This window comes from Sphingobium anseongense (genome assembly GCF_037725245.1).
Classification (GTDB): Bacteria; Pseudomonadota; Alphaproteobacteria; order Sphingomonadales; family Sphingomonadaceae; genus Sphingobium.
Genome location: NZ_JBBJUL010000007.1, coordinates 1 through 56,125 on the forward strand (window position 1 = coordinate 1; position 56,125 = coordinate 56,125).

Annotated in this window: 53 protein-coding genes and 1 tRNA gene (1 of these 54 cut by a window edge); 29 read left to right on the top strand and 25 right to left on the bottom strand. The window is 65.3% G+C overall.

Annotation, left to right across the window (positions count from 1 at the left end; genetic code table 11):
• Positions 1-102: 102 nt before the first annotated feature.
• The 3 genes from WG908_RS10825 to WG908_RS10835 all read right to left on the bottom strand — a co-directional run bounded on the left by WG908_RS10825 (position 103) and on the right by WG908_RS10835 (position 3,520).
• A complete protein-coding gene (locus tag WG908_RS10825; protein WP_340186763.1) occupies positions 103-957 on the bottom strand; it encodes a DMT family transporter in 855 nt (284 codons plus the stop codon).
• A 131-nt stretch (positions 958-1,088) separates the two neighbouring features.
• Positions 1,089-1,901: a class I SAM-dependent methyltransferase gene (locus WG908_RS10830; RefSeq protein WP_340186601.1), complete on the bottom strand. Its 813-nt coding sequence runs from the start codon at positions 1,899-1,901 to the stop codon at positions 1,089-1,091.
• A 95-nt stretch (positions 1,902-1,996) separates the two neighbouring features.
• Positions 1,997-3,520, bottom strand: coding sequence for a TadA family conjugal transfer-associated ATPase (locus tag WG908_RS10835; RefSeq protein WP_340186602.1), 1,524 nt, complete (start codon positions 3,518-3,520; stop codon positions 1,997-1,999).
• A 169-nt stretch (positions 3,521-3,689) separates the two neighbouring features.
• Here WG908_RS10835 and WG908_RS10840 point away from each other — a divergent pair, with 169 nt between their 5' ends.
• Positions 3,690-5,234: a glycosyltransferase family protein gene (locus WG908_RS10840; RefSeq protein WP_340186603.1), complete on the top strand. Its 1,545-nt coding sequence runs from the start codon at positions 3,690-3,692 to the stop codon at positions 5,232-5,234.
• On the opposite strand, the gene WG908_RS10845 is transcribed toward WG908_RS10840, so the two are convergent.
• From WG908_RS10845 to uvrB, 3 genes are all read right to left on the bottom strand, one after another.
• Complete coding sequence (locus tag WG908_RS10845; RefSeq protein ID WP_340186764.1) at positions 5,194-5,775, bottom strand: hypothetical protein; 582 nt, start codon at positions 5,773-5,775, stop codon at positions 5,194-5,196. The genes WG908_RS10840 and WG908_RS10845 overlap by 41 nt on opposite strands.
• Positions 5,776-5,779: 4 nt before the next feature.
• Entirely contained in the window at positions 5,780-7,723 is a 1,944-nt protein-coding gene (locus WG908_RS10850) for a hypothetical protein (RefSeq protein WP_340186604.1), read from the bottom strand.
• A gap of 68 nt (positions 7,724-7,791) precedes the next feature.
• Positions 7,792-9,975, bottom strand: coding sequence for an excinuclease ABC subunit UvrB (gene uvrB / locus WG908_RS10855; RefSeq protein ID WP_340186605.1), 2,184 nt, complete (start codon positions 9,973-9,975; stop codon positions 7,792-7,794).
• A 65-nt stretch (positions 9,976-10,040) separates the two neighbouring features.
• On the opposite strand from uvrB, the gene WG908_RS10860 reads away from it, so the two are divergent.
• A complete protein-coding gene (locus WG908_RS10860) occupies positions 10,041-10,613 on the top strand; it encodes a DUF3617 domain-containing protein (protein WP_340186606.1) in 573 nt (190 codons plus the stop codon).
• Positions 10,614-10,716: 103 nt separating this feature from the next.
• Here the strand turns inward: WG908_RS10860 and WG908_RS10865 are convergent, their stop codons facing one another.
• Both WG908_RS10865 and WG908_RS10870 read right to left on the bottom strand, forming a co-directional pair.
• Entirely contained in the window at positions 10,717-11,160 is a 444-nt protein-coding gene (locus WG908_RS10865) for an NfeD family protein (RefSeq protein WP_340186607.1), read from the bottom strand.
• Positions 11,160-12,131, bottom strand: coding sequence for an SPFH domain-containing protein (locus tag WG908_RS10870; RefSeq protein WP_340186608.1), 972 nt, complete (start codon positions 12,129-12,131; stop codon positions 11,160-11,162). Before WG908_RS10870 ends, WG908_RS10865 begins: the two co-directional genes overlap by 1 nt.
• Positions 12,132-12,222: 91 nt before the next feature.
• Between WG908_RS10870 and WG908_RS10875 the strand changes: the two genes are divergently transcribed.
• Positions 12,223-13,038, top strand: coding sequence for an HpcH/HpaI aldolase/citrate lyase family protein (locus WG908_RS10875; protein WP_340186609.1), 816 nt, complete (start codon positions 12,223-12,225; stop codon positions 13,036-13,038).
• Between the two features lie 33 nt (positions 13,039-13,071).
• On the opposite strand, the gene WG908_RS10880 is transcribed toward WG908_RS10875, so the two are convergent.
• Positions 13,072-13,584: a hemerythrin domain-containing protein gene (locus WG908_RS10880; RefSeq protein WP_340186610.1), complete on the bottom strand. Its 513-nt coding sequence runs from the start codon at positions 13,582-13,584 to the stop codon at positions 13,072-13,074.
• A gap of 170 nt (positions 13,585-13,754) precedes the next feature.
• On the opposite strand from WG908_RS10880, the gene guaB reads away from it, so the two are divergent.
• From guaB to WG908_RS10900, 4 genes are all read left to right on the top strand, one after another.
• Positions 13,755-15,212, top strand: coding sequence for an IMP dehydrogenase (gene guaB, locus WG908_RS10885; protein WP_340186611.1), 1,458 nt, complete (start codon positions 13,755-13,757; stop codon positions 15,210-15,212).
• Positions 15,213-15,400: 188 nt separating this feature from the next.
• The gene (locus WG908_RS10890) at positions 15,401-16,573 is read left to right on the top strand and encodes an RsmB/NOP family class I SAM-dependent RNA methyltransferase (protein WP_340186765.1); all 1,173 of its coding nucleotides are present in this window, start codon (positions 15,401-15,403) and stop codon (positions 16,571-16,573) included.
• 67 nt (positions 16,574-16,640) lie between these two features.
• Positions 16,641-17,159 carry a hypothetical protein gene (locus tag WG908_RS10895; RefSeq protein WP_340186612.1) on the top strand — a complete coding sequence of 173 codons (519 nt, stop codon included), beginning with the start codon at positions 16,641-16,643 and terminating at the stop codon, positions 17,157-17,159.
• A gap of 68 nt (positions 17,160-17,227) precedes the next feature.
• Entirely contained in the window at positions 17,228-18,994 is a 1,767-nt protein-coding gene (locus WG908_RS10900) for an ABC transporter transmembrane domain-containing protein (protein ID WP_340186613.1), read from the top strand.
• A gap of 8 nt (positions 18,995-19,002) precedes the next feature.
• On the opposite strand, the gene WG908_RS10905 is transcribed toward WG908_RS10900, so the two are convergent.
• The 5 genes from WG908_RS10905 to WG908_RS10925 form a co-directional block, all read right to left on the bottom strand.
• Complete coding sequence (locus WG908_RS10905; protein WP_340186614.1) at positions 19,003-19,329, bottom strand: PilZ domain-containing protein; 327 nt, start codon at positions 19,327-19,329, stop codon at positions 19,003-19,005.
• Positions 19,330-19,884: 555 nt separating this feature from the next.
• Entirely contained in the window at positions 19,885-20,307 is a 423-nt protein-coding gene (locus WG908_RS10910; protein WP_340186615.1) for an ExbD/TolR family protein, read from the bottom strand.
• A 39-nt stretch (positions 20,308-20,346) separates the two neighbouring features.
• Positions 20,347-20,835: an ExbD/TolR family protein gene (locus WG908_RS10915; RefSeq protein WP_340186616.1), complete on the bottom strand. Its 489-nt coding sequence runs from the start codon at positions 20,833-20,835 to the stop codon at positions 20,347-20,349.
• A gap of 106 nt (positions 20,836-20,941) precedes the next feature.
• On the bottom strand, positions 20,942-21,703 hold the full coding sequence (locus tag WG908_RS10920; RefSeq protein WP_340186617.1) for a MotA/TolQ/ExbB proton channel family protein: 762 nt from the start codon (positions 21,701-21,703) through the stop codon (positions 20,942-20,944).
• Positions 21,704-21,778: 75 nt separating this feature from the next.
• Positions 21,779-22,429 (bottom strand): energy transducer TonB, encoded by a 651-nt coding sequence (locus WG908_RS10925; RefSeq protein ID WP_340186618.1) that lies wholly within the window; start codon positions 22,427-22,429, stop codon positions 21,779-21,781.
• Positions 22,430-22,685: 256 nt separating this feature from the next.
• Here WG908_RS10925 and WG908_RS10930 point away from each other — a divergent pair, with 256 nt between their 5' ends.
• From WG908_RS10930 to glpX, 3 genes are all read left to right on the top strand, one after another.
• Positions 22,686-23,561: a hypothetical protein gene (locus WG908_RS10930; RefSeq protein ID WP_340186619.1), complete on the top strand. Its 876-nt coding sequence runs from the start codon at positions 22,686-22,688 to the stop codon at positions 23,559-23,561.
• 105 nt (positions 23,562-23,666) lie between these two features.
• The gene (locus WG908_RS10935; RefSeq protein ID WP_340186620.1) at positions 23,667-24,971 is read left to right on the top strand and encodes a homoserine dehydrogenase; all 1,305 of its coding nucleotides are present in this window, start codon (positions 23,667-23,669) and stop codon (positions 24,969-24,971) included.
• A 160-nt stretch (positions 24,972-25,131) separates the two neighbouring features.
• A complete protein-coding gene (glpX, locus tag WG908_RS10940; RefSeq protein ID WP_340186766.1) occupies positions 25,132-26,115 on the top strand; it encodes a class II fructose-bisphosphatase in 984 nt (327 codons plus the stop codon).
• 9 nt (positions 26,116-26,124) lie between these two features.
• On the opposite strand, the gene WG908_RS10945 is transcribed toward glpX, so the two are convergent.
• From WG908_RS10945 to WG908_RS10965, 5 genes are all read right to left on the bottom strand, one after another.
• Complete coding sequence (locus WG908_RS10945; protein WP_340186621.1) at positions 26,125-27,297, bottom strand: mechanosensitive ion channel family protein; 1,173 nt, start codon at positions 27,295-27,297, stop codon at positions 26,125-26,127.
• A gap of 21 nt (positions 27,298-27,318) precedes the next feature.
• A complete protein-coding gene (locus WG908_RS10950) occupies positions 27,319-28,320 on the bottom strand; it encodes a DNA topoisomerase IB (RefSeq protein ID WP_340186622.1) in 1,002 nt (333 codons plus the stop codon).
• A 79-nt stretch (positions 28,321-28,399) separates the two neighbouring features.
• Positions 28,400-29,491: an acyltransferase family protein gene (locus WG908_RS10955; protein ID WP_340186623.1), complete on the bottom strand. Its 1,092-nt coding sequence runs from the start codon at positions 29,489-29,491 to the stop codon at positions 28,400-28,402.
• Positions 29,488-30,831 (bottom strand): DUF5935 domain-containing protein, encoded by a 1,344-nt coding sequence (locus WG908_RS10960; RefSeq protein ID WP_340186624.1) that lies wholly within the window; start codon positions 30,829-30,831, stop codon positions 29,488-29,490. Before WG908_RS10960 ends, WG908_RS10955 begins: the two co-directional genes overlap by 4 nt.
• Entirely contained in the window at positions 30,824-30,982 is a 159-nt protein-coding gene (locus WG908_RS10965) for a hypothetical protein (RefSeq protein WP_340186625.1), read from the bottom strand. The genes WG908_RS10960 and WG908_RS10965 overlap by 8 nt, the downstream gene beginning before the upstream one ends.
• Positions 30,983-31,082: 100 nt before the next feature.
• Here WG908_RS10965 and WG908_RS10970 point away from each other — a divergent pair, with 100 nt between their 5' ends.
• Together WG908_RS10970 and WG908_RS10975 are read left to right on the top strand one after the other, a co-directional pair.
• Entirely contained in the window at positions 31,083-32,309 is a 1,227-nt protein-coding gene (locus WG908_RS10970) for a TIGR04063 family PEP-CTERM/XrtA system glycosyltransferase (RefSeq protein ID WP_340186626.1), read from the top strand.
• 10 nt (positions 32,310-32,319) lie between these two features.
• Positions 32,320-33,123 carry a hypothetical protein gene (locus WG908_RS10975; RefSeq protein ID WP_340186627.1) on the top strand — a complete coding sequence of 268 codons (804 nt, stop codon included), beginning with the start codon at positions 32,320-32,322 and terminating at the stop codon, positions 33,121-33,123.
• A gap of 7 nt (positions 33,124-33,130) precedes the next feature.
• Here WG908_RS10975 and WG908_RS10980 read toward each other — a convergent pair whose 3' ends face one another.
• A complete protein-coding gene (locus WG908_RS10980) occupies positions 33,131-33,502 on the bottom strand; it encodes a hypothetical protein (protein ID WP_340186628.1) in 372 nt (123 codons plus the stop codon).
• 300 nt (positions 33,503-33,802) lie between these two features.
• Here WG908_RS10980 and WG908_RS10990 point away from each other — a divergent pair, with 300 nt between their 5' ends.
• Both WG908_RS10990 and WG908_RS10995 read left to right on the top strand, forming a co-directional pair.
• Positions 33,803-34,471 carry a S24 family peptidase gene (locus WG908_RS10990; protein WP_340186629.1) on the top strand — a complete coding sequence of 223 codons (669 nt, stop codon included), beginning with the start codon at positions 33,803-33,805 and terminating at the stop codon, positions 34,469-34,471.
• A 47-nt stretch (positions 34,472-34,518) separates the two neighbouring features.
• Entirely contained in the window at positions 34,519-35,436 is a 918-nt protein-coding gene (locus WG908_RS10995; protein WP_340186630.1) for an XdhC family protein, read from the top strand.
• Here the strand turns inward: WG908_RS10995 and WG908_RS11000 are convergent, their stop codons facing one another.
• Genes WG908_RS11000 through acs form a run of 3 tightly spaced genes read right to left on the bottom strand, consistent with a single transcriptional unit; the run spans position 35,437 to position 39,621 of the window.
• The gene (locus tag WG908_RS11000; protein ID WP_340186631.1) at positions 35,437-35,622 is read right to left on the bottom strand and encodes a YbdD/YjiX family protein; all 186 of its coding nucleotides are present in this window, start codon (positions 35,620-35,622) and stop codon (positions 35,437-35,439) included.
• The gene (locus WG908_RS11005; RefSeq protein ID WP_340186632.1) at positions 35,619-37,667 is read right to left on the bottom strand and encodes a carbon starvation CstA family protein; all 2,049 of its coding nucleotides are present in this window, start codon (positions 37,665-37,667) and stop codon (positions 35,619-35,621) included. Before WG908_RS11005 ends, WG908_RS11000 begins: the two co-directional genes overlap by 4 nt.
• Before the next feature lies 1 nt (position 37,668).
• Complete coding sequence (acs, locus tag WG908_RS11010) at positions 37,669-39,621, bottom strand: acetate--CoA ligase (protein ID WP_340186633.1); 1,953 nt, start codon at positions 39,619-39,621, stop codon at positions 37,669-37,671.
• 134 nt (positions 39,622-39,755) lie between these two features.
• On the opposite strand from acs, the gene WG908_RS11015 reads away from it, so the two are divergent.
• The 4 genes from WG908_RS11015 to WG908_RS11030 all read left to right on the top strand — a co-directional run bounded on the left by WG908_RS11015 (position 39,756) and on the right by WG908_RS11030 (position 42,448).
• Positions 39,756-39,831 (top strand) — tRNA-Ala (locus WG908_RS11015).
• Positions 39,832-39,873: 42 nt separating this feature from the next.
• Positions 39,874-40,641 carry an NUDIX hydrolase gene (locus tag WG908_RS11020; RefSeq protein ID WP_340186634.1) on the top strand — a complete coding sequence of 256 codons (768 nt, stop codon included), beginning with the start codon at positions 39,874-39,876 and terminating at the stop codon, positions 40,639-40,641.
• A 5-nt stretch (positions 40,642-40,646) separates the two neighbouring features.
• Positions 40,647-41,372: an extensin-like domain-containing protein gene (locus WG908_RS11025; RefSeq protein ID WP_340186635.1), complete on the top strand. Its 726-nt coding sequence runs from the start codon at positions 40,647-40,649 to the stop codon at positions 41,370-41,372.
• A 38-nt stretch (positions 41,373-41,410) separates the two neighbouring features.
• On the top strand, positions 41,411-42,448 hold the full coding sequence (locus WG908_RS11030) for a COX15/CtaA family protein (protein ID WP_340186636.1): 1,038 nt from the start codon (positions 41,411-41,413) through the stop codon (positions 42,446-42,448).
• 17 nt (positions 42,449-42,465) lie between these two features.
• On the opposite strand, the gene WG908_RS11035 is transcribed toward WG908_RS11030, so the two are convergent.
• On the bottom strand, positions 42,466-43,002 hold the full coding sequence (locus WG908_RS11035) for a DNA-deoxyinosine glycosylase (RefSeq protein WP_340186637.1): 537 nt from the start codon (positions 43,000-43,002) through the stop codon (positions 42,466-42,468).
• Entirely contained in the window at positions 42,968-44,068 is a 1,101-nt protein-coding gene (gene ychF / locus WG908_RS11040) for a redox-regulated ATPase YchF (RefSeq protein ID WP_340186638.1), read from the bottom strand. The genes WG908_RS11035 and ychF overlap by 35 nt, the downstream gene beginning before the upstream one ends.
• A gap of 389 nt (positions 44,069-44,457) precedes the next feature.
• On the opposite strand from ychF, the gene rimP reads away from it, so the two are divergent.
• From rimP to WG908_RS11095, 11 genes are all read left to right on the top strand, one after another.
• Positions 44,458-44,982 (top strand): ribosome maturation protein RimP, encoded by a 525-nt coding sequence (rimP, locus tag WG908_RS11045; protein ID WP_340186639.1) that lies wholly within the window; start codon positions 44,458-44,460, stop codon positions 44,980-44,982.
• A gap of 10 nt (positions 44,983-44,992) precedes the next feature.
• Positions 44,993-46,564, top strand: a complete 1,572-nt coding sequence (nusA, locus tag WG908_RS11050) for a transcription termination factor NusA (protein WP_340186640.1) — start codon at positions 44,993-44,995, stop codon at positions 46,562-46,564.
• Between the two features lie 5 nt (positions 46,565-46,569).
• On the top strand, positions 46,570-46,812 hold the full coding sequence (locus tag WG908_RS11055; protein ID WP_340186641.1) for a tautomerase family protein: 243 nt from the start codon (positions 46,570-46,572) through the stop codon (positions 46,810-46,812).
• Positions 46,813-46,875: 63 nt separating this feature from the next.
• Complete coding sequence (locus tag WG908_RS11060) at positions 46,876-47,544, top strand: DUF448 domain-containing protein (RefSeq protein ID WP_340186642.1); 669 nt, start codon at positions 46,876-46,878, stop codon at positions 47,542-47,544.
• 58 nt (positions 47,545-47,602) lie between these two features.
• Positions 47,603-50,152 (top strand): translation initiation factor IF-2, encoded by a 2,550-nt coding sequence (gene infB / locus WG908_RS11065; protein WP_340186643.1) that lies wholly within the window; start codon positions 47,603-47,605, stop codon positions 50,150-50,152.
• 117 nt (positions 50,153-50,269) lie between these two features.
• Positions 50,270-50,668, top strand: coding sequence for a 30S ribosome-binding factor RbfA (gene rbfA, locus WG908_RS11070; protein WP_340186644.1), 399 nt, complete (start codon positions 50,270-50,272; stop codon positions 50,666-50,668).
• An 80-nt stretch (positions 50,669-50,748) separates the two neighbouring features.
• Positions 50,749-51,645 (top strand): alpha/beta hydrolase, encoded by an 897-nt coding sequence (locus tag WG908_RS11075; RefSeq protein WP_340186768.1) that lies wholly within the window; start codon positions 50,749-50,751, stop codon positions 51,643-51,645.
• A 54-nt stretch (positions 51,646-51,699) separates the two neighbouring features.
• Positions 51,700-52,605, top strand: a complete 906-nt coding sequence (truB, locus tag WG908_RS11080) for a tRNA pseudouridine(55) synthase TruB (RefSeq protein WP_340186769.1) — start codon at positions 51,700-51,702, stop codon at positions 52,603-52,605.
• Complete coding sequence (gene rpsO / locus WG908_RS11085) at positions 52,606-52,875, top strand: 30S ribosomal protein S15 (RefSeq protein WP_340186645.1); 270 nt, start codon at positions 52,606-52,608, stop codon at positions 52,873-52,875. It abuts the gene before it with no gap.
• Positions 52,876-53,151: 276 nt separating this feature from the next.
• Entirely contained in the window at positions 53,152-55,455 is a 2,304-nt protein-coding gene (gene pnp / locus WG908_RS11090; protein WP_340186646.1) for a polyribonucleotide nucleotidyltransferase, read from the top strand.
• A 197-nt stretch (positions 55,456-55,652) separates the two neighbouring features.
• Positions 55,653-56,125, top strand: the 5' end (the start) of a protein-coding gene (locus WG908_RS11095) for a sensor histidine kinase (protein ID WP_340186647.1). The gene runs 547 nt beyond the window's last position; only the first 473 of its 1,020 coding nucleotides appear in the window; it begins with the start codon at positions 55,653-55,655; its stop codon lies off the right edge, out of view.

Genomic DNA, 56,125 nt, shown 5'->3' on the forward strand with positions numbered 1-56,125 from the left:
ACAGGGGGCCAATGATCCGCCCCATATGCTGTGTGTCCGGGCGGAGCGAAGGCGCTGGGCCTTTGGCTCGGACCCAACCGCTATGATCCATGGCTCGATACTCTATGGACGGACCCGCCTGGCGCGGACATGCTCGCGCCAGGCGATCGTCAGACCGCTCGTGACGATCAGCGCCGCGCCGGCCCAGGTCGTGGCGAGCGGCCAGTCGTCCCACACCAGCCATCCGATCAGCGTCGCCCAGATGATCGAACTGTAATCCATCGGCAGCACCACCGACACCGGCGCCCAGCGCAGCGCCCCGGTCATGCACAATTGCGCCAGCCCGCCGACGATGCCTATGAACAGCAACAGGCCCCACGTCACAGGATCATGCGCCTGCCCGACAAACAGCATCGCCATGCCCAGCGGCGGCACCGACAGGGCGGTGAACCAGAACACGACCACGCCGGGCCGTTCGGTGCGCCCCAGTTCGCGCAGGACCAGGCTGATGCAAGCGGTCAGGATCGCCGCCGACAAGGCGACCGCGAGGCCGGTCAGCGGCACATGGCCGACATCGGGCCGCACCATGACCAGCACGCCGGCAAAGCCCAGCAGCACCGCGCCCCAGCGATACCAGCCGGTCGCCTCACGCAGGATCAGCGCCGACAGGATCGTGCCGAAAATCGGCATGGTGAAGCCGATGCTCGTCGCTTCTGTCAGCGGCAGCAGGATGAACGACCCGAAATTGAGTATCATGCCCACCATGCCCAGCGCCGCGCGGCTGGCGTGGATGCCGATGCGGCTGGTCCGCACCGCGCCTGCGCCGTCGCTCCATGCCACCCAGGCAAAGACCAGCGGCAACGCCAACGCCTGCCGGTAGAACAGCGATTCGATCAGGTGGACGCCGCGTGCGTCGGCCATCTTCACGCCGGCGAACATGGCCGACAGAAAGACCATGGCGAGCAAACGCAGGCCCATGGCGAACAGCGCGCGCTCCTCGCGCGGAGGCGGGGCCTCCTGCGGGTCGGCGCTGGTGAGGGTCGATGGCGCTTCCACGCGCCGGCTTTACCGCGATTGCGCCGGCGCGCAACCGCGGTTGTCCGCAACGACTATGGTTTGCGGAATTTGAGCGTCATGCGGTCGCTCTCGCCGATCGCCAGATATTTGTCCTTGTCGACCTCGCCATTGCGCAGAACCGGGGGCAGCGTCCACACGCCCTTCTCCCAATCGGCGGTGTCCTTGGGATTGGCGTTCACTTCGGACGCGCCGACATATTGGAAGCCCGCCGCCTCGGCGAGCCGCCTGACGGTCGAAACCTTGATATAGCCGCTCGATTTTTCCAGCGCGGTATCGCGATCTTCAGGCAGCCGGTGATCGACGATGCCCAGCGTGCCGCCCGGCTTGAGCACATCGAAAAACGCCTTGAACGTTGCGGCCTCGGTTCCGCCCATCACCATGTTATGGACATTGCGGAAGGTCAGAACCGTATCGACGCTGCCGGCCGGGACGCTCGCCAGCGGCGCGGTCCAGGGGACCAGCTTGACCTTGCCATAGGTCGCAGCGTCCGCATCCAGCTTGGCCTTGAACTTGTCGAAACCCGGCCCAGCGGCCTGCGCCGCATAAAATACGCCCTTGTCCCTGAGCAGCGGCGCCAGGATCTCGGTGTACCAGCCGCCCGCGGGCATATATTCGAGCACCGTCTGCGTCGGCGTCACGCCGAAAAAGGCGAGCGTTTCGGCCGGGTGGCGATATATGTCGCGCGCGACATAGGCGGGCGTGCGGGTTGGTGCGGCGATGGCCGTGCCGATCGGATCGGCGGCGCTGTGCGCGGCATGATCGCCATGCCCGGCATGTTGCGCCATGGCGGGCAGGACGGGCAGGGTGGCGATCAGCAGCAGGCTGGCTCGGGCGAGACGGTTCATGCGCGGAAATCCTCTTCTTGGGGGACCCACGATGTGAAGCGCGCGATGGCCGCGCGCAAGGGGCGCGCGGGGGAAAAAGTCGCGGGACCTGGCCGTTACAGGCAGGCTTCCAGGAAGGGCTGGTCGAAACCGAACATCCGCGCCTTGTCCAGCGTGTAGGGCCGCAGCCCCATCGAACGATATTCGCCGATGATCTTCCCGCTGTCGTCCTCGTCATGATATTCGAACTTAAACAGTTCCTGGGTGACGATGACGTCGCCTTCCATGCCGATCACTTCGGTCACGTTGGTGACGCGGCGCGAACCGTCGCGCAGCCGCTTGACCTGAACGATCAGGTCGACCGAATCGGCGATCTGCTTGGAAATCGCTTCCTTGGGGATCTTGATATCGCCCATCAGGATCATGTTTTCCATACGGCCAAGGCATTCGCGCGGGCTGTTGCTGTGGAGCGTACACATCGAACCGTCATGGCCGGTGTTCATCGCCGCGAGCAGGTCGAAACATTCCGCGCCGCGAATTTCGCCCAGAATGATGCGGTCGGGACGCATACGCAGAGCGTTCTTGACCAGGTCGCCGATGGTGATCGCGCCTTGCCCTTCCAGGTTCGGCGGACGCGTTTCCAGCGGCAACCAGTGCGGCTGCTGCAAGCGCAATTCGGCGGCATCCTCGATGGTCAGCACGCGCTCGCCGGGGTCTATCATCTTGGACAGCGCATTGAGCATCGTCGTCTTGCCCGAACCCGTGCCGCCCGAAATGACGATGTTGAACCGGCATGCGCCCGCGATCTTGAGCGCGGTCGCCATCTTGGGGCTCATCGCGCCCCAATTGGCGAGCATGTCCAGCGTGATCGGCTTTGCCGAAAATTTACGGATCGAGATCGCGGTGCCGCGCAGCGACAGCGGCGGCACGATCACGTTGACGCGGGACCCGTCGGGCAGGCGGGCGTCGGCCAGCGGCGTCGTCTGGTCGACGCGGCGGCCGACCTTGCTGACGATGCGCTGCGCGATCTGGAACAGATGCTCCTCGTCACGGAAACGGATCGGCGCGACGACCAGCTTGCCCTTCTTTTCGATATAGGTCTGGTCGGGACCGTTCACCATGATGTCGGTGATGTCGGGATCGTTCAGCAGCTCTTCGAGCGGCCCCAGGCCCAGCAGTTCGTCGACCAGCACCTTTTCCAGCGCGAACTGTTCGCGGCGGTTGAGCGTCAGCTTCAGCTCGGCCAGCACCTCCATGATGATAGGCCGGAATTCCTCGGCCAGTTCATCCTTGGTCAGTGTCGCCGCCGCTTCGGGGTCGACTCGTTCCAACAGACGCGGCAGCACCTGTTCCTTGATCTTGTGGACAGATGCTTCGAACCCTTGCGGCCCGGCGTCGGGGACATGATCGTTATTGGCACGGTCGGACAGGCGCTGGATGGCATCGGCGTTGCGCTGCATCTGACTGGTCGGCGCGGCCAGCGGATCGAATGGTTCACCCGGAAGCGCGGCGATATCCAGCGGCGGAAACTGCTCGCCGCCGCGTTCGTCGCCGGGGGCACTGCCCCCGTGCATGGGGCGGGCGACGCCAAAGCCGGGCTTCGTGCCGGCCGGGCCACTTTTACGTCCAAATGCGCTCATAGGTCTCCGCCGCTTCTTATCGTCCGACTGTCATGGTCAAACAAAGTGAATAGTCGGGAAACTTTGACAAAAGCCTAATGGTGGCGGGGAGCCGTCCAGCATTGCCAAGCGGCCGATAGGATGTGGTTAACCATATCTGCCTATGCTGCCAGGCGACGAAGGGGGACCCATGCATCACCATCACATCATGGCGGCATCCGATGAAGGGTTCATATCGACCCCGCCCCATCGGCTGAGCGATACGCGGATCATGACCTGGCTGGTCCTTGCAGCGATACTGGTCGGGTCGATCAACCGGATCGTTGCTGGCATGGACGCGCCGATATGGTTTGATGAGACCTTTTCTGCGGTGATCGCCTCGCAGGCCAAATTTGGCGATCTGGTCCGCTGGTGTCTGAATGAGTTGGGCGGCCCCGTATATTATATGCTGCTCTGGGCCTGGGAAAAGCTGGCGGGAGACAGCGGCCTTGCCCTGCGGCTGCCCTCGCTTGGGGCATCGCTCGCGGCGCCGGTCCTCATTTTGTTCGCGGGCCACCCCGACTGGAGGACGCGACTGTGCTGGAGCGGTGTCTGCGCGGTCTGGATACCGGGTTTTGCGATCGCCACCGAAGCCCGTTCATATGCTCTGTTGTTCCTGCTGGCGACGGCACAGTCCATCGCGTTCCTGCGGCTCCTGTCTGCGCCCTCGCTGCGTCGCGCCGGTATCTGGGTGGCGGTGACGGACGCGATCATCCTGACCCACTATTTCGGGCTGTTCATTTCGGCGATTCAGGGGATGATCTTTCTCATTGCGCGCCGGCGTAGTGTGACGGCAACCTGGCCCGCGCTCCTGGGCTTCGCGCCGGTCATTGTGTGGATGCTCTTCCACATGTCCTTTCTCGCGCGGTTGAGCGGGGCTGGCGTGGCATGGCAATCGGTGGTGCCGCCGCGCGCCTTGTGGTTTGTGCCCGAATTGCTTTTCGGGTCATTAGCGGTCGGCTATATTCTTTGCGCCGGCATGGCGGTGGGCGCAATTGTCGCCTGCGGATCGCGCTTGCTCGGCGCATCTGCCCCGCCTCTCTCGTCCGAAGCGTTGGTGGCCATCAGCGGTTGGCTCGCTTTGGCGGTGCTGCTGGGATTGGCGATGGTGCGGCCGAGCTTTACTCCACGATACGCGACCATGGTCATGCCTGCGATCCTGTTCGGCGTGGCGTTATGGATGCGGGGTCTTGATCGTTGGACGCCATATGGCGCGCCGATTATTCTGGCGATGATGATCGCTATCGCCTTTGGTCCGTTGCGCGACCGCTTGTATGTTCCCGAACTTGACCATCGCTATGGCTTCAACCTTATGCAGCCCAGCGCCTGGCTGGCCAAGGAAAGCCCCAGCCATCTGATGTTCCTTTGGGACAATCCCACTGGCACGGCTTCCGATCCGGCCCGGCTGGCAGAAGTCGCAGGCTATTTCTTCCAGCGGGAGGGACGTCCGGTGGAGGTCGAGATCGCTCAACTGCCTGCCGCCGCCGATCCCAACCCCTATCTGATCGAGCACGCCGCGCGGCAGGACGCAGCACTAATCTGGATATATGACCGCAACGTGTCATCGACGCGGGGGCGGACTTACCCCGCCGACCTGCGGAGCTTCGCTCGCGCCGGCTTGGTTTGCCGGGACTTTGGGCGATTGCCGACGACGATCATCGCTTGCTATCGAAAGCGGGCTCCGGCGCGGCGGTGATGAACCGGGGGTCGGTGTCAAACCATGCCCCGATCGTCCGGGCTCCGGCCAGCAATTGCTTGCCTTGCGGCGTGATGCTTATCCGCCCGTGCGAGACCCTTATGTTTCCCGACAATGATTGTTCCGCGATCCGGCGATCGATCTGCTGCATTTCGTCGAGATATTCCGTGACGAAGACCCCTTCCAGACCTTTACGGTCCAGTTGGCCGTCCTGGCGTTCGATCCGCGCGAGCAGGAACATCGTGATGGATCGGTCGAATGTGACGGGAAAGATGACGAGGAAGCAGATATTGAAGGAGAGCGAAATAGTCACCGCGCCCAGCAATGTCGAAATGTCGAGCCCTAGGCGGCGGCGAAGGATCGCGCCGACGCTGCACAGCAACAGCGCAGCCACGAACGCCAGCGCCAAGCCACGATAGAAGAGAACGGGCATGTCCGCCAGCATCGGACTGCGGATCAAACCGACATAAAGGCAAAAGCCCAGCAGCAATGCAGCGGTATAGGTCAGCGCCAGCAAGGCGACACAGCGAAGCAGAGTCATCAAGTCAACCTTCCTCCACCCGCGTTATGCATATAAGCCGTGATCGATAAAGGCAGGGGAGCGTCAGAGACGCCCATACAGGATCGTTTCGCGTGAACAGCAGATAGTTCACCCGGGCAGCGCGCGCGCGCGCTGCCAGTTGGTCAGGGGCAAGACGCTGCGTGAATATGGGCTTTAGCAGGGCGATGCGGCTTAGCACCGCATATTGTCCTGCCCCGAATAGCGACGCTTCTTGGTCAGCGACGGCGGGCCAGCGGTGTCCGTAGAGACCAAAATCAAACGCTCTCCTGTCCATCCCCACCGCATGCTGGAGCACGGCGCCTTCGGGCAGATGGACGTCGGCCCAGCCATAGGCGCGGCGGAGCGCCAGGTCGATGTCGGGTGCCCGGTTCTGGGGCACCGTCCTCGCCGGCATATAGGGTTGGCGGATCAGGCGTAGACCAATGACGTCATAAAGTGTCCCCGCCATCCCAAGAGCACCCAGCAGGATGGCTGCCTGCCGGTAGTGTCGCTTTACCCCCCTGTATTGCGCCACATGCACGGTTGCCACCAGCGCAGCGACCTGCGCCAGCAGGGTCGACCGCCAGCCCAAATCATTGTTTATCAGCACCGATTGCATGAAACTGGCGATCACAAGCGAGGTTATTGCGCTTGCCAGCAGAAGCGCGGCCACGTCATTCACCCGATCAGGTCGCCGCAGGGCAAAGGACAGCGCTATGGCCCCGCCCAGGGCAAAGAGGCCGAATTCGAGCGCATAGTTGACGGGGAGCAGCAATAAATTGCCGACCTGGGAAAGCATCGTCGCTTCGGGCAGCAGCCACATGAACGACCTTACGGCAAAACCTATGGGAAACTCGCCGGAACGGCCATGGGCAAGGTCCAGGAACTGCGGGATCGAGAGGATGGCCGCCAACGTCCCGGCGGCCAGTAGCCGCCCGTCTCGCTTCGTTAGCCGGATGCCCCCCCATACCACCAGCAGCGGCGCAAAGGTCAGCGCCACCCAGGCCGAAAGCCCGAACATGCTGGCAAAGGCAACGCCTGCCATTCCCGCTACGCTCCAGCCGACTGGCGATGCGGGGGCGCGGCTGGCGATCAATATGCCGGTCCACCCTGCAATCACTGCGGCCAGATGGTGGGGCACCCACAGGCTCGACCGCAGCATCCATGCGACTTCGCTGTTCCACATGTCGATATGGGGGTCGGCCCAGCCGGTTACGTTCCAGCGCAGAGCTACGGGGAGGATATCCAGCCCGGTGACAAAGCAAAGCAGCGCAGCCATCAGCAGCGCCCCCCGTTCGCGACCCACGCCGATCAGCCGCGCATCCGCCGCCAGCCGCCACAACAGCGCCGGCACCGCCATCCCCGTCCAGAATGCGCAGGCGGCGAACGCCATGCGGGCGGAGATGGCAAAGCCGCTCGTCCAGCGCACCATCGCGGGCCATTCGTAGAAATAATGATAATATCCCGCCACGCCCTCGCGCGCGAAAAACGGATCGCGCAGCGGCAGCCCGATGCGCGCAATCTGTTCGGTGACGGCGGCATGCTTGACCAGGTCGTAGACGACCAGGCTCTGATGCAGCCCGCCGTCCCAGTCGATATCGACGAACGCCCATGCACAGATCAGCCACCAGACCGCCGCGAGACTGACGAAAACGCCGGTCCTGCGCCAATCAAGCCGGCGCAGCAACGGCGCGCCGTAAATCAGCAAGCCGATATGCAGCGCCACGGCGGCGCCGATGCCGATCCAGCGGATCAGCAGGGAATCCAGGATCGGGAACAGGGCAAAGGCCAGCAGCATCGCCCAGCCGGCGCGCCGCCATCCATCATCGCAATCGAGGCCCACGCCGCCCGCCAGCCGCGCGAGGCCGAAACCGGGCAGAATGAACAAAAGTGGTGCCAGCCACGTCGCCATCAACAGGCCGAACAGGTCTTCAAGCAAATAAGGCATGGCCGCTCCGATTGGCGAGCCATGGCTTAACAAGCGATGGTTAACGCGCCGCTAACCCTGTTAGCGCCTCATCGCCCCATTTTGCGCTGCGTCTTGCCGTAACGCAATTTCCGCGTCCCCGGCTTGCCTTCGTTCGCGCGTCCGCGCGGAGCCTCCACCTGCTGCTCCACCGGCAGGCCCAATTCTTCCGCCTCCAGCTTCCTTATTTCGTCGCGTATCCGTCCGGCCTCCTCGAATTCCAGGTCGGCGGCGGCGGCGCGCATCTTCTTTTCCAGATCCTCGATATAGGCGCGCAGATTGTGACCGACCATATGCGGGCGATCCGCGTCGCCGGTATCGACGATCACGCCGTCCTTGCTCGCGACATGCGCGATGATGTCGCCGATGTTGCGCTTGATGGTGGTCGGGGTGATGCCATGTTCGCGGTTATAGGCTTCCTGCTTTTCGCGCCGGCGCCCGGTTTCGTTCAGCGCCCGTTCCATGGAACCGGTCATGCGGTCGGCATAGAGGATCACCCGTCCGTCGACATTGCGCGCCGCGCGGCCGATCGTCTGGATCAGCGAGGTTTCGGATCGCAGGAAGCCTTCCTTGTCGGCGTCCAGGATCGCGACCAGCCCGCATTCGGGAATGTCCAGCCCCTCGCGCAACAGGTTGATGCCGATCAGCACGTCATAGACGCCGAGCCGCAGGTCGCGGATCAACTCGATCCGCTCCAGCGTCTCGACGTCGCTGTGCATGTAACGGACCTTGATCCCGGCCTCGTGCATGAATTCGGTCAGGTCCTCCGCCATCCGCTTGGTCAGCGTGGTGACGAGCGTGCGATAGCCGTTCGCCGCCACCTTGCGGCATTCGTTGATCAGGTCGTCGACCTGGTCCTCCACCGGCTTGATCTCCACCGGCGGGTCGATGAGGCCGGTGGGGCGAATCACCTGTTCGCTGAACACGCCGCCGGTCTGCTCCATCTCCCATGATCCGGGCGTTGCCGACACGCTGACCGTCTGCGGCCGCATCGCGTCCCATTCGTTGAAGCGCAGCGGGCGGTTGTCGATACAACTGGGCAGGCGAAAGCCATATTCGGCGAGCGTGATCTTGCGCCGATGGTCGCCGCGCGCCATCGCGCCGATCTGCGGCACGGTCTGATGGCTTTCATCGATGAACAGCAGCGCATTTTCGGGCAGATATTCGAACAGCGTCGGCGGCGGTTCGCCGGGCAGGCGGCCGGTCAGGAAGCGGCTGTAATTTTCGATCCCCGCGCACGATCCGGTGGCCGCGATCATCTCCAGGTCGAAATTGGTGCGCTGCTCCAGCCGCTGCGCTTCCAGCAGTTTGCCCTCGCTCTCCAGTTCCTTGAGCCGCTCGGTCAGTTCGAAACGGATCGCCTCCATCGCCTGCTTGAGCGTCGGGCCGGGGGTGACATGGTGGCTGTTGGGAAAGACCTTCACATAGTCGAGCGACGCGACCTTCTTGCCGGTCAGCGGGTCGAACTCGACAATATCCTCGATCTCGTTGCCAAAGAAGCTCACGCGCCAGGCGGTGTCCTCATAATGCGACGGGAAAACCTCCAGATTATCGCCCTTCACCCGGAAATTGCCGCGCGCGAAACCGGCATCGTTGCGCTTGTACTGGAGCGCGACCAGCTTGCGGATGATCTCGCGCTGGTCCTCGATGCCGCCTTTCTTCATCGAAAAGGTCATCGCCGAATAGGTTTCGACCGACCCGATGCCATAGATGCAGCTGACCGATGCGACGATGATGACATCGTCCCGTTCCAGCAGCGACCGGGTCGCCGAATGGCGCATCCGGTCGATGCTTTCGTTTACGCTGGATTCCTTCTCGATATAGGTGTCCGACCGTGCGACATAGGCTTCGGGCTGGTAATAGTCATAATAGCTGACGAAATATTCGACCGCGTTCTCCGGGAAAAAGCTCTTGAACTCGCCATAGAGCTGCGCGGCGAGGATCTTGTTGGGCGCAAGGATCAGGGCAGGGCGCTGCAACGCCTCGATGACCTTGGCCATGGTGAAGGTCTTGCCCGATCCCGTCACGCCCAGCAGCACCTGGTCGCGCTCGCCCGCCAGCGCCTGATCCACCAGTTCGGGGATCGCGGTGCGCTGGTCGCCCGACGGCTCATAATCGCTCATCAGCCTGAAGGGTCTGCCCCCTTCGGACTTTTCCGGCCGCGCCGGGCGGTGAGGGACGAAACTCGTGCCGGTGTCGGGCTCGTCAAGCGTGGTGCGGATTTGAATTGTCATCGCGGCTTGATATGGTCGCAGCGCAGGCGGGTCGCAACTGTCCAGCGGTTGAAGGGGAGATGGCGATGAGAAATATGCTTTTGGCGGCATTCGGCACGGCGGCGCTGCTGGCGGGCTGCGGCGAGGCTTCCGATAAAAAGGCCGACGATATCGCGGCCACCGACGCGATGACGGGTGAGCAGGTCGCGGCGAAGGTCGATGGCGTCAAGCTCAAGCCCGGACAATGGGAAACCAGCTTCACGATCGAGGATCTGGAGATGGCGCAGATGCCGGGCGGCGCGTCCGCCGCTCAGTTCAAGGAACAGATGAAGGCCGGCATGAGCCGCGTCGGCATCAAGCATTGCGTGACGCCCGAACAGGCGGCCAGGCCCAGCGCGGACATGCTGGCGGGCCAGGCCGACAAGAATTGCAGCTACAAGGGCTTCGACATGGCGGGCGGCGCGGTCAAGGGGCAGGTGAGTTGCACCCATGACGGCCAGACGATGAACGCGACGATGAAGGGCACCTATGCGCCCGACCGCTACGACATGGTGATGGACATGACGTCGACCGGAACAGAGCCGGGCGCGACGATGAAGATGAAGGCGCGGACGCAGGGCAGGTTGATAGGCGCCACCTGCGAAGGCGAACCGTCCTGACCATCTCTCAATCCTCGCGCCGTCTGATTGATCCCGTGGCGCTTGGCAGGGCGGCAATACCGCATCTCGGATGTGTTGCCGCCTGCCTGCCGGTCGCCGCGCCTCAGGCCGGCTCGACCAGTAACAACGAAGCATCGGCGCCAACGATCCGTACCCGCGTTCCCGCCGCCGCGTCGGCGCCCCGGCAGGACCAGACGCCATCGCCCACCTTGACACGGCCCTCGCCGCCCTCGATCGCTTCGACCACCAGCACGGTCTGACCGATCAGGCGGGCGACGCGGTCATTCAGTTGCGGGTCCTGCGAGGTGACCGGCGTGGCGGCGTACCAGCGCCGGCCACCCCATGTCGCGACCAGGCAAAGGCCCGCGAATATCAGCATTTGCAGGGCCGGGCCGACCGGCAGGGCAAAGGCGATCACGCCGGTCGCCGCCGCCGCGAGCGCCACCCAGATCAGGAAGACGCCGGGCAGCAATATCTCGCCGATGCCCAGCAGCACGGCAAAGACCATCCACCACCAGTGGCCGTCGATCGTGTCGAGCCAGTCCATCAGCCCTGGCTTTGCGTAAACGGCCCGCGCCGGGGCGGGGCGGGGGGCGCGTGGGTGCTGCCGTCGCCGCCCAGCGCATCCTTAGCCAGCTGGCCGATGCCGCCCAGGGTGCCGATCAGTTGCGTCGCTTCGACCGGGAACAGGATGGTCTTGGCATTGGGCGATGTCGCGAACTGGCTTACCGCCTCGACATATTTCTGCGCGATGAAATAGTTGAGCGCCTGCGGATTGCCCGCCGAAATGGCGTCGGACACCATCTGCGTCGCCTTGGCCTCCGCCTCGGCTTCGCGTTCGCGTGCCTCGGCGTCGCGGAATGCGGCTTCGCGACGGCCCTCGGCCTGAAGGATCTGGCCCTGCTTCTCGCCTTCGGCGCGCAGGATTTCAGCCGCGCGCGCGCCTTCGGCATCCAATATGTTCGCGCGCTTTTCCCGTTCCGCCTTCATCTGCCGGCCCATGGCGTTGACGATGTCGGCGGGCGGGCGAATATCCTTCAGCTCGACGCGGGTGATCTTGATGCCCCAGGCGTTGGTCGCATGATCGACCACCGACAGCAGCCGCGCGTTGATCTCGTCGCGTTTGGACAGGGTTTCGTCCAGATCCATCGATCCCATGACGGTGCGCAGGTTGGTGGTGGCCAGCTGCATGATCGCGACGTACAGTTCCGACACTTCATAGGCGGCCTTGGCGGCGTCGAGCACCTGGAAGAAGACCACGCCGTCGACCGACACCATGGCATTGTCCTTGGTGATGATTTCCTGCCCCGGAATATCGACCACCTGTTCCATCATGTTGATCTTGCGGCCGACCGCGTAAAAGAAGGCGGGATAGAAATTGAGGCCGGGCCGCGCGACTTCGGTGAAGCGCCCAAAGCGTTCGATGGTATATTGATAGCCTTGCCGCACAACCTTGATAGATGCGGCGAGATAGATGAATACCAACAGGCTGAGGCCAAGCGCGAATGTCGTGATCATAGCCCAAATTCCTCCCCGGCGGTCACGCGACTATGCCGTGAATTGCGGGACGGGGGAAGCGAAACCGGAACGAAACGAAAGGTCAAGGCCCATGCTGCTCCACCACGCCCGATCGCTGCTGTTCCTGCCCGCGTCCAACGCGCGCGCGATCGAAAAGGCAAGGGGGCTGCCGTGCGACATGGTGATGCTCGACCTGGAGGATGCGGTGCCCGACGACCGCAAGCAGGAGGCGCGGGACCAGGCGATCGATGCGCTGCGGCAGGGTTTCGGCGAGCGGCTGACGGCGGTGCGGATCAACGTGGCGGGCACGCTCTGGCATGGGGCGGAAATGGTCGCGGTGAAAGGCTCTGCCGCCGATTATGTGATATTGCCCAAGGTCGAAACGGTGCGGCAGGTCGCTGACGTGTTCAGCGTCTGCCAGCGGCCGGTTATCGCGATGATCGAAAGCCCGGCGGGCGTGCTGGGGGCAAGCGCGATCGGCGCGGCGGAGGGCACCGCCGCGCTGTTCATGGGCACCAACGATCTGCGCAAGGACCTGCACATTCCCGCCGGTGCGGGCCGGGACGGGCTGTCGCTGGCGCTGCAACAGGTGGTGCTGGCGGTCCGTGCCGCCAGGATTGCGGTGTTCGACGGCGTCTATAACCGGCTGGACGACGATGCCGGGTTCGAAGCGGAATGCGCGCATGGCCATATGCTGGGCTTCGACGGCAAGACGCTGATCCATCCCGCGCAGATCGCGATCGCCAATCGGCTGTTCGGCCCTGATGCCCACGCGGTCGCCGATGCGCGGCGGCTGGTCGATGCCGCGACCGGCGGAGCGGAACGCTTCGAAGGCCGCATGATCGAAGCCATGCATGTCGATGAGGCGCGCGCGCTGATCGCCCGGGCCGAGGCGCAGGCTGGATAGCGCGCGCCCCGGCGGGGGAGGAAACTTCGCGCGTCAGGCGGCGATAAGGTTGACCGCGCTCGGTTTTGCCGCCGGCAAGCCGCTGGCCTTCGCCTGCGCCATCAACTTTTGCTTGCGCGCCATCATCGCATCGCGCAGCGCGACCAGGTCGACATCGGTCTTGCGGCACTGGGCGAACATGCCTTCGGACGGCATTTCCTCCTCATGGACATGGTGCTTGATCTCTTCGGACAGCACCTTGACCTTGGCGTCGTAGAAATCGTCTTCGGCTGATCCGGCCTCGATATCGTTGATCAATATCTTGGCGCCGTCATGCTCGACATAGGCTTCGTCCAGCGTGTCGTCCTCGATCTTGCCGCGAAAGGCGGGATAGAAAATCTCTTCCTCGATGCTGGTATGGATTTTCAGCTCGGTGCAGATTTCGCGGGCGATCGCCTGTTTCTTCGATGGCGCCTTGGTCGCCTCGAATGTTTCGAACAGCTCTTCGACCTTGCGATGATCGGCTTTGAGCAATGCTATGGCATCGGTAAACTGGGTGTCGGCCATGGTCGTCCTCCTCATGCTCCCGCAGCAGCCACAAGCGCCCCGCGCGCCCGATGTTCCCTGAAAATGACTCGCATCTCCTGCGGCGCAACAAAATATGCCGGGGCGTCTAGCCGATGGCGGGGGAAATGGTTACATGGGCCGCCACGAAAACCCCGGAAAGTGGCAAGCAAATGGACATCCGTCTCGGTCTCACCTTTGATGACGTGCTGCTTCAGCCGGCCGAATCGGACGTTCTGCCGAGCCAGGCCGACACCAGCACCCAGGTCACGCGCGAAATCAGGCTGAACATCCCGATCCTGTCGTCGGCGATGGATACCGTGACCGAAGCCGACATGGCGATCGTGATGGCGCAGCTTGGCGGCATCGGCGTGCTGCACCGGAACATGACCGTCGATGAACAGGCGGACGCGGTGCGCGCGGTCAAGCGGTTCGAAAGCGGCATGGTGGTCAATCCGATCACCATCCTGCCCACAGCCACGCTTGCCGACGCGCAGATGCTGATGCAGCGGCACCGGATCAGCGGTATTCCGGTGGTCGAGGAATCGGGCCGGCTGGTCGGCATCCTGACCCATCGCGACACCCGCTTTGCCGAAAATCCCGGCCAGCCGGTCAGCGAACTGATGACCAGCGAAAATCTGGCCGTCGTGCCCGCCGGCGTCGCGCAGGAGGAAGCCAGGCGGATGCTGCATCAGCGCCGCATCGAAAAACTGCTGGTGGTGGACGATGCCTATCGCTGTGTCGGCCTCATCACCGTCAAGGACATGGAAAAGGCGGTCACCTATCCGCAGGCTACCAAGGACGCGACCGGCCGGCTGCGCGTGGCCGCCGCGACCACGGTCGGCGACAAGGGGCTGGAGCGGACGCGGGCGCTGATCGACGCGGAGTGCGACCTCATCGTCATAGATACCGCCCATGGCCACAGCAAAATGGTGTCGGCGGCGGTCGAGGCGGTCAAGAAAATGTCCAACCATGTTCAGATCGTCGCGGGCAACGTCGCCACCGCCGAAGCGACCAGGGCGTTGATCGGCGCCGGCGCGGACTGCGTGAAGGTCGGCATCGGTCCGGGGTCGATCTGCACCACGCGCGTCGTCGCCGGCGTCGGCGTGCCCCAGTTGACTGCGATCATGGACGCCGCAGAAGCAGCAGCCAGGCACGGCGTTCCGGTGATCGCCGACGGCGGCCTGCGTACATCGGGCGACCTGGCCAAGGCGCTGGCGGCGGGCGCCGGCTGCGTCATGGTCGGCTCGCTGCTGGCCGGGACCGAGGAAGCGCCGGGCGAAACCTTCCTCTATCAGGGGCGCGCCTATAAAAGCTATCGCGGCATGGGCAGCGTCGGCGCGATGGCGCGCGGCAGCGCCGACCGCTATTTCCAGCAGGACATCAAGGACCAGATGAAGCTGGTGCCCGAAGGGATCGAGGGGCAGGTGCCGTTCAAGGGGCCGGCCAAGGATGTCATCCACCAGCTTGTCGGCGGGGTGAAGGCGGCGATGGGCTATACCGGCAGCGCGACGCTCAAGGACCTGCGCGAGCGCGCGCGTTTCGTCCAGATCACCAATGCGGGTCTGTCCGAAAGTCACGTCCACGACGTCACCATTACCCGTGAAGCCCCCAATTACCCGACCCGCTGATCCTTTCCGGCACGGGGAACGGGACCATCGCGCAGCGATGGTGGAGGGGGCGCGCCTCCTGAAGCTGTTTTCGCAACATGGCCGGTCCAAGCCCCATGTCCGGGGCCGGCCTTGATCCTTCGGGTTCCCCTGTCGATGCTCTCTTCGACGCGGCGCGCGCGCCTGCGTTCGACCGTGCCGGCAAGGCCATGACTCCCGCCGCGCGCCTCCAGGCCGCGATCGACCTGCTCGACGCCATCATCGCCGCCGCGCGCGACGGCGGACCGGCGGCCGACACGCTCATCGCGCGCTATTTCCGCGAACGACGCTATGCCGGTTCGAAGGATCGACGTGCGGTGCGCGACCATGTCTATGCCGCGATCCGGCGAGCGGGCGACCGGCCGGACGATGGCCGCGCCGCGCTGGTCGGGCTCGCGCGCGAACGGCCTGACCTGGCCGTCCTGTTCGACGGATCGCCGCACGCGCCAGCACCCATCGACCCCGCCGAACCGGGCGCGCCCGCCGGCGCGGTGCCCGGCTGGATCGCGCCCCTGCTCGCCGCGCCGGTCGAACAGGACGCCCTGCTTGGCCGCGCGCCGATCGACCTGCGCGTCAACCGGCTCAAGGCCACGCCCGCCGATGTCGCGCCGCTCTTCCCGCAGGCGCAGCCCGTCCCCGGCCTGCCCGACGCGCTGCGCCTGCCGGAGGGGACCGCGGTCGAGCAGGGCGAGGCATGGGCGCTGGGGCTGGTCGAAGTGCAGGATGCCGGCAGCCAGGTCCTTGGCGCTGCCTGTGGCGCGCGGCCCGGCATGACCGTCATCGACCTGTGCGCCGGGGCCGGGGGCAAGACGCTGGCGCTCGCCGCGGCGATGGGTGGCAAGGGCCGGCTCATCGCCGCCGACACCAACCGCGCCCGGCTCGCGCGCCTGTCGCCGCGCGCGCAGCGCGCAGGGGCCATATCCATCGAAACCCTGCTGCTGGATGAAGGTCATGAGGCGCAGGGGCTGGAACCGCTCATCGGTCAGGCGGATGTCGTGCTCATCGACGCGCCCTGTTCGGGCACCGGCACCTGGCGGCGCAACCCGGAGGCGCGCTGGCGGCTGACGGCGGCGCGGCTCGACCGGCTGGTCGCCACCCAGGCCCGCATCCTCGATTTCGCCGCGCCGTTGCTGGCGCCCGGCGGCCGACTGGTCTATGCTGTGTGTGCGCTGACGGACAGGGAGGGACGCGATCAGGTGGACGGATTTCTCACCCGTCATCCCGGCTGGCGCGCGGTGCAGGGTGCGGTCGGCGTGGGTCGTGCCCACGGACGCGGTTGGCTGTTGACACCCGGCCATGACGGGACCGACGGCTTTTTCTTCGCAACGCTCGTGCATGGCTGAAAAACAGGCCATGGACATTGGCGTGCGGAATGACCACATTTCCGGGGAGTCGCTCCTGGAGACCATAATGCGTTTCACGCCTGCTTCGATTGCCCTTGCCGTCCTGTTGACCACCGTTTCCAGCGTCGGCCTGACCCAGCGCCCGGACGCCCAGATCGACCCCTTGTCGATCGAATGGATGCGCGCGGGCGAAGGCGCGGCGAAGGCGGGCGACCTGTCCGCCGCGACCGATGCCTATGAAACCGCGCTGGCGGTCGATCCGCGCAATCGCGGGGCCTATATCGCTCTTGCCGGCGTCGCCCGCGCGCAGGGTTTGCAGGGCAAGGCGATCCGCCTTTATCGCGAAGCGCTGCTGCTTGATCCTACCGACGTCTATGCCCTGGTCGGGCAGGGAGAGGCGATGGTGGAAAAGGGCGCCGTCGCCAAGGCGAAGGAAAATCTGGCGCAGGCGCAAAAGATATGCGCCGATAATTGCGCGCCGCTCGGCAAGCTCGCCGCCGCCATTCAGAAGGGCGCGCCGCCGACCGTGCTGAGCGCCAAGGATGCCATCCCCGCGCCAAAGATCGTGCCGACCGAAACACCGTGAACCGTGGCTCACCCGCTGCCCGCAACATACAGATTGAGGGCATAACCGCGCCCTGCTAAGCGCGCGCCATGAAGGACAGGGACATCAGGGATCGGGCGCCGATCGGCAGTCTGTCGATGCTGTGGCATGCGGCGCGACGCTATCCCGCGCGGATCGCGGCTGCGGCCGGCGCGCTGCTCGTATCGTCGGCCGCGACCCTCGCCATACCCAGCGGTTTCAAGCTGGTGATCGACCGCGGCTTTGCCGGCGGAGCCGACGATATCGGCCGCTGGTTCCAATATCTCTTCCTGATCGTCGTCATCCTCGCCTTGTCCACGGCCGCGCGCTTCTATTTCGTGTCCTGGCTCGGCGAGCGCGTCGTCGCCGACATTCGTTCGGCGACCCAGGCCAATCTGTTGCGCCAGCCGCCGGCCTTCTTCGAAGAAAACCGGCCGTCCGAAATCGCGTCGCGCATGACCGCCGACACCGCGATCATCGATCAGATCGTCGGGTCGACCATCTCCATCGCCCTGCGCAACGCGGTGACGGGCATTGGCGGTCTGGCCTATCTGTTCGCGCTGGCGCCAAAGCTGGCGGGGCTGCTGCTGCTTGGCATCCCGCTGGTCCTGGTGCCGATCATCGTCATGGGCCGGCGCGTCCGCAACCTGTCGCGCGCCAGCCAGGACCGGCTCGCCGCCGTCGGCAGCATGACGACCGAAGTGCTGGGCGCCATGCGGATCGTCCAGTCCTTCGGGCAGGAGGCGCGGGAAGCGGCTCGTTTCGACGACACCGTGGAACGCGGCTTCGCCGCCGCGCGCAGCCGCATTCGCCTGCGCGCCTTCATGACCGCGATCGTCATCGCCCTCATCTTCGGCGCGATCGTCGCGGTGATGTGGCAGGGCGCGGTCGATGTCGCCGCCGGTCGCCTGTCGGGGGGCAGCATCGCCGCCTTCGTCCTTACCGGCGGGCTGGTGGCGGGCGCGTTCGGATCGCTCTCAGAGGTCTGGGGCGACCTGCTGCGTGGCGCGGGCGCGGCCGGGCGGTTGCACGAACTGATGCGCGCGGTGCCGCAGATCCAGCCGCCTGTCGATCCGCAGCCGATCCCGCAGGGGAACGGCGCGCGGCTCCGCTTTTCGGCCGTGCGCTTCCATTATCCGACCCGGCCCGATCTTGCCGCCCTCAACGGCATCGACCTGGTTGTGGAACCCGGCGAGACGATCGCGGTGGTCGGCCCGTCGGGCGCCGGCAAGACGACGCTGTTTCAACTGGCGCAGCGCTTCTACGATCCCGATGCGGGCGCCATCGCGCTGAACGGCGTACCGTTCGAACGCGCCGACCCGGCGGCGATCCGGGCGATGATGGCGCTGGTGCCGCAGGACAGCGTCATCTTCGCCGCCTCGGCACGCGACAATTTGCGCTACGGTCGCTGGGATGCGACCGATGCGGAAATCTGGGACGCGGCCCGCGCGGCCAATGCGGCGGAATTTCTGCGCGCCCTGCCGCACGGGCTGGACAGTGAACTGGGGGAGGCCGGCGCGCGCCTGTCGGGGGGGCAGCGCCAGCGCGTGTCGATCGCCAGGGCGCTGTTGCGCGATGCGCCGCTGCTGTTGCTGGACGAGGCCACCTCGGCACTGGACGCTGAATCGGAACGGCTGGTGCAGGATGCGCTGGGCCGGTTGATGCGGGGCCGGACGACCATCGTGATCGCCCATCGCCTCGCCACCGTGCGCGCCGCCGACCGTATCATCGTGATGGACCGGGGCGCGATCGTCGAACAGGGCGATCATGCCGCGCTGATGGCGCAGGGCGGCCTCTATGCCCGGCTCGCGAGCCTCCAGTTCCAGGACGCCGCCTGATCGGCTGGTCAGCTTTGCCCGCTCCGGGCATATTTGACGATATGGTCGAGGATCGCGGGATGAAGCGGCCGCTCGAAGGCGCAGCCCGCCTCATGCGCCCGCGTCCACAATACTCGTGCGCGACGTCCCTCAAATCCGGGCAGCATCACCCACAGCTCCGATCCGACCTGCAACCGCATGAAGCTTTGCAGGCGGAACCCCGTTGTCGATGCGTTGACGATGCGGCTGGAAAACCATGTCTCGCCGGGGCGGCGGACCTTGACGGCAATGACCACGTGACGGCGCTCGGCCACACGGGTGCTGTTGCTGTGATCGATCTGCTTCTCGGCGCCCATTTTTCGATTCTATCGTCCTGACGCCCGATCGTGACAGATTAGCCCTAGCAATTGGTTAAGCCGTACCGCCTTTCTGTCGAACGGCGCGCGCAGGGGTGCGCGGGCAGAGCGGCACGGGCAGAAGCGCACAGGCGTAGAGGCACAGGCGTAGAGGCACGGGCCGAGAGAGACTGCCCGAGAGAGACGGGCCGAGAGTCACGGGCAGGGCACGCAAGCAGAGAGTCAGGCCAACGGCACGGGCAGGGGCGCGGGCAAAGACGCACAGGCAGGGCGCTGGAGGAAGAGCATGGACAGCGATGGGGATCTGTCGGCAGGCAGGCAGGGCGAGCGACTTTTCCGGGCGTCATCCGGGGTTCCGATATAGCGGTTCATGTCGTTCGCCGCGCTCGCTTGCCGCGGTCGGATCCGATCCGGGCGCGCAAAAAAAGGGCCGCTCGAAAGCGGCCCCTCTCTCATTTCTGCTGGATAACAATCCTGCCGGTCAACCGGCCCGCCTGTCCCGGACAACCGGGGAAAGCCGATCCCGAAACGGGCTAGGACCGGGCAGGCGCCAGGTCAGAAATTGCCATATTGTTCATTGCCAACGAAGCCCAGCTTGGTAACGCCGGCCCGCTTGATCTCGGCCAGAACCTCGTCGACGGTCACGTAGCGGGTCTGCGGCGCGGGCTGGAACTGGAGTTCCGGCTCGACCGGCAGGCGCAGCGACTGCTGAAGATACTGACGCAGCGTCAGCAGGTCGATCGGCGATCCGTTCCAGGTGATGACGCCCGCCGGGTCGATGGCGACCTTGTTCTTGACCGGGTCGACGACCGTGTCGGTCGGCGGCGCGTTCTGGGGCAGGTCGATCTTCACCGCGTGGGTCTGGATCGGGATGGTGATGATGAACATGATGAGGAGAACGAGCATGACGTCGATGAGCGGCGTCGTGTTCATTTCCATCATCGGTTCGCCATCGTCTTTACCGGCACTCATGGCCATGGGCGATACTCCTAGATAGAACGGGCCGCAGCCGGGTTGTCAGAGGCGTTGGACGCCCTGGCCCGGTGCGGGTTCGGAAATGAAGCCGACCTTCGGAAAACCGGCGCGCTGCATCGTATAGATGGTTCCGCCGATGCACCGATAGGGGGTGTTGATGTCGCCGCGGATATGCACTTCGGGCAAATCCTCGGGCGTCAGATTTTCGACGCCGCCGGCCTTGTCGATATCCGCCTTCAGCTTGGCGACCGCGCGGTTGAGCAGGTCTTCCGAACTGACCCGGGTCATGTTCCAGTAGACCGCGCAGCTGCCGTCGGTGTCGCCCAGCACGGAGAGCGAGACATTTTCGGGCTTGGTCGTAGTCGGCTCGAACGCGACCTTGGGAAGGTTGAGTTCCACGGACTGGACGACGACCGGGATCGCGATGAGAAAGATGATGAGCAGAACCAACATGACGTCGACGAGCGGCGTCGTGTTGATGTCGGACATCGGCTTTTCGTCGCTGCCGTCGGATCCAACACTCATTGCCATTGATCAGTATCCTAACATGCGTGTCGATGAGCCCCTGTTGGGGTCCATGGCCGGCATGGACGGAAGGGACCGCAGCTGTCCCTTCGCCATGCCGGCACCTATGGGATCAGGCCTTGGTCGGCGCGGCGGCCGGCTTGGCGGCAGGCGCAACCGGAGCGGCGGCGATGCTGGGCTTGACCGCGCCGTTCGACACCAGATAGGCCAGCAGGTCGACGGTGAAGCCGTTCAGCTGTTCCGCGATCGACTTGTTGCGGCGCTGCAGGAAGTTGTAGGCGAGCACCGCGGGAACGGCCACGGCCAGACCCAGGGCGGTCATGATGAGCGCTTCACCGACGGGGCCTGCGACCGCGTCGATCGACGCCTGACCGGCGGCGCCGATCTTGATCAGCGCGCGGTAGATGCCGATAACCGTACCGAACAGACCGATGAACGGCGAGGTTGCGCCGACGGTGGCGAGGAAGGCGAGACCGCCGCCCAGGCTGGAATTGATCGCGGCTTCCGAACGCGCGAGCGAACCGTGCAGCCAGTCATGGGCTTCGACCGGGTCGGTCAGCTTGGTATGCTCTTCCTGCGCCTTCACGCCGTCATCGACGATCTGCTTGTAGGCGGAGTTCTTTTCGAGCTTGGCGGAGCCTTCCTTGATGTTGGCGGCGCGCCAGAAGGTCGCGCGAACCTTCTTGCCCTGGTTGATGACCTTCTGCTGTTCGATCAGCTTGGTGAACAGGATGTAGAAGGTGCCAACCGACATGCCGACCAGAATGATGAAGACGGTCCAGGCGATCGTGCCGCCCTGTTCGAGCGCTTCCCAAAGGCCATAAGGGTTTGCTGCGGCCTCGGGGGCGGCGGCTGCTGCGAGTGACATCAACATGTTCAAGACTTCCCTCTCAAATGGATCAAATAGATTGGGAAGGTCACGCGGGTGTGCGGCGACCTTCCCGTAAAATTATTCCGGCAGTCGCCAGACGATACGGCTGCTGAACGAGTCCGTCATGGGTTGCCCGTCGGTGCCCACGGCCGGCTTGAAACGCGCACGGCGAGGAAGCAGGCGGCAAGTTTCGGCATCGAGGTCCGCATGGCCGCTGGATGACGTAACGGTGCAGTTTGTGACTCGCCCGTCAGTACCGATTTCCACCCTGAATCCCGTCGTGCCCGACCGTTCCTCGCGCTGGGCACGGCTGGGATAATCGGCATCGGTGACCCATTCGCCCGGACGGCCACGCGGCGTGGCGCGCTGAGCGGCCACCTTTGGCGGGGGCGGGGGCGGGGGTGCGGCAACCGGCGTCTGGATGACGACGGGCGGCGGCGTCCGAACGACCGTCATGGTCGGCGCGGGCGCAGGCGTTTGCACGATCGGTGGCGGGGCCACGACCGGCGGCGGTTCTACCGGCTGGTCTGGCGGCGGTGGCGGCGGCTCCTCATCGGGTGGCGGCGGCTCTTCCTTAACATCGATGACGTTCAGCTGTTCCGCCGCCTTTTTGACATATTTCATGCCAAGACCGGTGACGAAGGCATAGCCCAGAACAGCATGAATCAAGGCAACGATGACGATCGAGATTGTGCGACTCGATCCTTGCGAGTGGTCAGCATAGGCCATTCAGCAACGACACTCCTTAACTCATCATTTTTAACAGGTTGTACAAATTAGCCGAAAACGACCAGAAGCGTCGGGATAGGAATCCCGGCAACTTTGGCCCTTGTCCGTTCGTTTTCTACCCAATCAACTCCTATCGCGGCATATCGTATGACGCAAACGCTTTATCGTGGGGGCGCTTTGAGTTTACCATTTGCCCTTGGAAAAGCTTGCCTGTGACATCATGGCCACGGACACATCGGTTAGGACGAAACGCGAAATGAAATCCTCCATATTGCTCCATCGAGTCGCCGCGCTATGCCTCATTTCCGCCGCACATTCGGCGGTAAACGGTGCGTCCGCACAGAGTGCGCCGCGCTCTTCCGCCGCGACCGCGGATGCGGGCAGTGGCCTGTCCTATGCCGATCTGGCCGATCTGGCCGACGGCGCGGCCCTGGTGGCGCAGGCGCGTGTCATTCGTGTGACACCCCTGCCGCCCGAGCAGGCGGGGGGAGTAACGCCCGGATATCGCCGCCTTTATGTCGAAGCGCAGGTCATCGGCTTGATTCGGGGCGACGGCGGCATCAGCCCCGCGGTCGCCTATCTCTACGATGCGCCGGTCGATTCGCGGGGCAAGCTGCCCAGGCTCAAAAAGGCGCAGGTCATCCTTTTCGCGCGACCGGGGGCGCGGCCGGGGCAGATCCAGCTCGTCGCGCGCGACGCGCAGATTGCGGCGACCCCGGCGACCCTCGCCACCGTCAAATCGGTCCTGGCCGACCTGGTGGCCAACGGCGCACCGCCCCGCATCACCGGCGTCGGCGATGCATTTCACGTTGCGGGCACGGTCGCGGGCGAGAGCGAGACGCAGATTTTCCTGCGGACGCAACAGGGTGATCCGGTGTCGCTGTCGATCCTGCGTCGTCCCGGCGAGCCGCCCCGCTGGGCGGTCGCGCTGGGCGAAATCGTCGACGAAGCGGCCAAAGTGCCGATGCGGGGCGGGCTGCTATGGTATCGCCTGACGTGCAGCCTGCCGCAGGAACTGCCCGCCCGCTCGGTTCGCACCCTGTCGGTGCAGGAGGCGGAAGCGGCGCGGGCCGACTATCGCTTCGTCATCCAGTCGCTGGGACCGTGCGACCGGACGCGCGCCGCCGGCTGACGGGGCGGCGTTCGGCGACGGCTTTTCCTTGGACTGGCGGCGATTGGCCGCTATCAGCGCCCGCGCAACCAGCCCCCGGCAACCAACCCACATGATAGGATGACAATGACCGATCTTCACCGCCATGCTCCGCTGCGCGTCGCGCTCGTCGGTCTGGGTACGGTGGGCGGTGGCGTGATTCGGCTGCTCAATACCAATGGCGACCTGATCGCCCGGCGTGCGGGATGCCCGATCCAGGTGACGGCGATTTCGGCGCGGGACCGCTCGAAGGATCGCGGCGTCGACTTGTCGCCCTATGAATGGGTCGACGACATGACGACGCTGGCGGGCCGCGACGATATCGACGTTGTGGTGGAACTGATCGGCGGTGCCGATGGCCCGGCGCTCACGCTGGCGCGCCAGTGTCTGACCGCGGGCAAGCCGTTCGTCACCGCCAACAAGGCGATGCTGGCGCATCACGGCCTGGCGCTGGCCGGCATCGCGGAAAAATCGGGGGTCGCGCTCAAATATGAAGCGGCGGTGGCGGGCGGCATACCCGTCATCAAGGGGATGCGCGAGGGCGCGGCCGCCAACGAGATTTCCCGCGTCTACGGCATCCTCAACGGCACCTGCAACTATATCCTGACGACGATGGAAAAGGAGGGGCGCGGCTTCGACGAAGTGCTCAGGGAAGCGCAGGAGCTGGGCTATGCGGAAGCCGACCCCAGCTTCGACATCGACGGCGTCGATGCGGCGCACAAGCTGACGATCCTGGCGTCGCTCGCTTTTGGCACCGAACTCGATTTCGCCCATGTGGCGACCACCGGCATCCGCCACGTCATCGCCGCCGACATTGCCGAAGCGGCGGCGCTCGGCTTTCGCATCCGGCTGGTCGGCATGGCGGAAAACGGACCCGACGGGCTGTTCCAGCGCGTGCATCCGATGCTGGTGCCGCTCGACCACCCGCTTGCCCATGTCGACGGATCGCTCAATGCCGTGGTGGCGGAGGGCAATTTCGTCGGCCGCCTCTTTTTCCAGGGGCGAGGCGCGGGCGAGGGGCCGACCGCATCGGCGGTCGTCGCCGATCTGATCGACGTCGCGCGCGACGAATATGGCGACGCCTTCGCCATGCCGACCGCCGCGCTCCAGCCGCAGCATCCCGCCGACGCTGGCAAGCGCATCGGCCGCTCCTATCTGCGCTTCAAGGTGCAGGATCGCCCCGGCGTGCTCGCCGAGATCGCCGCCGCGACCCGCGACGCCGGCGTTTCCATCGAAAGCATGATCCAGCGCGGCGCGAACCAGGACGATGGCGTGCTGGTGGCGATCGTCACGCATGCGGGCGAGGAACGCTGCGTCCATGCGACGCTCGACCGGCTGGCGGGGTCGGACAGCCTGCTCGATACGCCGATGGTCATGCATATCCTCGATTGATAGGGCCGATGACGAAGCCATAGGCCACGCCGGCATGGCATTCCGGGTCGCCGGCATTCGGCGACCTGGCCGACAGGCGCGAAAAGCCGGGCCACTCGCTCGACAACGAGATCGCGACTCCTTATCCCAACCGCAGCAACAGGATGGGATGGTCAAAGCTATGGTGCAGGCGAGTTCGATCCTTGATCGCTTTCTCGTGCTTGAAATGGTGCGCGTGACGGAGGCCGCGGCGATCGCCGCGTCCCGGCTTGTCGGCCGGGGCGACGAAAAGGCGGCCGATGCCGCTGCGGTCGAAGCGATGCGCCGCGCCTTCAACCGCATGTATATGGACGGCACCGTGGTGATCGGCGAGGGCGAGCGCGACGAAGCGCCCATGCTCTATATCGGCGAGAAAGTGGGCAAGGCGATCGGCACGGGGCCGCGCATAGACATCGCGCTCGATCCGCTGGAGGGCACCACCATCACGGCAAAGGCGGGGGCGAACGCGCTGTCCGTCCTCGCGATCTCGGAGGAAGGCGGCCTGCTCAACGCGCCCGATGTCTATATGGACAAGCTGGCGGTCGGCCCCGGCTATCCGCCCGACGTTATCGACCTTGAAAAATCGGTGCGCGACAATGTCGAAGCGGTGGCCGCGCACAAGGGGGTGGAGCCCGGCGACATCATGGTCTGCGTGCTTGATCGTCCGCGCCATGAAAAGCTGATCGCGCAGTTGCGGGCCATCGGCTGCGGCATCATGCTGATCGCCGATGGCGATGTCGCCGGCGTCATCGCCACCACCAATCCCGAAACCACCATAGACATGTATATGGGATCGGGCGGCGCGCCCGAAGGGGTGCTGGCCTGCGCCGCGCTGCGCTGCGTGGGCGGGCAGTTCAAGGGGCGGCTGCTGTTCCGCAACGAGGACGAGAAGCAGCGCGCGCGCAAATGGGGGATCACCGATCTCGATCGGGTCTATGACCTTAAGGAACTGGCGAAGGGCGACTGCATCTTTGCCGCGACGGGCGTGACCGACGGATCGCTGCTGGCCGGGGTGAAACGGCTGCCGGGCGGGCGGCTCACGACCCAGAGCGTGGTGATGCGCGCCAGCACCGGCACCGTGCGCTGGATAAAGGGCGAGCATCGCGCCGACCGCGTCGATAACTGATCGCCCCGGTCAGCGTTCGTCCCTGTCCTTGTCCGTCCGCACCACCTGCTGCACCTCCGGATAGGGCATGATCGTGCGTCCGTCGGGCGCGGCGGTGAAACTGGTCTGCGTCGGATAGGCGAATTCCAGGCCCTCGGCATTGAACCGCTTGAGGATGGCCAGGCCGACGTCGTGCCGGATCCGATAGATCGCATCCCAGTCCGGCAGATAGACGTCGAACTCGACCTCGAAATCCAGGCTGCTCGCGCCAAAGCCGATAAAGCCGCTGCGCACGAAAATCCCGCCCAGCCCCTCGATGATCTCCCTTAGAATATCGGGAATGCGCCCGGCGAGTTCGGGGTCGGTCTGGTAAATCACGCCAAAGGCGAACTTGATCCGGCGATGATCGAGCGTCTGGTAGCTGGTGATTTCCTTTTGCAGCAGGTTGGCGTTGGAAATGACCTTCTTCTCGCCGGTCACCGCGCGCAGCCGCGTGGACTTGAGTCCGATCTGCTCCACGGTGGCGGTGGTCGTGTCATAATTGATTGTCTCGCCCCGCCGGAACGGCTTGTCGAAGATGATCGAAAGCGCGGCGAACAGGTCCGAAAAAATGCCCTGCGCGGCCAGGCCGATGGCGATGCCGCCGACGCCCAGGCCCGCGACCAGCCCGGTGACGTTGACGCCCAGATTGTCGAGCACGACGATCAGCGCGATCGCGAACAGCGCCACCGTCACCAGCACCCGGATCAGCGACATCGCGTTGGCCAGCGTGTCGGCATGTCCATCGCCTGCGGTCTTGCGCTCGATAAGGCCCAGGACGATTTCGCGCGCCCAGATGGCGCACTGGAACACGGCGGCGATGGTGAACAGGAAGTTGATGGTCGTGCGGACCAGTTCGGGCGGCGCGGCATAGCCCGCCACCAGCCGCGCGGCGACCATCACCATGAAGAAATGGGTCGTCCTGGCGAACGCCCGGCCAAGCACATTGGTCAGGCCCAGCGTGTCGCCCGGCTTGCCCTTGATCCGCTTGCCAAAGCTGCGCAGCGCGGCGAGCGCGAGATAGATCAGGAAGCCCGCGCCGGCGGCGATCATGATCTGGGCCGCGTGCGCGCTGATCCAGGCCAGCGTTCCGTCCCACATCTGGTCGATATTCAGCGGCTTGTCGGTCAGGCCGACGATCTTCACGTCCTGCTTTTGCGCCATCTGCGTCATCTATCCTGTCTGTCAGGCCGCGAGCGATATCGGCTGCTGCGCGGCGATCTGGTCGAGGAACGCGATCAGCCCGCGTTCGGCGCGGGACAGATAGCGCGTCCGGCGCGGCAGGCGAAGCCCTTCGCGCCATTCATCCTGTCCATCCTGGCACAGCGCGATCAGCGCCGGGTGGATATAGCTCTTGCGACTGATCGCGGGCGTATTTCCCAGCGCCGCGGCGACCGGTTCGATCATGGCCTTCAACGATATATGCCCTTGCGCCAATATTTCGTAGGCAATGGCCGACGCGCCCCAGGTGCGGAAATGCTTGGCGGTAAAGCTGCCCCCCATCGCCTCGGCGATATAGGCGTTGACGTCGGACGAGGTGATCGGTCGCGCCTCGCCGGCTTCGTCCAGATATTGGAACAGATGCTGCCCCGGCAGATCCTGCACCGCACGCACGAAGCGCAGCAATCGCTTGTCGGTGACGGTCACGTCCTGGACCTTGCCCGACTTGGCGCGATAGCGCAGCCGCAGCGCCTTGCCGGTCAGGTCGTAATGCCGCCGCCGCAGCGTCGTCGCGCCAAAGCTCTTGTTGGCGGCGGCATATTGTTCGTTGCCGACCCGCACCTTGGCCAGGTCGAGCAGGCGCACGACCGCCGCCAGCGTGCGTTGCTTGTTCAGCCCGCGCGTCGACAGGTCCGCCTCGATCCGCGCGCGCAGCCTTGGCAGCGCCCGGCCGAAATCCGGGCAGCCGGCATATTTCTCCGCCTCGCGCGCCGCGCGGAAATCGGCATGATAGCGATATTGCTTGCGCCCCCGGTCGTCATAGCCGATCGCCTGGATATGACCCGCGCCATCCGGGCAGAACCAGCAGTCGCGATAGGCGGGCGGCATGGCGATGGCGTTCAGCCGGTCGATTTCGTCGCGGTCGACGATTCGCGCGCCATCGGCACGATAATAGGCCCAGCCATGTTTCAATGCCCGGCGGGTGATGCCTGGGCTGCTGTCGTCGGCGTGAACGATTATGACCATGGGGTGCGGCATGTCCTTACCGCCTTCAAAACCCGCCGCTCGCCACCCTGTTCCCCCGCGCCGGCATTTGCCGGGGCGATCAGCGCAGCCGCACCGGGCTGGCCGTCCCCGTCCGGCGATGGCGGGGCAGGGCGCGCCCCAGCCACGCCCGTCCCGGCTTTTCGATGCCTTCGTGCAGAATGACCGACGCGATGAACAGGATCAGCAGGAAGCCCGCCGCCGTCCCGGTGCCGACCGTGCCGGCATCGTCCACGCACAGTATCTTGAACCCGATCCACAGCATGAAATGCGCCAGATAGGTCGCATAGCTTATCTGCCCCAGATAGACGAACGGCCGCCAGTGCAGCGGATTGCGGGCAAAGCCCGACGCATGGGCGAGCGCCAGGATCAGGCAGGCGGCGCCAGCGGGAAAGGTCCAGATCTCGCTGCCCCGGCCGTTCGACCACAGACCCCAGAACAGGGCGACGCCCGAAAGCGACAGGATCATCGACAGCAGGTCGCTGTCCCGGCCCCGCAGCCAGAAAGCGCACAGCAGCGCGCCGCAGGAAAATTCGACGAGGCAACGGATCAGGCCAAAGCGCGGGATGTCCCCGCCCAAAGTCGTCTGCCCGCCTTCGAGCATCACAAGGAACAGGCAGGCCATCAGGATGATCATGCCCGCCAGCAGGTTGGGCCGACGCGCACGGCCGATCGGCGTCCACAGCACCAGCGCCGGGAACAGCAGATAGGCGGCGAATTCGGCGCTGATCGACCAGGCCGGGTGGTTCCACTGCAGTTCGGTCGTCAATCCCCAATTCTGCATCATCGCGACGTGCAGCGGCAATTCGCGCCAGGGATAGCCGCCCATGTCGCGCCCCGTCAGCCCCAGCGTCGCGGCGAACGCGATCGTTCCCGCCAGCATCACGGCGTAGAGCGGATAGATGCGCGCGAAGCGCCGGTAGAGGAAGTCGGGGATCGCACCTGCACCATGGCGCACCAGCGCGCCATGTGCCGACAGGTAGATGACGAAGCCCGACAGCAGGAAGAAGAAATCGACCGCCAGATAGCCCTTGTCCGCCGCCTGCATCGCCGGCACCGGCAGCCAGGGCAGCGACGCGCGCATATGATAGAGCACGACCAGCCAGGCGGCGAGGCCACGCGCGGACGTCAGGCTGCGCAATTCGCCCTTCATGCCGTCGCCCTTGCCAGCATCGGCGGCTGTGCCTGCGCCCTGCGCCGCCGCGCAAGATAGGTGTCGAGGCCGATGTGCAGCGACAGCAGCATGAAAACGAACGGCTGATAGGCGATGCCGATGAACAGCGCGCCCAGCAGATAGACAAGGTGCCCCTGTTGCAACGCCAGCGCCAGCGGCGCGATCCACGCGTTGGCCGGCGTCGTGTCGCGCGCATAACGCCGCCGGATCGCTTCGGTCCGCGCCAGCGAGATGAGGTGGATCAGGCTCCACAGGAAGAAGCCGAAATAGCCCTGTTCGCCCAGCATTTCGAAATAGGCGCTATGATAGGCGCGCCCCTTGTCGGTGACGATCCGCGCCTCGCTGCGCCCGAACTCGCTGATCGCCGCCGGCACCTTGTAGGTAAAGCTGTTGGCCAGATAATTGTCGAACCCGCCGCCGCCCGGATGCTGCTTCACATAGTCGAGCGTCCACATCCACACCGCCACGCGGGTCGACGCGCTTTCGTCGCCCTGGTGATTCTCGATCGTCGACATGCGGTCGGTAAAGCTGGCGGGCAGGAAGGGGATCGTCAGCAGCGCGGCGAACGCCAGCAGCGGGCCATAAAGGAACCGCTTCTTCGACCGCATCAGCACCAGCCCGCACAGCAGGACGATGCACACCAGCCCGGTGCGCGTCTCGGTGCCGATGGGGATCAGCAGGCACGCGCCGATCAGCGCCACCGCGAACAGGCGCACGCGCCAGTCGCCCGGCGGAAACACCGTGCCATGCCGCGCCAGCCACCAGATCAGCGGGATGATCGCGATGGCGATGGTCGATATCGTGCTGCCTTCATACATGCCGCTATTGTCGGTCACCATCAGGTTGAGCACGCCATAGCCGCCGCCCGCCAGCGCCGTCTTCATGCCGCCGTTGATGATGATCGTGCTCGCGCACAGCACCATGAACAGCGCCAGCGCCTCGATCCGCAGCTTGGTGCGCAACGTGAGCGGCAGGAAGATCGCGAAGACCATCGCCTTCCACACCCAGTCCCATTTGGTCAGCGCCTCGACCGGGAAGTCGGCGGTCATCGTCGTATAACCGCAATAGCCCAGCAGCATCAGCATAAGCCCCTGCCGGATCGAAAAGCGGCAATCCTTCTTGTCGTCGACCAGCAGCCATGCCCCCGCCGCCAGCAGGAAGGCGAGCGCCGAGATGGGAATGGAATTGAGCAGCACATAGGACAGCCGCTGGGGCGAAACGATGTCGATATAGGCATAGGCCGCGACCAGCAGGAACGGACGCTTGAACCCCATCAGGAAGAACAGGCCCAGAAAGGCGATGAAGAACAGGTCACGCATGGCGCGAATCGGCACTATTGGCGTTGGCGCGCATGTCAGCCCCGTCGCCGTCGCCCGGCGGATCGCGATCGAGGTCGGGCCGCCACGACAGCCGCCATGCGGCGAGCAGGATCACGCCGTGGCTCAGCAACAGTGTAAAGGCGTCGATCATCTGTGCTGGCCGGGTCCGTCCTGTGGGCGCGCGTGAATATGCCCTCCCTAACCGGACAGAGTTGACGGGCCGTTAAACCTTTTGCGGCAATAGGTTGGTCATGACTCGCATCCTGCACGTCCTTGACCACAGCTTGCCGCTGCACAGCGGCTATACCTTCCGCACCCGCGCCATATTGCGCGCGCAGATGGCCAGGGGCTGGCAGGTGCGCGGGCTGACCGGCCGCCGCCATGGCGGCGACGGGCCGGACGTGGAGCAGGTCGACGGCCTCACCTTTCACCGCACCCCCGGCCCGCCGTCCACCGGCAACGCGCTGTTGCGCGAATGGCGCGACATCGCCGCCCATGCCGACGCGATCGAACAATTGGTGGGCGAATGGCGGCCGGACATCATCCACGCCCATTCCCCGGTCCTCAACGCCATCGCCGCCCAGCGCGTCGCGCGCCGCCACGGCATTCCGATGCTCTATGAGATTCGCGCCTTCTGGGAAGATGCGGCGGTCGGCAACGGCACCGGCGCGGAAGGCAGCCCACGCTACTGGCTCACCCGCCAGCTCGAAACCCATGCCGTGCGCGCCGCCGATGCGGTCGCCGTGATCTGCGACGGACTGCGCGCCGACCTGGTCGCGCGCGGAGTGGACGCGGCCAAGATCATCGTGTCGCCCAACGGCGTCGACATGGAACAGTTCGGCGTGCCCGCGCCGCGCGACCCGGCGCTCACGGCAAAGCTGGGGCTGGAGGGGGCCGACGTCGTCGGCTTCATCGGCAGCTTCTACGATTATGAAGGGCTGGACGACCTGATCGCCGCCATGCCGCGACTCGTGCGCGCCCGGCCCAGCGCCAGGCTGCTGCTGGTCGGCGGCGGCCCATGCGAGGACGCATTGCGCGCGCAGGCGACCGCATCGCCCTTTGCCGACCATATCGTCTTCGTCGGCCGCGTGCCGCACGATCAGGTCGAACATTATTATGCCCAGGTCGACATCCTGGCCTACCCGCGCAAGGCGATGCGCCTGACCGATCTGGTGACGCCGCTCAAGCCGCTCGAAGCGATGGCGCAGGGCCGGCTGGTCGCCGCGTCCAGCGTCGGCGGCCATCGCGAACTGATCGAGGACGGCGTCACCGGCACGCTGTTCGCGCCGGACGATCCCGCCGCGCTCGCCGCCGCGCTCGCCGGCCTGTTCGCCGATCGCGCGACCTGGGACGAACGCCGGGCGATCGCGCGCGCTTTTGTCGAGGACCAGCGCAACTGGTCCGCCAACATCCTGCGCTACGAGCCGGTGTACCAGCGGCTGCTGGGCGCGTCCGGCCCGGCACGGGCGGCGGCATAGCGGCGTCCTCATGCGAACGAAGGGCAAAATACGCAACAGGGATGCCGCGCTGGCCGCGCTGGCGGGGGCCGGCGCTGCACTTGCGATAATATGGACGCCGGTGGGGGTGATCGAAACGCTGGTCGCGTCGACCGGCCTTTCCGAAGCGATCCCCGCCGCCGCGCCGCCGCTGGGCCTCAACGCCCGGCTGCTGATTGCCGCCTTCGCCGCGTTGATGGCGGTCGGGCTGGTTTGGTCGATGGGTATGAAAAGCGGACGCAAGCATGCGCCAGCCAAGGGAGACAGAAAAATGGGTTTCGCACTATCCAAGCTGACCGCGTTCGCGCGCGGCCGGTCCAGAGGCATGTCGGCGGACAGCCGCCCCGCGCTGCGCCGCGCAGACGCGCATCCCGATGCGCCGGCGCGCGCGCCGATATTCGCCAATCGCGATTTCGACGGACTCGACATCTTCAATCGCGTCGCCGGTCGCGCCCGCGCCGAAGGCCAGCCCGCCGTCGCGATGCCCAGCGTGCCCGAAACGCCGTCGCCGTCGATATCGGCCGAACCCGAACGGCTCCAGCCCGAGCCGCGCTTTGGTCCTGCCCCGGCGCCCGCGCCGACCGGTCATCTGTCGCTGACCCAGCTGACCGAACGGCTCGAACGGGGTCTGGCCCAGCGCGTCGCGGCTGCACCCGCGCCGACCGACCGGGGCGTGATCGCCGACATGCCGGTGGCGGCCGCCGTGCCGGTGCGCGACGCGGTGGAGCCGGATACCGACGAAGCGCTGCGCGCCGCGCTCGGCACGTTGCGCACCATGGCTGCCCGCACGCGCTGACCGCCCGCTACCATTCCTCGATCGTCAGCGCCGACAGCTCGACCTCGGTTCCGCCGTCCGACGCGCGGACCGCGTCGATCGTGATGTCGGCGACGAAATGGCCATGCAGCGCCCATTCGGCCTCGCCTATGCCGTCGATCAGAGCGCGCTGCCGCGCGTCGGCGTCCGCGCCGTCGATATGCAGCGTGATGACGTGCCGCCGCCCCTGGAACAGGGCGCTGCACCAGGGCCTGCTCGCCTTGCGCAACAGCGCGCACGGATCGCCTGCCCGCGCCATGATCTGGCGCAGCAATTGGGGCAGGGGATCGCGCCGCCTTTTTCCTATGGCTCCATAGTCGACCAGATTGGGCTGGCTGAAAACATGATCCATGCTTGTCATCGGCACGCGCTCCTGCGATATGTGTTCATGAAATGTTCTACTCGTCTCCTCATGCGTTCGCCCGGCTCGCGGCCTTGTCGCAGGTCGAACACGAGCCGTGGGTCACGCACGCAATCGCGTCCAAATCGCGTGGCGGCGATGTCATGTTCGCGAAGAAAGGCCTCGATCGTGCGCAATAACATCTTTTGGTAACTCCCGTTGTCCAGCATCAACTCGCCCCCTGCGAATCGATAGGGTTATTCCTATCTCTAGGCCAATTTCCTACTTGTCTAGGAAAATTCCTATCATTATGGACAGGATATGGATGAATCTCACAACGCCCGTATGGTGCTCGACCGGCTGATCGCGGAACGGGGCGAAAATTATGCGGATCTGTCGCGCCTGATCGGCCGCAACCCCGCTTATATTCAACAGTTCATCAAGCGCGGGACGCCGCGCAAGCTGGACGAGGAAGACCGGCGCGTGCTTGCCCGCTATTTCGGCGTCGCCGACCATCTGCTCGGCGGCACGACGGCGCCTGCCGCGCCGCCGCTCCGCACCCGCGCGATGCCCGCCATCGTCGCCGTGCCGCGCCTGTCGCTCGGCGCGTCGGCGGGCGTCGGCACGCTCGACGATGACGAGCGCGCCGCCGGCGTCATGGCCTTCGACGCGCACTGGCTGCGCCATCTGGGCGTGCGGCCGCAGCGCGTGGCGATCATCCGCGTTGACGGCGAATCGATGGCTCCGACGCTCAGCGACGGCGACGACATCATGGTCGACCATGATGATGATGCGACGCGGCTGCGCGATGGCGTTTATGTGCTGCGGCTCGATGGCGTGCTGATGGTCAAGCGCATCGCGATCGGTCCGTTGCGCGGCCATTTCAGCGTTATCAGCGACAATGCCCATTATCCCGACTGGACCGATATCGATCCCGCCCTGGTCGACATCGTCGGTCGGGTCGTATGGACCGGGCGACGACTGGTTTAGGCACGCGTCTGTCCCTATTTTGGCGGACCAGGGCAGGAGACAGGCATGTGAACGACAATGGCGCGGTGATCGCCAGGGCACTGGAATGGCGCGGCAGCCCCATGGCGCTGGCGACGGTCATATCCACATGGGGATCGGCCCCGCGACCGCGCGGCAGCCACATGCTGATCCACGCCGATGGCCGGTTCGAAGGCAGCGTGTCGGGCGGCTGCGTCGAAACCGACATATTTCAGCGCGCGGGCGAAGTGATCGCCGGGCGGGCGGGCCACGTCGCCACCTATGGCGTGGCCGATGGCGACGCCTGGGCCGTCGGCCTGCCGTGCGGGGGCGAGATCGCGGTGCTGATCCAGCCGGTCTCGGACGCCGGGTTCACGCCTGCCCTGTTCGGCCGGATCGCGGCGGCGTCGGCGCGCGGGCAGGGGATCGCCCTATCGACAGACCTCGCCACGGCCATCACCCGCGAAGGCGCGATAGAGGGCCGGTTCGTCAACCGCTACGATCCGCCCCGCCGCCTGCTGATCGTCGGCGCGGTCCAGATCGCCCAGTCGCTCGGCCCCCTGGCGCGCGCGATCGGCGTGACCCCGGTCGTGATCGACCCGCGCGGCCGTTTCCTGACCGCCGAACGCTTCCCCGGCGTGGAACTGGACGACCGCTGGCCCGATGACGCCATCGCCGCGCGCCATCCCGGCGCATCGACGGCGGTGGTGACATTGAGTCACGACATCAAGATCGACGACCCGGCCCTCGCCGCGGCGATCCGCGCGCCGACCGGCTACATCGCCGCGCTCGGCTCGCGCCGCAGCCACGCCGCGCGGCTGGAACGGCTGGGCGCGATGGGGTTCGGTGCGGACGATCTGGCGCGGATCGACGGCCCGGCCGGGCTGGACATCGGCGCCGTCGGCGCGGCGGAAATCGCGCTGTCGATCGCGGCGGGGATGGTGGCGGGGTTCAATGCCAAAGGCTGATCAACAGCAGCGCCCGCCATTCTTTCCGCCATAGCGCGCTTCCTGCCGGTCGCGGAAAAAGGCGATCCGGTCCATCGCGGGTTCGCCCGCATGGTGCAGCGCCATGTGCCGCAAATAGGCGTCATAATCGGGCATGCCCACCATCAGCCGCGCGGTGCGGCGCAGCGTGTCGAGCAGGCCGATCATGCCGCCGCTGCCCGCAAATCGGGAATTTCCCGCGTCGTCGACGCCCCGATCCGCCGCGCCGCTAGGACACTGCGGACGGCGAAGGCCAGCACCGCCAGCACCACGATCAGGAACAGCGCCACCAATCCCGCGTCGATATAATCATTGACGATGATCTGCCGCATCTGCGCCATCGATATGGCCGGGGCCAGAACCTCGCCCCGCGCTGCCGCCGCGCCGAACTTTGCCGCATGCGACAGGAAGCCGACCTTGGGGTCATCGGAAAACAGCTTGAGCCACCCCGCCGACAGCGTGCAGACCAGCAGCCAGCCCGTCGGCAGCATCGTCACCCAGGCATAGCGGTCCTGCTTCATGCGGAACAGCACCACGGTTGCCAGCATCAGCGCCACGGCGGCCAGCATCTGGTTCGAAATGCCGAACACGGGCCACAGCGTATTGACCCCGCCCAGCGGGTCGGTGACGCCCTGATGGAGGAAGAAGCCCCAGGCAGCGACGGTCAGCGCGGTGGCGACGATGCCCGGCGCCATCCCCTGATTATTCTTGAAGCGCGGCGCGGCGAGGCCGATCAGGTCCTGAAGCATGAAGCGCCCGGCGCGCGTGCCCGCATCGACCGCCGTCAGGATGAACAGCGCCTCGAAGAGAATCGCGAAATGATACCAGAATGCCTTCATCGCCGGGCCGCCGACGACATGGCTGAAAATCTCCGCCATCGCCACCGCCAGCGTCGGCGCGCCGCCCGTCCGGCTGATGATGCTGTGTTCGCCGACATCCTTCGCCGTGTGGGTGATGAGGTCGGCGGAGATCGGAAAGCCCATCGCCGTGACCGCCGCCGATGCGCTTGCCGCATCGGTGCCGATGATCGCGCCGGGGCTGTTCATGGTGAAATAGATGCCGGGGTCCAGGATCGACGCTCCCACCAGCGCCATGATCGCGACGAACGCTTCCATCAGCATCGCGCCATAGCCGATGATCGGCGCATGGGCTTCGCTGGCGATCAGCTTGGGCGTGGTGCCGCTGGAAATCAGCGCATGGAATCCCGACACCGCGCCGCAGGCGATGGTGATGAACAGGAAGGGGAACAGGCCGCCCGACCAGACCGGCCCGCCGCCGTCCGCGAACTGGGTCAGCGCCGGCATTTTGAGCGGCGGCGCCATGATGACGATGCCGACCGCCAGCGCCGCGATTGCGCCAATCTTGAGGAAGGTGGACAGATAATCGCGCGGCGCGAGCAACAGCCATACCGGCAGCACCGAAGCGACCGCGCCATAGCCGATCAGTATCCAGCACAGGGTCAGCGGCGTGAAGGTGAAGATCGGCCCCCAATAGGGCGACTGGGCAATGGCCTGGCCATAGACGATCGCCGCCAGCAGGCCGATGAGGCCCAGCAGCGACACTTCACCGATCCGCCCCGGCCTGATCCAGCGGGTATAGACGCCCATCGCCATCGCCAGCGGCACGGTGGCGGCGACGGTGAACATCCCCCACGGGCTTTCGGCCAGCGCCTTGACCACGATCAGCGCCAGCACCGCCAGGATGATGACCATGATCATGAACGCCCCGAACAGCGCGATCGTGCCCGCGACCTGCCCCATTTCCATGCGGATCAGCTCGCCCAGCGACTTGCCGTCGCGGCGCATGGAAATGAACAGGATCATGAAATCCTGCACCGCGCCCGCCAGCACGACGCCGACGATGATCCACAGCGTTCCGGGCAGATAGCCCATCTGCGCCGCCAATACGGGTCCCACCAGCGGCCCCGCGCCCGCGATCGCCGCGAAATGATGGCCAAACAGCACCGCGCGTTCGGTCGGCACATAGTCGAGACCGTCGCCCCGCCGCACCGCAGGCGTCGGTCGCGCCGGGTCCAGCCGCATCACCGTGCGGGCGATGAAGCGCGCATAATAGCGATAGGCGACCAGGAAACAGCTGACCGCCGCGACCACGATCCACAGCGCGTTGACCGCCTCGCCGCGCGAAACCGCCACCACCGCCAGCGCCACCGCGCCCAGTATCGCGGTCATGATCCAGGGCAGGTGCCGGGTCATGTCAGTTCGACACCAGCTGGCTGTCGGCGATCAGCGTCTCGACCACCGAAGGATCGGCCAGCGTCGATATGTCGCCCAGCGATGACGTGTCGCCCTCGGCGATCTTGCGCAGGATGCGGCGCATGATCTTGCCCGACCGCGTCTTGGGCAAGGCGGGGGCGAACTGGATCGCGTCGGGGCTGGCGATCGGGCCGATCTCGCGCCGCACCCAGGCGACCAGTTCCTTGCGCAGCGCGTCGTCGCCGTCCTCGCCAGCATTGAGCGTGACATAGGCATAGATTCCCTGTCCCTTGATCGCGTGCGGAAAGCCGACCACCGCCGCCTCGGCGACCTTGGCATGGGCGACCAGCGCGCTTTCGACCTCGGCGGTGCCCATCCGGTGGCCGGACACGTTGATGACGTCGTCCACCCGCCCGGTGATCCAGTAATAGCCGTCGGCGTCGCGGCGGCATCCGTCGCCGGTGAAATAGCGCCCCGGATAGGTGGAAAAATAGGTCTGGAAGAAGCGCGCATGATCGCCATAGACCGTCCGCATCTGCCCCGGCCAGCTTCTGGCGATACACAGATTGCCCTCGGTTGCGCCTTCCAGCACGGCGCCCCCGGCATCGACCAGCAACGGTTCGACCCCGAAAAAGGGCAACGTCGCCGATCCCGGTTTCTGGTCGGTCGTCGCCGCCAGCGGCGCGATCAATATGCCGCCGGTTTCGGTCTGCCACCATGTATCGACGACCGGGCATCGCCCTTCGCCCACGACCCGGTGATACCATTCCCATGCTTCGGGATTGATCGGTTCGCCGACGCTGCCCAATATGCGGATCGACCGGCGCGACGTGCGCGTGACATAGTCGTCGCCCTCGCGCATCAGCGCGCGCAGCGCGGTCGGCGCGGTGTAGAAGATATTGACCTTCCACTTGTCGCACACCTGCCAGAACCGGCTGTGGTCGGGATGGTTGGGCACGCCTTCGAACATCAATGTCGTACCGCCATTGGCGAGCGGGCCGTAAACGACATAGCTGTGCCCGGTGACCCAGCCGACATCGGCGGTGCACCAGAAAACCTCGCCCGGCCGGTAATCGAAGACGATATCGAACGTCATCGCCGCCCACAACAGATAGCCGCCGGTGCTATGCAGCACCCCCTTGGGCGTGCCGGTGGACCCGGATGTGTAGAGGATGAACAGCGGGTCTTCGGCCCCCATCGGTTCGGGCGGGCAATCGGTCGCCGCCGCGTCGCGCGCCGGGCCATAGGGGATGTCGCGGCCCGGCGTCATCGCCACCTTGGTCCCGGTGCGCGCGATCACGATCACCGTCTCGACCGACGTGCATTGCACCAGCGCCGCATCGACATTGGCCTTGAGCGGCACCCTCTTGCCGCCGCGCAACCCTTCGTCGGCGGTCACCACCAACCGCGAATCGCAATCCCTGATGCGGCTGGCCAGGCTGTCGGGCGAAAAGCCGCCGAACACGATGCTGTGGATCGCGCCGATCCGCGCGCAGGCCAGCATTGCAAAGGCGGCCTCCGGGATCATCGGCAGGTACAGCGTCACCCGGTCGCCCCGCGCCACGCCCTGCTCCTTGAGGACATTGGCGAAGCGGCACACTTCCTCATGCAGCTGGCGATAGCTGATGACCCGGCTGTCGGCGGGATCGTCGCCTTCCCAGATGATCGCGGGCTGGTCGGGCCGCTCGCCCAGGTGCCGGTCGATGCAGTTTGCCGACAGGTTGATCACCCCGTCGGCAAACCATCTGACGCCGAAATCGGCCTCGTCGAAGCTGCTTTCGTCCGCCCGCGTCGGCGGCGTCGTCCATTCCAGCCGCGCCCGCGCCTGCTCCAGCCAGAAGGCATCCGGGTCGGCCTTCACCCGCGCGCGCATCGCTGCCACCATCGCGTCGGGATAGCGGGCCTGCGCGCGCAGGTCGGCGGGCACGGGGTAGAGCAGGGGGGTGTCGCTCATACAGGCTTCTCCATATCGTCGCCCGCAAAGCCGGGCGGATTTTGCTCCGATCTTGCACATCCTCACCGGCACGCCAACCCCGCAAAAGACCGTTGCAAGGCACGGATCGCTCGCTTATAGGGCTGTCTCCCTCGGGGGCCTTAGCTCAGCTGGGAGAGCGCGTCGTTCGCAATGACGAGGTCAGCGGTTCGATCCCGCTAGGCTCCACCAGGGACTTTACATGCTGGCGCGCGGTGCGCCACAGCAGCCGTCATGATCGATTCGAAACCAGACCGGCGGGCGGCGACGGTCGTGCTGCTGCGCGATCGGCCTGCGGCCCATCCCGAACTGCTGATGGTCCAGCGCGCTCACAGCATGGCCTTTGCCGCTGGCGCACTGGTGTTTCCCGGCGGTGCGCTGGACCCCGCCGACTTCGCCATCGCCCAGGGGCTGGGTCCGGCGCTCGCGCTCGACGAGCGTGCCTCGCGGGTCGCGGCCATTCGCGAAACGCTGGAGGAAAGCGGCATCGGCCTCGGCCTGCCGCAAGGTTTTCCCGCTCCCGCGCTGGCCGCCATGCGCGCGGCCCTGCATGACGGCGCGCCTTTCGCTGATCTGCTGGCGGACCATGGCGTCACCCTCGACATTCACTGCCTCACGCCTTTCGCGCGCTGGCATCCCGCCCGTGTCGATCATGTCCGCCGCGTGTTCGACACCCGCTTCTATCTGGCGCGCGCGCCGCGCGGGCAGGAAGCGACCGCCGACGCGACCGAAAATATCCGGCTGTTCTGGGCCGATGCGGCGGCGGTGATCGCGGCGTGCGACGCTGGCGATGGCCTCATCATCTTCCCCACCCGCCGCAATCTGGAACGGCTTGCCCAGTTCGCCGATTGCGCCGCCGCCATCGCCCACGCCATGGCGACGCCGGTTGAAACGGTCACGCCCTGGCTGGAGGATCGCGATGGCGTTCCCCATCTGTGCATCCCCACGCATCTGGGATATCCGATCACTTCGGAACCCTTTGCCAACGTGCCCCGTAACTAGGGGGCATGCGCCGACTACATCTGATCATCCGCCGCCTCCTGTGGATCGCCGCGCTGGCCGCACTGGCGCTGGCGGGCTTCGCCTTCCTTCGCCAGCGGCCGCAGGACCTGCCCTGGACCGATCTCGACCTGTCGCAACCTGTGGGCTTGTTCACCGGGCGAAAGCTCGCCGCGCTCACCCGTTCGCCCGCGCTCTGCCGCTCGCTGCTCGATCGCGCCGGCATAGCCTATGGCGCGATGGCGCCTGGCGGGACAGGGCAATGCGCCTATGCCGATGCCGTCCGCCTGAAGCCCCAAACAGGCGCCATCGCCCTGGCGCCCCCCGCCGTCGCGCCATCCTGCCCGGTCGCCGCCGCGCTGCGGCTGTGGGAATGGCATGTCGTCCAGCCCGCCGCACAGGCCCGTTTCGGCCAGCCGGTCCGCGCCATCCGCCATTTTGGCAGCTACAGCTGCCGCCGACTCTATGGTCGAAGCGAAGGCGATTTCAGCGAACATGCCACCGCCGATGCGATCGACATCGCCGGCTTCACCCTCGCCGATGGCCGGCGCATCACCGTGGTCGGCGGCTGGCAGGGGCAGGGGAAGGACGCCGCTTTCCTGCGCCAGGTTCGCGACGGCGCCTGCGACCTGTTCGCCACCGTGCTGTCGCCCGACTATAACGCCGCCCATCGCGACCATCTCCACCTCGACCAGGCCGAACGCGGCGCGACCGGGCGGCGCGCCTGCCGCTGATCTTGCCACCGCGCGCGCTTGTCGGCATGGACCGGGGCATGACCCTCCACCGTCCCTCCGCCGCCGCGCCGCGCCCGCTTGCCTTGTCGCGCTGGCTGCTCGCCGTTGCCGCTCTGGTCTTCATCATGGTCGTGGTCGGCGGCATCACCCGGCTGACCGAATCGGGCCTGTCGATCACTCAGTGGAAGCCGATCACCGGGGCGATCCCGCCGCTCACCCACGCGCAATGGATGGATGCCTTCCGCCTCTACCAGCAGATTCCCGAATATCGCGAAATCAACCGGGGCATGAGCCTGTCGGACTTCCAGTTCATCTTCTTCTGGGAATGGCTGCATCGGCTGCTTGGCCGGCTGATCGGCCTCGCCTTCGCGCTGCCGTTCGCCTGGTTCGCATGCACGCGCGCCATTCCGGCGGGCTATGGCCCCCGCCTCGTCGCCCTGCTGGCACTCGGCGGCTTTCAGGGCGCGATCGGCTGGTGGATGGTCACGTCCGGCCTGTCGGTCCGCACCGATGTCAGCCATTATCGCCTCGCCGTCCATCTCCTCACCGCGCTGTTCATCATCGGCGGGCTGGTGTGGACCGCGCTCGATCTGATCGCGCTCGACCACAGCCGCGCCGCGCCCGCGCGCCTCGTTCCCCTGTCGCTGGCGGCGCTTGCCATCCTGTTCGTGCAACTGCTGTTCGGCGCGTTCACCGCCGGGCTCAATGCCGGCTATGTCTCCAGCACATGGCCGCTGATGAACGACCATGTCGTTCCCGAAGGGATAGGCTGGCTGGGATCGCTTTGGGCCACCGTGTCGAACGATCCCTATCTCGTCCATTTCATTCATCGCTGGTGGGCATGGGTTGCCGCCGCCGCCCTGATCCTGCTCGCCCGCCGGGCAAGGGCGCGGGGGCAGCGCGCCGCGTCGATCGCGATCAACGCGGCGCTCGGCACCCAGATCGTTCTTGGCATCGCCACCGTGATCAGCGGCATCGCCCTGCCGCTCGCGGTGCTGCACCAGGCGGTCGGCGCGCTGCTGGTCGCCGCTGCGGCCTGGGGCGCGCACGGGGTCGGGGCCAGGTCCGCGCGATAAGGCGGCTTCGGCGCGGTTCAGCCGATCCAGTCGCGCAAGCCTCGCCAGGCCGCCCGCTTGGCGTCGCGCGAGATCGAGGCATAGGCGCCGCTGGACGAAGGCAGGTCGACCAGCGCGATCCCGGCGGTCGCGGCCAGCTGGCGGCGACCGTGCAGCGCGGCGGTCCTGCCGTTGAAGCCGACGGCCCGAAGCGCGGGGAGGGTCGCGACAAAAGCGTTCAGATCGCGCAATTGCGCGCTTCGGATCGCGCTGTCGAGGCTGCCCGTCCGCTCGGCCTGCTCGATCACGTCCCACAGGCCGACCCCGCGCGCCTTCAGCCGCTTCAGGCGCAGCGCATAGGGCTGCGCGCGCAGATCCTCGTCCAGCACGTCGCCCATCAACGCCCAGAAGGCATTGCCGCGATGGGCGTAATATTCGCCCTGCCTGATCGATGCGTCGCCGGGCAGGCTGCCCAGGATCAGCAAACGGGTGTCGGCGTCGACGCTGGGCGGGAAAGCGGACTTGGGCGGCAATGGGCGATCAGACGTTGAACCGGAACAGCATGATGTCGCCATCCTGCGTCACATATTCCTTGCCCTCGGCGCGCCACTTGCCATGCTCCCTGGCCCCGGCCTCGCCATTGAACTGGACATAATCGGCATAGGCCATGGTTTCGGCGCGGATGAAGCCCTTTTCGAAATCGGTATGGATCGCGCCCGCGGCCTGCGGCGCCTTCGATCCCTTGTGCACGGTCCAGGCGCGCGCTTCCTTTGGCCCCACGGTAAAGAAGGTGATGAGGCCCAGCAGTTCGTACCCCGCGCGAATGATGCGGGCCAATCCCGCTTCGGTCAGCCCCAGCGCTTCGAGATATTCGCCGCGCTCCTCGACCGGCATGGTCACCAGTTCCGCCTCGATCGCGGCGGACACGATCACCGCTTTGGCGCCTTCGGCCGCCGCCTTCTCGAACACGCGGGCGCTGAACGCATTGCCTTCCGATGCGGCCTCTTCCTCGACGTTGCAGACATAGAGGACGGGCTTGGCGGTCAGCAGTTGCGCCTGGGCGAACAGCCGCTGTTCCTCATCGTCGCGCGGCTGCGTCAGGCGGGCGGGCTTGCCCTCGCGCAGCAGGTCGAGCGCCTGCCCCAGGACGGCGGCGGCCGCCTTCGATTCCTTGTCGCCCTGCGCGCCTTTTTTCAACAGGTTGGGCACGCGCTTTTCCAGGCTTTCGAGGTCGGCCAGCATCAGTTCGGTTTCCACCGTCTCGGCGTCCGCGATCGGATCGACCTTGCCCTCGACATGGGTGATGTCGTCATCCTCGAAGCATCGCAGCACATGGACGATGGCGTCCACCTCGCGGATATTGGCCAGGAACTGGTTGCCCAGGCCCTCGCCCCTGGACGCGCCGCGGACCAGCCCGGCAATGTCGACGAAGGCCAGTTGCGTCTCGATGATCTTGGCCGACCCGCCGATCCTGGCGATCGTGTCCAGCCGCGGATCGGGCACCGCGACCTGCCCGACATTGGGTTCGATCGTGCAAAAGGGATAGTTCGCCGCCTGCGCCGCCTGCGTCTCGGTCAACGCATTGAACAGGGTGGACTTGCCCACATTGGGAAGCCCGACGATACCGCAACGAAAACCCATCTGTCTGCCTTTGACATGCGAAAAATATGGCGGGCCGATACAGGCTTATCGCGGCGAATGAAAGGGCGGGCGAATGGCGCACTGTCCTACAGTGCGGTGGGATGCTATCCTCACTGGCCATAGACCGTCCCGCCGATTGCTTATTGTAATATAATGTCCCGTCCGGGGTATAAAAAACCCGATCGAGCGTGAAAAGTGCGAAGTTAAGCGCCATCCCGCCCTGATGGTGAAGCGGCGCTCGACGGCTCCCGATCGGGCCTGACGAATAATGTTGCAGCCTTGCGCCTTCCCGCCTATATCGCCCCTGCTTCCTTACATCGTCAAACATGTCAGGGTCGCGGGTTCCAAGCCCGCGGCGGCAACAGCCTGTCTTGATATCTGGAGTTTGCATGGCGGAAATCGCCGACCTTAAAGCGCTGATCGAGCCGGAGGTGGAAGCCCTGGGCTTCGATCTCGTGCGCGTGAAGCTGTTCGGGTCGGGCGACGAGCGCACCTTGCAGATCATGGCCGAACGGCCCGACACCAAACAGCTGGTGATCGAGGATTGCGCCGCCATCTCGCGCCGCCTGTCGGACCTTCTGGACGAGGTCGATCCGATCGAGGAGGCCTATCGGCTGGAAGTCAGTTCGCCGGGCATAGATCGCCCGCTGACCCGGCTCCACGACTTTTCCGACTGGGCGGGCTTCGATGCGCGGATCACCGTGCTGGAAGCGATCGACGGGCGCAAGACGTTCAAGGGCCGGCTGATGCGGCTGGAGGGCGAGGATATAGTCTTTCAGGACGCCAAGGTCGGCGACCTGACGATTGCCTTCGCCAATGTCGAGGGCGCCAAGCTGGTGCTGACCGACGCACTTATTTCTGCTACCATGCCGCTGTCTTCCGAAGGCGCGGACGAAATCGAAACCGAAGGATAAGGGTTCTAGCATGGCCAACGCCATTTCCGCCAACCGGGCCGAACTGATCGCCATCGCCAATTCGGTGGCGTCGGAAAAGATGATCGACAAGGCGATCGTCATCGAGGCGATGGAAGATGCGATCCAGCGCGCAGCCCGCGCCCGCTACGGCGCCGAAAACGACATCCGCGCCAAGCTCGATCCCGACACCGGCGATCTGCGCCTGTGGCGCGTCGTCGAAGTGGTGGAAACGGTCGAGGACTATTTCAAGCAGGTCGATCTCAAGGCAGGGCAGAAGCTCAAGAAGGACGCCGTCGTCGGTGACTTCATCGTCGATCCGCTGCCCGCGATCGACCTGGGCCGCATCGACGCGCAGTCGGCCAAGCAGGTGATCTTCCAGAAGGTTCGCGATGCCGAGCGCGAGCGCCAGTTCGAGGAATTCAAGGATCGCGTCGGCGAAATCATCACCGGCGTCGTCAAGTCGGTCGAATTCGGCCATGTCGTCGTCAATCTGGGCAGGGCCGAAGGCGTCATCCGCCGCGACCAGCAGATCCCGCGCGAAGTCGTCCGCGTCGGCGACCGCATCCGGTCGGTGATCCTGAACGTGCGCCGCGAAAATCGCGGGCCGCAGATTTTTCTCAGCCGCGCGCATCCCGACTTCATGAAGAAGCTGTTCGCGCAGGAAGTCCCCGAAATCTATGATGGCGTCATCACCATCATGGCCGCCGCCCGCGATCCGGGCAGCCGCGCCAAGATCGGCGTCATCAGCCGCGACAGCAGCATCGATCCGGTCGGCGCGTGCGTCGGCATGAAGGGCAGCCGCGTGCAGGCGGTCGTGCAGGAAATGCAGGGCGAGAAGATCGACATCATTCCCTGGTCGGAGGATACGGCCACCTTCGTCGTCAACGCGCTTCAGCCCGCGCAGGTCGCCCGCGTCGTCATCGACGAGGAAGAAGAGCGGATCGAGGTGGTCGTCCCCGACGACCAGCTGAGCCTCGCCATCGGCCGTCGCGGGCAGAATGTCCGTCTCGCCAGCCAGTTGACCGGCAAGGCGATCGACATCATGACCGAAGCGGATGCGAGCGAGAAGCGCCAGAAGGAATTCGTCCAGCGCTCCGAAATGTTCCAGAACGAACTGGACGTGGACGAGACGCTGTCGCAACTGCTCGTTGCCGAAGGCTTCGGCGAGCTGGAAGAGGTCGCCTATGTCAGCATCGACGAGCTGGCCTCGATCGAGGGCTTCGACGATGATCTGGCCGCCGAGTTGCAGAACCGCGCGCAGGAAGCGCTCGAACGCCGCGAAGTTGCGGCGCGCGAAGAGCGTCGGAGCATGGGCGTCGAAGACGCGCTGGCCGAACTGCCGCATCTGACCGAAGCGATGCTGGTGACGCTTGGCAAGGCGGGTATCAAGACGCTCGACGATCTGGCTGACCTTGCAACCGATGAACTGGTGCAGAAGAAGCGCGTCGATCCCCGCCGCCGCAAAACCGACGCGACCGAGGACAAGGGCGGGGTCCTTGCCGCCTTCAGCCTGTCCGAAGAGCAGGGCAACGAGATCATCATGGCCGCGCGCGCCCACTGGTTCGAAGACGAGGAAGCCTGAGCCTCATGCCCTTCGTCGACATCCGCCTCGCCGGCAGCGCCACCCGCGAACAGAAAGCCGCGCTGGTTGCTGACATAACCCGGTCGCTCGTGCAGCGGCTGGGCAAGCCGGCGGCTGCGGTGCAGGTCAACATCATCGAGTTGTCGACGGAAAACTACGGCGCGGGCGGCCTGCTGGTCGCCGATCGGGCCGGCGCGTCCACTCTTCCTCCAAGGGAGGACGCCAATGCTGCGGTCACTCCCATATGAGGCGATAGGCGCTACCGACAGCGTTGGCGCTATCGTCACTTCCGTTTCAGCGGAGGGTGACGCTTGACCGAACGCAAATGCATCCTGAGCGGCGATCGGGCCGACCCCGAGGGGTTGATCCGCCTGGCGGTCGGTCCTGATGGCGATGTGATGCCCGATGTGCGCGCCAAGGCGCCCGGGCGCGGCGCGTGGATCGGTGTGTCGCGCGACGTGCTGGAAAAGGCCCTTGGCAACGGCAAGTTCAAGGGCGGACTGGCGCGATCGTTCAAGACGGGCGAGCTAAAGGTGCCAGACGATCTGGCCGCGCGGATCGAAGCGGCATTGCGCCAGGATCTGCTCAGCCGGCTGGGACTCGAGGCGCGGGCCTCGATGCTGCTGACGGGTTCTGAAAAGATCGACGTCGCCTGCCGCAAGGGACAGGTGAAGCTGCTGCTCCATGCGGCGGATGCCGCGTTAGACGGCAACCGCAAGCTGGACCAGGCATTGCGTGTGGGGCAGGAGGCTGAAGGGTCCGATCTCGCCGGCATCGTCTTGCCTGTGGACCGCAACGCCCTATCTATGGCAATGGGGCGCGACAATGTCGTCCATATTGCGGTGACCGACTCGCGGGCAGCTTCGCGCCTGCGTGCGGCGCTGGGCCGCTTGGAAAGCTATCTGGGTTGCGCTACCGATGCGCCTGTGCCGGCGGAGCAGGACTCCGCCTTTGCGCCGGGTGTTCAGGGGCATCATTGAATAAGGCGCCGACGGGCCTTGCCGGTCGGATGCAAGTGAAGGGTTAAAGTTCAGTCGTATGAGTGACAGCAAGGAAGACAAGCCGGTTCTGGGCCGCAAGCCGCTGGGTATCAAGCGGACGGTCGAGTCCGGTCAGGTGCAGCAACAGTTCAGCCATGGCCGCAAGAATACGGTCGTGGTCGAGGTGAAGCGTCGCCGCATCCTGGGCAAGCCGGGAGAGGTGGCCGCACCTGTCGCCGCGCCCCAGCCCGATCCCGTACCGGCGCCAGCGCCGGTCGCGCCTGTCGCCCGCGCGCCGCAGCCTGCCCCCACGCCCCGGCCCGCCGCGCCGCCGAGCCTGATGTCGCGTCAGGAATTGCAGGCCAAGCTGCTGCGCGAGGCTGAGGAAGCGCGCATGACCGCGCTGGAAGATGCCCGTCGTCGCGAGGACGCCGCGCGCCTGGCTGCTGTCGAGGACGAAAAGCGCCGTTCGGAAGATAGTCGTCAGGAAGCGGATGCGCCGGTCGAGGCGCCCGCTCCTGTCGAGGAGCCGGTCGCAGCAGCCGATCCGGCCGCGGAAGTGGCGGCGCCCGCCGCTGAGGCGCAGGAGCAACCGGCATCTGCGGAGCGGCCGGTTTCCGCCGTTCCGCCGCCACGTCGCTTCACCCCCGTGACCCCCGCCAAGCGGCCCGAGCCCGCCAAGCCCGACCGCAGCAAGCGTGGAGACGATAATCGTCGTCAGGCGGGCAAGCTGACCGTCACCAAGGCGCTGGCCGATGATGACAGCGCTCGCGCCCGCAGCCTTGCCGCGCTCAAGCGTGCGCGTGAAAAGGAAAAGCGCGCCCATTATTCGGGCGGCGCGCAGCTGCGCGAGAAGCAGTCGCGCGATGTCGTGGTGCCCGAGAGCATCACGGTGCAGGAACTGGCCAACCGTATGGCTGAAAAGGGCGCCGACCTTGTGAAGGCGCTGTTCAAGATGGGCACCGCGGTCACGCTCAACCAGCCGATCGATCAGGATACGGCCGAACTGCTGGTCGAGGAATTCGGCCACCGCATCCAGCGCGTGTCCGAAGCCGATGTCGAGATCGGCATCGAGGGCGAACTCGACGCAGTCGAGACGCTCAAGCATCGCGCGCCGGTCGTCACGATCATGGGCCATGTCGACCATGGCAAGACATCCCTGCTCGATGCATTGCGCGGCACCAGCGTGGTGGCGGGCGAGAGCGGCGGCATCACCCAGCATATCGGCGCCTATCAGGTGACGACGGCGGGCGGGGACGTCATCACCTTCCTCGACACACCTGGCCATGAGGCGTTTTCGGAGATGCGCGCACGGGGCGCGAATGTCACCGACATCGTCATCTTGGTGGTGGCAGCCGATGACGGCCTGATGCCGCAGACGATCGAAGCGATCAATCACACCAAGGCGGCAGGCGTGCCGATGATCGTGGCGATCAACAAGATCGACAAGCCCGAAGCCAATCCTCAAAAAGTGCGCGAACGCCTGCTTGAACATGAAATCGTGGTCGAGGATATGGGCGGCGACGTTCAGGACGTATCGGTATCCGCGCTCAAGAAGACCGGGCTTGACGAACTGATCGAAAAAATCCTGCTTCAGGCCGAGTTGATGGAACTCAAGGCCAATCCCGATCGCGCCGCCGAAGGCAATGTGATCGAGGCCAAGCTGGACAAGGGCCGTGGGGCGGTCGCCACCGTGCTGGTCCGCAAGGGCACGCTCAAGGTCGGCGACACCTTCGTCATCGGCGCTGAAAGCGGCAAGGTCCGCGCGCTTGTCAACGACAAGGGCGAGAATGTGAAGCAGGTCGGTCCTTCCACTCCGGTCGAGGTGCTTGGGCTGTCGGGCGTACCGATGGCGGGCGACCAGATGAGCGTTGTCGAGAACGAGGCACGTGCTCGTGAAGTCGCGGCCTATCGTCAGGAACAGGCGACCCGCAAGCGGACGACCAGCGCGCCGACGAGCTTCGAGCATATGTTCTCGGCGCTCAATACCACGATGATCGAATATCCGGTGGTGGTGAAGGGCGATGTGCAGGGATCGGTCGAGGCGATCGTCAGTTCATTGAACCGCATTTCGACCGACGAGATCAAGGTGCGCGTGCTGCATGCGGGCGTGGGCGCGATCACGGAAAGCGACGTGACGCTGGCGGCCGCCAGCCGCGCGCCGTTGATCGGCTTTAACGTGCGGCCCAATGCGAAGGCGCGGCAGCTTGCCGAGCGGGAAAAGATCAGTCTGCGCTATTATGACGTGATCTACGATCTGATCGAGGAAGTCCGCAACGAAATGGCGGGCCAACTGGCGCCCGAACGGATCGAAACGATTGTCGGTCGCGCGGAAGTGCTCCAGGTCTTTCCGGCGGGCAAGAAGGACAAGGCCGCTGGCCTGCTCGTCAAGGAAGGCATCATTCGCAAGGGGCTCAACGCGCGCCTCACGCGCGACGACGTCATCGTTTCGAAAACCTTCATCGCATCGCTGCGACGCTTCAAGGACGATGTGTCCGAAGTGCGCGCCGGTATGGAATGCGGTACGATGTTGCAGGATACCAACGACATCAAGGTCGGCGATACGCTGGAGCTGTTCGAGGTCGAGGAACGCGTCCGCACCTTGTAATCTGATGGCGACGTAGTCTGATGGCGAAGGCCCCGCCGATTTGGGGGCGTCGCCAATCCAGATTGCGTCCCGTTGCCCGAACCCCCAGCCTTGGCCGGGGGGGACGAGGATTGAACTATGCCCGGTCAAGCCGAAGGCCCATCCGTCCGCCTGCTCCGCGTTGGCGAACAGGTGCGTCATATTCTCGCTGAAATTCTGACGCGCGGCGACGTGCATGACGATGTGCTTGCCAAGCATGTCGTCAGCGTCACCGAAGTTCGGATGTCACCGGACCTGCGCCACGCGACGGTCTTCATCAAGCCGTTGCTGGGCAAGGATGAGGAAGCGGTGCTAAAGGCCCTGCGCACCAACACGGCCTTCCTGCAGCGTGAAGTCGCGAACCGCACTCGCCTCAAATATGCGGCAAAGCTGAAATTCCTGGCAGACGAAAGCTTCGACGAAGGCAGTCATATCGAAAAGCTGCTACGCCATCCGAAAGTTGCGCGCGATCTGGAAGCGTCCGACGATACGGAATGACGTGCCGTTCCCCGGCGACGATAAAGCCGGTCGCCGCGAGCTTCATTTTCCGACGTAGGGCCAGGAGGAGGAATGGGATGATGCGGGCGATCTGGCTTATGGGCGCGGCGCTGGCCGTCGTGGCGGCGCCGGCGGTGGCGAAGGAGCCTGCATTTCATCGCGCCGTCATCGCCGATCCCGCACCTGATCCAAACCATCCGGCGGGCATGAGCGCCTTCGTCATTCCAGCGCGGGATGGCGCAATGAATGCTGTACTATATACGGCCGCAGGGCCGGGTTCCCACCCTACGCTGCTGCTGCTCCACGGATTTCCCGGCAACGAGCAGAATCTGGACCTGGCGCAGGCAGCACGGCGGGCAGGATGGCATGTGCTGACACTGCATTATCGCGGTTCCTGGGGTAGTCCCGGCACATTTTCCTTCGGCAATGCCGCGCAGGATGCGCGCACCGCGCTCGATTTCCTGCATGAACCGGCGACGGCGTCGAAATATCGGATCGACACCACGCTCATCGCAATCGCCGGGCACAGCATGGGCGGCTTCGTCGCTGCCGCTGCCGCCGCCGAAGCCCGAGACATCGCCGGTCTGTTCCTGGTCGACCCATGGGACCCGTCCGCCACTGCCGCCGCCATCGCTACGCCGGAAGGCGAAGCGACGTGGCGGGCGGAAGTAGCAGGCGATCTTCCCCCGCTGGCGGGCGCGTCCTATGATTTGCTGACAGGCGAATTGAAAGCCGATCCCGCGCGCTTCGACCTTGGCCGCCGGCTGGTCGCCTATGGCCGCCGGCAACTTACGATCATCGGTGCGGAGCGGGGCATGGCAACCATGGCTCGCAAGGTCGCAGGCGACGCCCAGTCGGCCAATCCCGACGCGCGATTGATGATATGGCCCACCGACCACAGTTTTTCCGACCGGCGCGTGGCGCTGGCCGATGCATTGGTTCGCTGGCTGAGTGCACTTGCACCCATCACCCGCTAGGACAACGGGGCAGGTTGAGTGGACCGGCGGGCGCTGACCGTCTAGGGGCCGATGATGCACGGCTGGATCATCCTCGACAAACCCCATGGCCTTGGTTCGACCCAGGCGGTCGCGGCGGTCAAGCGCGCACTGCGGGACAGCGGTGCGGGCAAGGTCAAGGTAGGCCATGGCGGCACGCTCGATCCTCTGGCGACCGGCGTGCTGCCAATTGCGGTGGGCGAGGCGACCAAGCTCGCGGGCCGTATGCTCGACAGCGACAAGATTTACGACTTTACCTGCCGGTTCGGGGCGCAGACCGACACGCTGGACCTGGAAGGGGCGGTGGTGGCGGAGAGCGACCGTCGTCCCACCCTGGCAGAGGTGGAGGCGGTGCTGGCGCGCTTCACCGGCCCGATAGAGCAGGTTCCGCCTGCCTATAGCGCCATACTGATCGATGGGCAGCGCGCCTATGATCTGGCGCGGGCGGGAACGGCTGTCGAGATGAAGACGCGGGCCGTGACGGTCTATTCCCTCGCCACTGGCGGTCAGACCCTGGGGGAGACGATGGACAGCGTCACCCTGACCGCTCATGTTTCGAAGGGTACGTACATACGCTCGCTTGCCCGCGACATTGCGCTGGCGCTTGGGACGGTGGGTCATGTCACCATGCTGAGGCGCACCAGGGCCGGCCCGTTCACGCTGGAAGCCGCGATTTCGCTCGACAAATTGCGCGATGCTGCTAAGGAGCGCGCCATCGGTGAGCTGATGCTGCCGTTGACGGCGGGGCTGGACGACATCCCGGCTCTCCCCGTCTCTCCAGATGAAGCGCTGATGCTCCGACAGGGGAAAGTGCTTATGGGGAAACCGCATATCGGTCTCATGCTGGCGATGGAAGGCGGAACGCCTGTCGCGCTGGTGGAGGCGGAAGGCCCGGAAATCCGGGTCGTACGCGGGTTTAACCTGATGCCGAAGGAAGACTAGATGACCATCACTGCCGAGCGCAAGGACGCGCTGATCAAGGAACATGGCCGGGCCGAGGGCGATACCGGATCTCCCGAAGTTCAGGTTGCGATCCTTTCGGAACGCATTTCCAACCTGACCGAGCATTTCAAGGGTCATCACAAGGATAACCACAGCCGCCGCGGCCTGTTGATGATGGTCAACAAGCGCCGGTCGCTGCTCGATTATCTCAAGCAAAAAGATGCAGCGCGTTATACCGACCTCATCGCCAAGTTGGGCCTGCGCAAGTAAGTCTGACGAAAGAGACGGCCCCCGCGCGGGGCCGTTTCTGATTCTGAAACATGTCGCCGGGCAATTCGGCACTGCGATATGACGGGGGATTTCCCCTACACCGTTCGCCCTGAGCTTGTCGAAGGGCTGCACTTCTCCTGAGGGAGAAGAAGGACTGGGCGTCGAATGGCTCAGCCCGAACGGCAGGGGAGGTTTCCTCCCCGATCCTGGACCTGACAAGAGTCCACCAAAGGCCCCGCCCGGCAATAGGGCCGACGCGGGCGAAGGAAAACAAGTATGTTTGATATCAAGAAAGTATCGATGGAACTGGGCGGCAAGACGCTGACCCTCGAAACCGGCCGCGTTGCCCGTCAGGCTGACGGCGCGGTTCTGGCCACCTATGGCGAAACAGTGGTGCTGTGCGCCGTGACCGCCGCCAAGTCGGTGAAGGAAGGACAGGATTTCTTCCCGCTCACCGTTCACTATCAGGAAAAATTCTCCGCAGCCGGTCGTATTCCCGGTGGCTTCTTCAAGCGCGAGCGCGGTGCGACCGAAAAGGAAACGCTGACCAGCCGCCTGATTGACCGTCCCGTCCGCCCGCTCTTCCCCGAGGGCTTCTATAACGAGATCAACGTCATCGCGCAGGTGCTGTCGTTCGATGGTGAATCCGAACCGGACATGGTCGCCATGATCGCTGCATCGGCTGCGCTGACCATCTCTGGCGTCCCGTTCATGGGGCCGATCGGCGCAGTGCGCGTCGGCTACAAGGATGGCGAATATAGCCTCAACCCGTCGATGGACGACGTGAAGGCCGGCGAACTCGACCTGGTCGTCGCCGCTACCCACGATGCCGTCATGATGGTCGAGTCGGAAGCCAAGGAGCTGTCCGAGGACGTCATGCTGGGCGCCGTCGGCTTTGCCCACACGGCGTGCAAGCAGATTGTCGAAACCATCGTCAAGCTGGCGGAGAAGGCTGCCAAGGAGCCTTGGCCGATGGCGCAGCAGGCAGACCTGTCGGCCGCCAAGGACAAGCTCAAGAAGCTGATCGGCAAGGACATCGCCGCCGCCTACAAGCTGACCGACAAGTCGGCCCGTTCGAATGCGTTGAACGAAGCCCGCGCCAAGGCGAAGGCAGCGTTCGCCGACGCGACCCCGCAGGACCAGATGGCGGCCAACAAGCTCGGCAAGAAGCTGGAAGCCGAAATCGTTCGTGGCGCGATCCTCAAGGACGGCAGCCGCATCGACGGCCGCACGACCACGCAGATCCGCCCGATCGAAGCGATGGTCGGCTTCCTGCCGCGCACGCATGGTTCGGCGCTGTTCACGCGCGGCGAGACCCAGTCGATCTGCACCACCACCTTGGGCACCAAGGAATCGGAGCAGATGATCGACGGCCTCACGGGCCTGAGCTACGAAAACTTCATGCTGCATTACAACTTCCCGCCCTATTCGGTCGGTGAAGTCGGCCGCTTCGGCGCGCCGGGTCGCCGTGAAGTCGGCCATGGCAAGCTTGCTTGGCGTGCGCTGCACCCCGTGCTGCCGACCAAGGACGAGTTCCCCTACACGATCCGCGTTCTGTCCGACATTACCGAATCGAACGGTTCCTCCTCCATGGCGACCGTCTGCGGCGGTTCGCTGTCGATGATGGACGCTGGTGTGCCGTTGAAGCGCCCCGTGTCCGGCATCGCCATGGGCCTGATCCTCGAGGGCAAGGACTTCGCCGTTCTGTCCGACATCCTGGGTGATGAAGATCATCTGGGCGACATGGACTTCAAGGTCGCTGGCACGTCCGAAGGCATCACGACGATGCAGATGGACATCAAGATCGCCGGTATCACCGAAGAGATCATGCGCGCTGCGCTGGAGCAGGCCAAGGAAGGCCGTGCGCATATCCTGGGTGAAATGGCCAAGGCGCTGGACAGCACCCGCACCGAACTGTCGGCCCATGCTCCGCGCATCGAGACGTTGCAGATCGACAAGTCGAAGATCCGTGAAGTGATCGGCACCGGCGGCAAGGTGATCCGCGAGATCGTGGCGGAGACCGGCGCCAAGGTCGATATTGATGATGAGGGCCTGATCAAGATCAGCTCGTCCGACGTCAACCAGATCGAAGCCGCCCGCAAGTGGATCCTGGGCATCACCCAGGAAGCCGAAGTCGGCAAGATCTACGACGGCAAGGTCGTGAACATCGTCGATTTCGGCGCGTTCGTGAACTTCATGGGTGGCAAGGATGGCCTGGTCCACGTTTCCGAGATGCGCAACGAGCGCGTCGAAAAGCCGACCGATGTCGTGTCTGAAGGCCAGGAAGTGAAGGTCAAGGTCCTTGAGATCGACTCGCGTGGCAAGGTGCGCCTGTCGATGCGCGTCGTCGATCAGGAAACCGGCGCCGAACTGGAAGATACCCGTCCGCCCCGTGAGGAACGTCCCCGTGGTGATCGCGGTCCGCGCCGTGAAGGCGGCGACCGTGGCGATCGTGGTCCGCGCGGCGGCGGCGATCGCGGTCCCCGCCGCGATCGTGGCCCGCGCCGTGAAGGTGGTGGTAACGACGAGGGGCCTGCACCCGAATTCGCGCCGTCGTTCCTGACCGGCGATCGCGACTGATATTGGTTCCAGCGTGAATCGAGGGCCCGGAGCGCCGCTCCGGGCCCTTTTCATTTATCCTCTGGGCCGAGGCTTTCGCTCATTCGCCCGCGCGGCCCCTCGCGCAGGCGCTGTACCCGATAAGCAGATTACTGATCTCGATCAGTGGTATCCGGCCTTGCATCTGTTACGCTACCGTTTACGGCGGGGGGATATAGATGCAGCAAAGAAACGAACGATTTGTCGAGCGCCTGCCGCTCGTCCTGTCCCGCGGCTGGCACGCTTATCTGCTTGTCACCCTATTTTGTCTGCTCGGTCTCGCGGCGCGCAAACTGGCCGAGCCGATCATGCCCGCCGGCTACCCTTTCCTGTCGTTCTTTCCTGCGGTCATTCTGTCTTCGTTCCTGTTCGGTGTGCGGCCTGGGATCTATGCTGGCGCTCTGGGCGGGCTGCTGTCCTGGTACTTCTTCATAGCGCCCAGCTTCTCGCCGTTTAACGCAGGCGTCGCGCTGGCCATGTTCTTCTACGCCAGCGTAGTGGCTGTCGACATCCTGCTCATCGGCTGGATGCAACGCGCCAATTACCAGTTGGCGGTCGAGCGCGAACGCAATCGAAGACTGGCGGAAAACCGGGAATTGTTGTTCCGGGAACTTCAGCATCGCGTTTCAAACAATCTGCAAGTGGTGGCGGC

Excerpts from the sequence above, each read along its gene's own strand:
- WG908_RS10825 (WP_340186763.1), bottom strand. The coding sequence starts at position 957 with ATGGGCCTGCGTTTGCTCGCCATGGTCTTTCTGTCGGCCATGTTCGCC.
- WG908_RS10830 (WP_340186601.1), bottom strand. The coding sequence starts at position 1,901 with ATGAACCGTCTCGCCCGAGCCAGCCTGCTGCTGATCGCCACCCTGCCC.
- WG908_RS10835 (WP_340186602.1), bottom strand. The coding sequence starts at position 3,520 with ATGAGCGCATTTGGACGTAAAAGTGGCCCGGCCGGCACGAAGCCCGGC.
- WG908_RS10840 (WP_340186603.1), top strand. The coding sequence starts at position 3,690 with ATGCATCACCATCACATCATGGCGGCATCCGATGAAGGGTTCATATCG.
- WG908_RS10845 (WP_340186764.1), bottom strand. The coding sequence starts at position 5,775 with ATGACTCTGCTTCGCTGTGTCGCCTTGCTGGCGCTGACCTATACCGCT.
- WG908_RS10850 (WP_340186604.1), bottom strand. The coding sequence starts at position 7,723 with ATGCCTTATTTGCTTGAAGACCTGTTCGGCCTGTTGATGGCGACGTGG.
- uvrB (WP_340186605.1), bottom strand. The coding sequence starts at position 9,975 with ATGACAATTCAAATCCGCACCACGCTTGACGAGCCCGACACCGGCACG.
- WG908_RS10860 (WP_340186606.1), top strand. The coding sequence starts at position 10,041 with ATGAGAAATATGCTTTTGGCGGCATTCGGCACGGCGGCGCTGCTGGCG.
- WG908_RS10865 (WP_340186607.1), bottom strand. The coding sequence starts at position 11,160 with ATGGACTGGCTCGACACGATCGACGGCCACTGGTGGTGGATGGTCTTT.
- WG908_RS10870 (WP_340186608.1), bottom strand. The coding sequence starts at position 12,131 with ATGATCACGACATTCGCGCTTGGCCTCAGCCTGTTGGTATTCATCTAT.
- WG908_RS10875 (WP_340186609.1), top strand. The coding sequence starts at position 12,223 with ATGCTGCTCCACCACGCCCGATCGCTGCTGTTCCTGCCCGCGTCCAAC.
- WG908_RS10880 (WP_340186610.1), bottom strand. The coding sequence starts at position 13,584 with ATGGCCGACACCCAGTTTACCGATGCCATAGCATTGCTCAAAGCCGAT.
- guaB (WP_340186611.1), top strand. The coding sequence starts at position 13,755 with ATGGACATCCGTCTCGGTCTCACCTTTGATGACGTGCTGCTTCAGCCG.
- WG908_RS10890 (WP_340186765.1), top strand. The coding sequence starts at position 15,401 with ATGACTCCCGCCGCGCGCCTCCAGGCCGCGATCGACCTGCTCGACGCC.
- WG908_RS10895 (WP_340186612.1), top strand. The coding sequence starts at position 16,641 with ATGCGTTTCACGCCTGCTTCGATTGCCCTTGCCGTCCTGTTGACCACC.
- WG908_RS10900 (WP_340186613.1), top strand. The coding sequence starts at position 17,228 with ATGAAGGACAGGGACATCAGGGATCGGGCGCCGATCGGCAGTCTGTCG.
- WG908_RS10905 (WP_340186614.1), bottom strand. The coding sequence starts at position 19,329 with ATGGGCGCCGAGAAGCAGATCGATCACAGCAACAGCACCCGTGTGGCC.
- WG908_RS10910 (WP_340186615.1), bottom strand. The coding sequence starts at position 20,307 with ATGGCCATGAGTGCCGGTAAAGACGATGGCGAACCGATGATGGAAATG.
- WG908_RS10915 (WP_340186616.1), bottom strand. The coding sequence starts at position 20,835 with ATGGCAATGAGTGTTGGATCCGACGGCAGCGACGAAAAGCCGATGTCC.
- WG908_RS10920 (WP_340186617.1), bottom strand. The coding sequence starts at position 21,703 with ATGTTGATGTCACTCGCAGCAGCCGCCGCCCCCGAGGCCGCAGCAAAC.
- WG908_RS10925 (WP_340186618.1), bottom strand. The coding sequence starts at position 22,429 with ATGGCCTATGCTGACCACTCGCAAGGATCGAGTCGCACAATCTCGATC.
- WG908_RS10930 (WP_340186619.1), top strand. The coding sequence starts at position 22,686 with ATGAAATCCTCCATATTGCTCCATCGAGTCGCCGCGCTATGCCTCATT.
- WG908_RS10935 (WP_340186620.1), top strand. The coding sequence starts at position 23,667 with ATGACCGATCTTCACCGCCATGCTCCGCTGCGCGTCGCGCTCGTCGGT.
- glpX (WP_340186766.1), top strand. The coding sequence starts at position 25,132 with ATGGTGCAGGCGAGTTCGATCCTTGATCGCTTTCTCGTGCTTGAAATG.
- WG908_RS10945 (WP_340186621.1), bottom strand. The coding sequence starts at position 27,297 with ATGGCGCAAAAGCAGGACGTGAAGATCGTCGGCCTGACCGACAAGCCG.
- WG908_RS10950 (WP_340186622.1), bottom strand. The coding sequence starts at position 28,320 with ATGGTCATAATCGTTCACGCCGACGACAGCAGCCCAGGCATCACCCGC.
- WG908_RS10955 (WP_340186623.1), bottom strand. The coding sequence starts at position 29,491 with ATGAAGGGCGAATTGCGCAGCCTGACGTCCGCGCGTGGCCTCGCCGCC.
- WG908_RS10960 (WP_340186624.1), bottom strand. The coding sequence starts at position 30,831 with ATGCGTGACCTGTTCTTCATCGCCTTTCTGGGCCTGTTCTTCCTGATG.
- WG908_RS10965 (WP_340186625.1), bottom strand. The coding sequence starts at position 30,982 with ATGATCGACGCCTTTACACTGTTGCTGAGCCACGGCGTGATCCTGCTC.
- WG908_RS10970 (WP_340186626.1), top strand. The coding sequence starts at position 31,083 with ATGACTCGCATCCTGCACGTCCTTGACCACAGCTTGCCGCTGCACAGC.
- WG908_RS10975 (WP_340186627.1), top strand. The coding sequence starts at position 32,320 with ATGCGAACGAAGGGCAAAATACGCAACAGGGATGCCGCGCTGGCCGCG.
- WG908_RS10980 (WP_340186628.1), bottom strand. The coding sequence starts at position 33,502 with ATGACAAGCATGGATCATGTTTTCAGCCAGCCCAATCTGGTCGACTAT.
- WG908_RS10990 (WP_340186629.1), top strand. The coding sequence starts at position 33,803 with ATGGATGAATCTCACAACGCCCGTATGGTGCTCGACCGGCTGATCGCG.
- WG908_RS11000 (WP_340186631.1), bottom strand. The coding sequence starts at position 35,622 with ATGATCGGCCTGCTCGACACGCTGCGCCGCACCGCGCGGCTGATGGTG.
- WG908_RS11005 (WP_340186632.1), bottom strand. The coding sequence starts at position 37,667 with ATGACCCGGCACCTGCCCTGGATCATGACCGCGATACTGGGCGCGGTG.
- acs (WP_340186633.1), bottom strand. The coding sequence starts at position 39,621 with ATGAGCGACACCCCCCTGCTCTACCCCGTGCCCGCCGACCTGCGCGCG.
- WG908_RS11020 (WP_340186634.1), top strand. The coding sequence starts at position 39,874 with ATGATCGATTCGAAACCAGACCGGCGGGCGGCGACGGTCGTGCTGCTG.
- WG908_RS11025 (WP_340186635.1), top strand. The coding sequence starts at position 40,647 with ATGCGCCGACTACATCTGATCATCCGCCGCCTCCTGTGGATCGCCGCG.
- WG908_RS11030 (WP_340186636.1), top strand. The coding sequence starts at position 41,411 with ATGACCCTCCACCGTCCCTCCGCCGCCGCGCCGCGCCCGCTTGCCTTG.
- WG908_RS11035 (WP_340186637.1), bottom strand. The coding sequence starts at position 43,002 with ATGGCGACATCATGCTGTTCCGGTTCAACGTCTGATCGCCCATTGCCG.
- ychF (WP_340186638.1), bottom strand. The coding sequence starts at position 44,068 with ATGGGTTTTCGTTGCGGTATCGTCGGGCTTCCCAATGTGGGCAAGTCC.
- rimP (WP_340186639.1), top strand. The coding sequence starts at position 44,458 with ATGGCGGAAATCGCCGACCTTAAAGCGCTGATCGAGCCGGAGGTGGAA.
- nusA (WP_340186640.1), top strand. The coding sequence starts at position 44,993 with ATGGCCAACGCCATTTCCGCCAACCGGGCCGAACTGATCGCCATCGCC.
- WG908_RS11055 (WP_340186641.1), top strand. The coding sequence starts at position 46,570 with ATGCCCTTCGTCGACATCCGCCTCGCCGGCAGCGCCACCCGCGAACAG.
- infB (WP_340186643.1), top strand. The coding sequence starts at position 47,603 with ATGAGTGACAGCAAGGAAGACAAGCCGGTTCTGGGCCGCAAGCCGCTG.
- rbfA (WP_340186644.1), top strand. The coding sequence starts at position 50,270 with ATGCCCGGTCAAGCCGAAGGCCCATCCGTCCGCCTGCTCCGCGTTGGC.
- WG908_RS11075 (WP_340186768.1), top strand. The coding sequence starts at position 50,749 with ATGCGGGCGATCTGGCTTATGGGCGCGGCGCTGGCCGTCGTGGCGGCG.
- truB (WP_340186769.1), top strand. The coding sequence starts at position 51,700 with ATGCACGGCTGGATCATCCTCGACAAACCCCATGGCCTTGGTTCGACC.
- rpsO (WP_340186645.1), top strand. The coding sequence starts at position 52,606 with ATGACCATCACTGCCGAGCGCAAGGACGCGCTGATCAAGGAACATGGC.
- pnp (WP_340186646.1), top strand. The coding sequence starts at position 53,152 with ATGTTTGATATCAAGAAAGTATCGATGGAACTGGGCGGCAAGACGCTG.